Annotated in this window: 56 protein-coding genes (1 of these 56 running past the window's edge); 27 read left to right on the forward strand and 29 right to left on the reverse strand. The window is 70.3% G+C overall.

Translation table 11 applies throughout. From position 1 onward, the window contains the following. Window positions 1-91 precede the first annotated feature (91 nt). From ACIA5D_RS37395 to ACIA5D_RS37410, 4 genes are read right to left on the reverse strand one after another with little or no spacing between them, the layout of a single operon-like run. On the reverse strand, window positions 92-904 hold the full coding sequence (locus tag ACIA5D_RS37395; protein ID WP_396035202.1) for an SDR family oxidoreductase: 813 nt from the start codon (window positions 902-904) through the stop codon (window positions 92-94). A 2-nt stretch (window positions 905-906) separates the two neighbouring features. Further along, window positions 907-1,551, reverse strand: coding sequence for a 3-oxoacid CoA-transferase subunit B (locus ACIA5D_RS37400; protein WP_396035203.1), 645 nt, complete (start codon window positions 1,549-1,551; stop codon window positions 907-909). Continuing rightward, window positions 1,548-2,207, reverse strand: coding sequence for a 3-oxoacid CoA-transferase subunit A (locus ACIA5D_RS37405; RefSeq protein WP_396035204.1), 660 nt, complete (start codon window positions 2,205-2,207; stop codon window positions 1,548-1,550). The genes ACIA5D_RS37400 and ACIA5D_RS37405 overlap by 4 nt, the downstream gene beginning before the upstream one ends. Further along, entirely contained in the window at window positions 2,204-3,385 is a 1,182-nt protein-coding gene (locus ACIA5D_RS37410) for a thiolase family protein (RefSeq protein WP_396035205.1), read from the reverse strand. Before ACIA5D_RS37410 ends, ACIA5D_RS37405 begins: the two co-directional genes overlap by 4 nt. A 71-nt stretch (window positions 3,386-3,456) precedes the next feature. Between ACIA5D_RS37410 and ACIA5D_RS37415 the strand changes: the two genes are divergently transcribed. Beyond that, window positions 3,457-4,353 carry a LysR family transcriptional regulator gene (locus ACIA5D_RS37415; protein WP_396035206.1) on the forward strand — a complete coding sequence of 299 codons (897 nt, stop codon included), beginning with the start codon at window positions 3,457-3,459 and terminating at the stop codon, window positions 4,351-4,353. Window positions 4,354-4,557: 204 nt separating this feature from the next. On the opposite strand, the gene ACIA5D_RS37420 is transcribed toward ACIA5D_RS37415, so the two are convergent. Next, window positions 4,558-5,130, reverse strand: coding sequence for a hypothetical protein (locus ACIA5D_RS37420; protein ID WP_396035207.1), 573 nt, complete (start codon window positions 5,128-5,130; stop codon window positions 4,558-4,560). 253 nt (window positions 5,131-5,383) lie between these two features. Between ACIA5D_RS37420 and ACIA5D_RS37425 the strand changes: the two genes are divergently transcribed. Next, complete coding sequence (locus ACIA5D_RS37425; RefSeq protein ID WP_396035208.1) at window positions 5,384-5,773, forward strand: STAS domain-containing protein; 390 nt, start codon at window positions 5,384-5,386, stop codon at window positions 5,771-5,773. Here ACIA5D_RS37425 and ACIA5D_RS37430 read toward each other — a convergent pair. From ACIA5D_RS37430 to ACIA5D_RS37450, 5 genes are all read right to left on the reverse strand, one after another. Next, window positions 5,770-8,013, reverse strand: coding sequence for an ATP-binding protein (locus ACIA5D_RS37430; RefSeq protein WP_396035210.1), 2,244 nt, complete (start codon window positions 8,011-8,013; stop codon window positions 5,770-5,772). The two genes, ACIA5D_RS37425 and ACIA5D_RS37430, sit on opposite strands and share 4 nt — an antisense overlap. A 98-nt stretch (window positions 8,014-8,111) precedes the next feature. Continuing rightward, window positions 8,112-9,107 carry an amidohydrolase gene (locus ACIA5D_RS37435; RefSeq protein WP_396035211.1) on the reverse strand — a complete coding sequence of 332 codons (996 nt, stop codon included), beginning with the start codon at window positions 9,105-9,107 and terminating at the stop codon, window positions 8,112-8,114. Then, window positions 9,104-9,265 carry a hypothetical protein gene (locus ACIA5D_RS37440; RefSeq protein WP_396035212.1) on the reverse strand — a complete coding sequence of 54 codons (162 nt, stop codon included), beginning with the start codon at window positions 9,263-9,265 and terminating at the stop codon, window positions 9,104-9,106. Before ACIA5D_RS37440 ends, ACIA5D_RS37435 begins: the two co-directional genes overlap by 4 nt. Beyond that, a complete protein-coding gene (locus ACIA5D_RS37445; protein ID WP_396035213.1) occupies window positions 9,262-10,110 on the reverse strand; it encodes a tryptophan 2,3-dioxygenase in 849 nt (282 codons plus the stop codon). Before ACIA5D_RS37445 ends, ACIA5D_RS37440 begins: the two co-directional genes overlap by 4 nt. A gap of 14 nt (window positions 10,111-10,124) precedes the next feature. Beyond that, window positions 10,125-10,541: a YchJ family protein gene (locus ACIA5D_RS37450; protein WP_396035214.1), complete on the reverse strand. Its 417-nt coding sequence runs from the start codon at window positions 10,539-10,541 to the stop codon at window positions 10,125-10,127. A 247-nt stretch (window positions 10,542-10,788) separates the two neighbouring features. Between ACIA5D_RS37450 and ACIA5D_RS37455 the strand changes: the two genes are divergently transcribed. From ACIA5D_RS37455 to ACIA5D_RS37490, 8 genes are all read left to right on the forward strand, one after another. Next, a complete protein-coding gene (locus ACIA5D_RS37455) occupies window positions 10,789-11,781 on the forward strand; it encodes a LacI family DNA-binding transcriptional regulator (protein WP_396035215.1) in 993 nt (330 codons plus the stop codon). A 241-nt stretch (window positions 11,782-12,022) separates the two neighbouring features. Then, the gene (locus ACIA5D_RS37460) at window positions 12,023-13,405 is read left to right on the forward strand and encodes an ABC transporter substrate-binding protein (protein ID WP_396035216.1); all 1,383 of its coding nucleotides are present in this window, start codon (window positions 12,023-12,025) and stop codon (window positions 13,403-13,405) included. Window positions 13,406-13,463: 58 nt separating this feature from the next. Continuing rightward, complete coding sequence (locus ACIA5D_RS37465) at window positions 13,464-14,411, forward strand: carbohydrate ABC transporter permease (RefSeq protein WP_396035217.1); 948 nt, start codon at window positions 13,464-13,466, stop codon at window positions 14,409-14,411. Between the two features lies 1 nt (window position 14,412). Further along, a complete protein-coding gene (locus ACIA5D_RS37470) occupies window positions 14,413-15,285 on the forward strand; it encodes a carbohydrate ABC transporter permease (protein ID WP_396035218.1) in 873 nt (290 codons plus the stop codon). A gap of 79 nt (window positions 15,286-15,364) precedes the next feature. Then, window positions 15,365-16,942 carry an alpha-amylase family glycosyl hydrolase gene (locus ACIA5D_RS37475; protein WP_396035219.1) on the forward strand — a complete coding sequence of 526 codons (1,578 nt, stop codon included), beginning with the start codon at window positions 15,365-15,367 and terminating at the stop codon, window positions 16,940-16,942. Window positions 16,943-17,040: 98 nt separating this feature from the next. After that, the gene (locus tag ACIA5D_RS37480; protein ID WP_396035220.1) at window positions 17,041-20,595 is read left to right on the forward strand and encodes a CARDB domain-containing protein; all 3,555 of its coding nucleotides are present in this window, start codon (window positions 17,041-17,043) and stop codon (window positions 20,593-20,595) included. A gap of 116 nt (window positions 20,596-20,711) precedes the next feature. Continuing rightward, a complete protein-coding gene (locus ACIA5D_RS37485) occupies window positions 20,712-21,596 on the forward strand; it encodes an alpha/beta fold hydrolase (protein WP_396035221.1) in 885 nt (294 codons plus the stop codon). 71 nt (window positions 21,597-21,667) lie between these two features. Then, entirely contained in the window at window positions 21,668-22,462 is a 795-nt protein-coding gene (locus ACIA5D_RS37490) for an SAM-dependent methyltransferase (RefSeq protein WP_396035222.1), read from the forward strand. A 25-nt stretch (window positions 22,463-22,487) separates the two neighbouring features. On the opposite strand, the gene ACIA5D_RS37495 is transcribed toward ACIA5D_RS37490, so the two are convergent. After that, window positions 22,488-22,874: a VOC family protein gene (locus ACIA5D_RS37495; protein WP_396035223.1), complete on the reverse strand. Its 387-nt coding sequence runs from the start codon at window positions 22,872-22,874 to the stop codon at window positions 22,488-22,490. 120 nt (window positions 22,875-22,994) lie between these two features. Continuing rightward, entirely contained in the window at window positions 22,995-24,413 is a 1,419-nt protein-coding gene (locus ACIA5D_RS37500; protein WP_396035224.1) for an MFS transporter, read from the reverse strand. A gap of 76 nt (window positions 24,414-24,489) precedes the next feature. Here ACIA5D_RS37500 and ACIA5D_RS37505 point away from each other — a divergent pair, with 76 nt between their 5' ends. Next, window positions 24,490-25,041 carry a TetR/AcrR family transcriptional regulator gene (locus ACIA5D_RS37505; RefSeq protein ID WP_396035225.1) on the forward strand — a complete coding sequence of 184 codons (552 nt, stop codon included), beginning with the start codon at window positions 24,490-24,492 and terminating at the stop codon, window positions 25,039-25,041. Here the strand turns inward: ACIA5D_RS37505 and ACIA5D_RS37510 are convergent. Both ACIA5D_RS37510 and ACIA5D_RS37515 read right to left on the reverse strand, forming a co-directional pair. Beyond that, on the reverse strand, window positions 25,038-26,069 hold the full coding sequence (locus tag ACIA5D_RS37510; RefSeq protein WP_396035226.1) for a Gfo/Idh/MocA family oxidoreductase: 1,032 nt from the start codon (window positions 26,067-26,069) through the stop codon (window positions 25,038-25,040). The genes ACIA5D_RS37505 and ACIA5D_RS37510 overlap by 4 nt on opposite strands. Before the next feature lie 51 nt (window positions 26,070-26,120). Then, window positions 26,121-27,566 (reverse strand): diguanylate cyclase domain-containing protein, encoded by a 1,446-nt coding sequence (locus ACIA5D_RS37515; RefSeq protein WP_396035227.1) that lies wholly within the window; start codon window positions 27,564-27,566, stop codon window positions 26,121-26,123. A 112-nt stretch (window positions 27,567-27,678) separates the two neighbouring features. Between ACIA5D_RS37515 and ACIA5D_RS37520 the strand changes: the two genes are divergently transcribed. Next, entirely contained in the window at window positions 27,679-28,503 is an 825-nt protein-coding gene (locus tag ACIA5D_RS37520; protein WP_396035228.1) for a methyltransferase domain-containing protein, read from the forward strand. A 21-nt stretch (window positions 28,504-28,524) separates the two neighbouring features. Here ACIA5D_RS37520 and ACIA5D_RS37525 read toward each other — a convergent pair whose 3' ends face one another. Further along, entirely contained in the window at window positions 28,525-29,142 is a 618-nt protein-coding gene (locus ACIA5D_RS37525) for a hypothetical protein (protein ID WP_396035229.1), read from the reverse strand. Between the two features lie 153 nt (window positions 29,143-29,295). Here ACIA5D_RS37525 and ACIA5D_RS37530 point away from each other — a divergent pair, with 153 nt between their 5' ends. Together ACIA5D_RS37530 and ACIA5D_RS37535 are read left to right on the forward strand one after the other, a co-directional pair. Next, window positions 29,296-30,480, forward strand: a complete 1,185-nt coding sequence (locus ACIA5D_RS37530; RefSeq protein WP_396035231.1) for a sensor histidine kinase — start codon at window positions 29,296-29,298, stop codon at window positions 30,478-30,480. Next, complete coding sequence (locus ACIA5D_RS37535; protein WP_396035232.1) at window positions 30,468-31,127, forward strand: response regulator; 660 nt, start codon at window positions 30,468-30,470, stop codon at window positions 31,125-31,127. The genes ACIA5D_RS37530 and ACIA5D_RS37535 overlap by 13 nt, the downstream gene beginning before the upstream one ends. Before the next feature lie 20 nt (window positions 31,128-31,147). Here the strand turns inward: ACIA5D_RS37535 and ACIA5D_RS37540 are convergent, their stop codons facing one another. Further along, the gene (locus tag ACIA5D_RS37540) at window positions 31,148-31,513 is read right to left on the reverse strand and encodes a hypothetical protein (RefSeq protein WP_396035234.1); all 366 of its coding nucleotides are present in this window, start codon (window positions 31,511-31,513) and stop codon (window positions 31,148-31,150) included. 79 nt (window positions 31,514-31,592) lie between these two features. Further along, window positions 31,593-31,736, reverse strand: coding sequence for a hypothetical protein (locus ACIA5D_RS37545; RefSeq protein ID WP_396035235.1), 144 nt, complete (start codon window positions 31,734-31,736; stop codon window positions 31,593-31,595). Between the two features lie 292 nt (window positions 31,737-32,028). On the opposite strand from ACIA5D_RS37545, the gene ACIA5D_RS37550 reads away from it, so the two are divergent. From ACIA5D_RS37550 to ACIA5D_RS37560, 3 genes are read left to right on the forward strand one after another with little or no spacing between them, the layout of a single operon-like run. Then, entirely contained in the window at window positions 32,029-32,274 is a 246-nt protein-coding gene (locus tag ACIA5D_RS37550; RefSeq protein ID WP_396035236.1) for a hypothetical protein, read from the forward strand. A gap of 36 nt (window positions 32,275-32,310) precedes the next feature. Next, the gene (locus ACIA5D_RS37555; protein WP_396035237.1) at window positions 32,311-33,192 is read left to right on the forward strand and encodes a helix-turn-helix domain-containing protein; all 882 of its coding nucleotides are present in this window, start codon (window positions 32,311-32,313) and stop codon (window positions 33,190-33,192) included. Between the two features lie 41 nt (window positions 33,193-33,233). Then, on the forward strand, window positions 33,234-33,494 hold the full coding sequence (locus tag ACIA5D_RS37560) for a hypothetical protein (protein ID WP_396035238.1): 261 nt from the start codon (window positions 33,234-33,236) through the stop codon (window positions 33,492-33,494). A 67-nt stretch (window positions 33,495-33,561) separates the two neighbouring features. On the opposite strand, the gene ACIA5D_RS37565 is transcribed toward ACIA5D_RS37560, so the two are convergent. From ACIA5D_RS37565 to ACIA5D_RS37580, 4 genes are all read right to left on the reverse strand, one after another. Continuing rightward, complete coding sequence (locus ACIA5D_RS37565) at window positions 33,562-35,040, reverse strand: glycoside hydrolase family 130 protein (RefSeq protein ID WP_396035239.1); 1,479 nt, start codon at window positions 35,038-35,040, stop codon at window positions 33,562-33,564. Between the two features lie 8 nt (window positions 35,041-35,048). After that, window positions 35,049-36,146 carry a glycosyltransferase gene (locus ACIA5D_RS37570; protein ID WP_396035240.1) on the reverse strand — a complete coding sequence of 366 codons (1,098 nt, stop codon included), beginning with the start codon at window positions 36,144-36,146 and terminating at the stop codon, window positions 35,049-35,051. Then, entirely contained in the window at window positions 36,143-37,294 is a 1,152-nt protein-coding gene (locus ACIA5D_RS37575; protein ID WP_396035241.1) for a glycosyltransferase, read from the reverse strand. The genes ACIA5D_RS37570 and ACIA5D_RS37575 overlap by 4 nt, the downstream gene beginning before the upstream one ends. A gap of 239 nt (window positions 37,295-37,533) precedes the next feature. Continuing rightward, entirely contained in the window at window positions 37,534-38,535 is a 1,002-nt protein-coding gene (locus ACIA5D_RS37580) for a glycosyltransferase family 4 protein (protein ID WP_396035356.1), read from the reverse strand. 102 nt (window positions 38,536-38,637) lie between these two features. On the opposite strand from ACIA5D_RS37580, the gene ACIA5D_RS37585 reads away from it, so the two are divergent. Next, a complete protein-coding gene (locus tag ACIA5D_RS37585) occupies window positions 38,638-40,347 on the forward strand; it encodes an alpha-glucosidase (RefSeq protein ID WP_396035242.1) in 1,710 nt (569 codons plus the stop codon). 4 nt (window positions 40,348-40,351) lie between these two features. On the opposite strand, the gene ACIA5D_RS37590 is transcribed toward ACIA5D_RS37585, so the two are convergent. After that, entirely contained in the window at window positions 40,352-41,236 is an 885-nt protein-coding gene (locus ACIA5D_RS37590) for a TetR/AcrR family transcriptional regulator C-terminal domain-containing protein (protein WP_396035243.1), read from the reverse strand. A gap of 112 nt (window positions 41,237-41,348) precedes the next feature. Between ACIA5D_RS37590 and ACIA5D_RS37595 the strand changes: the two genes are divergently transcribed. Next, window positions 41,349-42,533, forward strand: coding sequence for an FAD-dependent monooxygenase (locus ACIA5D_RS37595; RefSeq protein WP_396035244.1), 1,185 nt, complete (start codon window positions 41,349-41,351; stop codon window positions 42,531-42,533). Window positions 42,534-42,987: 454 nt separating this feature from the next. On the opposite strand, the gene ACIA5D_RS37600 is transcribed toward ACIA5D_RS37595, so the two are convergent. From ACIA5D_RS37600 to ACIA5D_RS37610, 3 genes are all read right to left on the reverse strand, one after another. Next, on the reverse strand, window positions 42,988-43,353 hold the full coding sequence (locus ACIA5D_RS37600) for a VOC family protein (protein ID WP_396035245.1): 366 nt from the start codon (window positions 43,351-43,353) through the stop codon (window positions 42,988-42,990). A 43-nt stretch (window positions 43,354-43,396) separates the two neighbouring features. Beyond that, window positions 43,397-45,313, reverse strand: coding sequence for an N-acetylmuramoyl-L-alanine amidase (locus ACIA5D_RS37605; RefSeq protein WP_396035246.1), 1,917 nt, complete (start codon window positions 45,311-45,313; stop codon window positions 43,397-43,399). Window positions 45,314-45,701: 388 nt separating this feature from the next. Further along, window positions 45,702-45,887 carry a hypothetical protein gene (locus ACIA5D_RS37610; protein WP_396035247.1) on the reverse strand — a complete coding sequence of 62 codons (186 nt, stop codon included), beginning with the start codon at window positions 45,885-45,887 and terminating at the stop codon, window positions 45,702-45,704. Window positions 45,888-45,988: 101 nt separating this feature from the next. Between ACIA5D_RS37610 and ACIA5D_RS37615 the strand changes: the two genes are divergently transcribed. Next, the gene (locus ACIA5D_RS37615) at window positions 45,989-47,815 is read left to right on the forward strand and encodes a putative bifunctional diguanylate cyclase/phosphodiesterase (protein ID WP_396035248.1); all 1,827 of its coding nucleotides are present in this window, start codon (window positions 45,989-45,991) and stop codon (window positions 47,813-47,815) included. 62 nt (window positions 47,816-47,877) lie between these two features. Next, on the forward strand, window positions 47,878-48,672 hold the full coding sequence (locus tag ACIA5D_RS37620; protein ID WP_396035249.1) for an endonuclease/exonuclease/phosphatase family protein: 795 nt from the start codon (window positions 47,878-47,880) through the stop codon (window positions 48,670-48,672). A gap of 156 nt (window positions 48,673-48,828) precedes the next feature. Here the strand turns inward: ACIA5D_RS37620 and ACIA5D_RS37625 are convergent, their stop codons facing one another. Continuing rightward, on the reverse strand, window positions 48,829-49,425 hold the full coding sequence (locus ACIA5D_RS37625) for a TetR/AcrR family transcriptional regulator (RefSeq protein WP_396035250.1): 597 nt from the start codon (window positions 49,423-49,425) through the stop codon (window positions 48,829-48,831). 45 nt (window positions 49,426-49,470) lie between these two features. Here ACIA5D_RS37625 and ACIA5D_RS37630 point away from each other — a divergent pair, with 45 nt between their 5' ends. Together ACIA5D_RS37630 and ACIA5D_RS37635 are read left to right on the forward strand one after the other, a co-directional pair. Beyond that, window positions 49,471-50,175, forward strand: coding sequence for an SDR family NAD(P)-dependent oxidoreductase (locus ACIA5D_RS37630; RefSeq protein WP_396035251.1), 705 nt, complete (start codon window positions 49,471-49,473; stop codon window positions 50,173-50,175). Between the two features lie 3 nt (window positions 50,176-50,178). Further along, entirely contained in the window at window positions 50,179-51,006 is an 828-nt protein-coding gene (locus ACIA5D_RS37635; protein WP_396035252.1) for an RNA methyltransferase, read from the forward strand. A 3-nt stretch (window positions 51,007-51,009) separates the two neighbouring features. Here the strand turns inward: ACIA5D_RS37635 and ACIA5D_RS37640 are convergent, their stop codons facing one another. After that, window positions 51,010-51,468 (reverse strand): hypothetical protein, encoded by a 459-nt coding sequence (locus ACIA5D_RS37640; RefSeq protein WP_396035253.1) that lies wholly within the window; start codon window positions 51,466-51,468, stop codon window positions 51,010-51,012. A 41-nt stretch (window positions 51,469-51,509) separates the two neighbouring features. Then, window positions 51,510-51,977, reverse strand: coding sequence for an SAM-dependent methyltransferase (locus tag ACIA5D_RS37645; protein WP_396035254.1), 468 nt, complete (start codon window positions 51,975-51,977; stop codon window positions 51,510-51,512). A gap of 39 nt (window positions 51,978-52,016) precedes the next feature. On the opposite strand from ACIA5D_RS37645, the gene ACIA5D_RS37650 reads away from it, so the two are divergent. Together ACIA5D_RS37650 and ACIA5D_RS37655 are read left to right on the forward strand one after the other, a co-directional pair. After that, window positions 52,017-52,400 carry a PPOX class F420-dependent oxidoreductase gene (locus tag ACIA5D_RS37650; RefSeq protein WP_396035255.1) on the forward strand — a complete coding sequence of 128 codons (384 nt, stop codon included), beginning with the start codon at window positions 52,017-52,019 and terminating at the stop codon, window positions 52,398-52,400. Beyond that, window positions 52,397-52,993, forward strand: coding sequence for a GNAT family N-acetyltransferase (locus ACIA5D_RS37655; RefSeq protein WP_396035256.1), 597 nt, complete (start codon window positions 52,397-52,399; stop codon window positions 52,991-52,993). Before ACIA5D_RS37650 ends, ACIA5D_RS37655 begins: the two co-directional genes overlap by 4 nt. Before the next feature lie 32 nt (window positions 52,994-53,025). Here the strand turns inward: ACIA5D_RS37655 and ACIA5D_RS37660 are convergent, their stop codons facing one another. Then, complete coding sequence (locus ACIA5D_RS37660; protein WP_396035257.1) at window positions 53,026-54,603, reverse strand: CocE/NonD family hydrolase; 1,578 nt, start codon at window positions 54,601-54,603, stop codon at window positions 53,026-53,028. Between the two features lie 54 nt (window positions 54,604-54,657). Here ACIA5D_RS37660 and ACIA5D_RS37665 point away from each other — a divergent pair, with 54 nt between their 5' ends. After that, a complete protein-coding gene (locus tag ACIA5D_RS37665; RefSeq protein ID WP_396035258.1) occupies window positions 54,658-55,293 on the forward strand; it encodes a TetR/AcrR family transcriptional regulator in 636 nt (211 codons plus the stop codon). A gap of 60 nt (window positions 55,294-55,353) precedes the next feature. After that, window positions 55,354-55,658, forward strand: the 5' end (the start) of a protein-coding gene (locus tag ACIA5D_RS37670) for a helix-turn-helix domain-containing protein (protein ID WP_396035259.1). Its footprint extends 388 nt past the window's final position; only the first 305 of its 693 coding nucleotides appear in the window; its start codon is at window positions 55,354-55,356; its stop codon lies off the right edge, out of view.

Below are 55,658 nucleotides of genomic sequence, written 5' to 3' on the forward strand. Positions count from 1 at the left end.
CCACCCGCTACGACAAACTCGCCGTCCGGTACCAGGCCACGGTCCACATCGCCGCGATCAACGAGTGGCTATGACACTTCATAAACACGCCCTAGGCCGCCAGCAGCTCCCGCAGTGACGTCGCCGGGTGCCCGCTGAGCGTGGCCACGTCGCCGGTCACGGTCGCGAGCTCGCCGGCGGCGATCGCGGTGTAGGTGCTCACCCAGGCGTCGACCTGCCAGCGCGGCGCCTGGTAGCGCTCCCGGGACGCGTACGCCTCATCGAGGCTCTCCGCGTGATAGCGGACGCCGCCCCCGATGATCTCCGCGACCTCGGTCAGCGTCAGGGCCTGCGGCCCGGTCATCTCGTAGGTCTTCCCGTCGTGCCGGGCGGGGTCGCGCAGCACCGCGATCGCCGCGTCCGCGATGTCGTCCTGGGCCACCACCGCGGCGCGGCCGTCACCCGCCGGCCCGCGGATCACGCCGTCCTCGCCCACCAGGAAAGGCAGGAAGTCGGCGTAGAGGTTGTCGCGCAGAAACGTGTGGCCGATCCCGCTCGCCCGGATGTGCTCCTCGGTCGCCCAGTGGTCGCGCGCCAGCGTGAACGTCGCGTCCGGCGCCGCGCCCGCGAACGACGTGTAGAGCAGGTGCCGCACGCCCGCCGCTTTCGCCGCGTCCACGAAAGTGCGGTGCTGCGCGACCCGCTCCGGCGTCTCGGCCGCCGACACCATCAGCACGGTCTCGGCGCCGCGCAGCGCCTCCTCGACGGCCTTTCCGTCGGCGTACTCGGCGACGGCCACCTCGGCGCCCTCGATCTGCGGCGCCCGCGTCGGCTGCCGCACCAGCAGTCTCATCGGGAGGCCGAGACGCCGCGCCACCCGTCCGCCGAGGCGCCCGGTCGCGCCGGAAACAACGATCAATCCCATGACTATTTTGTACGCGACGACGCGCGCACCGGCACGGCGATCCGCTCGCTGAGCTCCTCGAACGAGATGCCGAAGGTCTCCCGCACCTCGACCCCGTCCGGGGTGACGAGAAACGTCGCCAGGTCGGTGTAGATGCGGTCCACGCAGCCCACGCCGGTCAGCGGGTAGGTGCACTCCGGCACCAGCTTCGGCGTTCCGTCCTTCGCGAACAGCGTCATCATCACGAAGATGCTCTTCGCGCCGATCGCGAGGTCCATCGCCCCGCCCACCGCCGGGATCGCGCCGGGCTCCCCGGTGTGCCAGTTGGCGAGGTCGCCGCCCGCCGAGACCTGGAACGCGCCCAGCACGCACACGTCGAGATGGCCGCCGCGCATCATCGCGAACGAGTCGGCGTGGTGGAAGTACGCCGAGCCCGGCAGCTCGGTGACCGGGATCTTGCCGGCGTTGATGAGATCGGGGTCGACCTCGTCGCCCTTGGCGACCGGACCCATGTTGAGCATGCCGTTCTCGGTGTGCAGCACCACGCCCGAGTCGGCCGGCAGGTGGTCGGCGACCAGCGTCGGCTGCCCGATCCCGAGGTTCACGTACGCGCCGTGCGGGATGTCGCGGGCGATCTGCGCGGCGATCTGGTGCTTGTCGAGGCTCATGCCGCCACCACCCGGTCGACGTAGATGCTAGGTGTCACGACGGCCTCCGGATCGAGCGCGCCCGTCTCGACGATCTCGCTCACCTGCACCACCACGAGCCGGGCCGCGGTCGCCATCACCGGCCCGAAGTTCCGCGCGGTCTTGCGGTAGACGAGGTTGCCCATCCGATCCGAGCGGTACGCCCCGATCAGCGCCACGTCCCCCTTGATCGGATACTCGAGGACGTACGTGCGGCCGTCGATCTCGCGGCTCTCCTTGCCTTCGGTCAGCGGCGTGCCGACGCCGGTCGGCGAGAAGAACGCCCCGATCCCGGCCCCGGCGGCGCGCATCCGCTCGGCGAGGTTGCCCTGCGGCACCACCTCGAGCTCGATCTTCCCGGCCCGGTAGAGCCCGTCGAAGACCCACGAGTCGGTCTGCCGGGGAAACGAGCAGATCACCTTGCGCACGCGGCCCTTGGCCAGCAGCGCCGCGAGGCCGGTGTCGCCGTTGCCCGCGTTGTTGGACACCACGGTCAGGTCGCGGGCGCCCTGCTCGATCAGCGCGTCGACGAGCTGCACCGGCATGCCGGCCAGGCCGAAGCCACCGATCAGCACGGTCGACCCGTCCTCGATGCCCGCGACCGCCTCGGCCGTGTTCTCGCAGATGGTCGTTGTCATGACACGTTCTCCAGCACCACGGCGAGGGCCTGGCCCACGCCGATGCAGATGGCCGCCACGCCGTAGCGCTCGCCCGAGTCGCGCAGCCGCGCCGCGAGGGTGCCGAGGATCCGGCCCCCGGAGGCGCCCAGTGGGTGTCCGATGGCGATCGCGCCGCCCTTGGCGTTGACGATCGCGGGGTCGATGCCCCACGCGTCGACGCAGGCGATCGACTGCACGGCGAACGCCTCGTTGAGCTCGACCGCGGCGACCTCGGCCCAGGTGATGCCGGCCCGCTTGAGCGCTCGCTCGGCCGCCTCGACCGGCGCGTACCCGAACATCGGCGGCTCGACCGCCGACACCCCGCGCCCGGCGATCCGGGCAACCGGCGCGCTGCCGATCGCCTTCTCGGCGTTCGCCGAGCCGAGCAGCACCGCGGAGGCTCCGTCGTTCAGCGGCGAGGCGTTCCCCGCCGTGATCGTGCCGGTCGGGCGGAACGAGGGCTTGAGCCCGGCCAGCTTCTGGGCCGACGATCCCGGCCGGATGCCCTCGTCGCGGACCAGGTCGACGCTCGGCACCGGCACGACGAGCTCGTCGTAGAAGCCCGCCGTCCACGCCGCGTCGGCCAGGTTGTGCGAGCGGGCCGCGAACTCGTCCTGCCGCTCCCGGGAGATCCCGAACTTCTCGCCGAGCAGCTCGTTGGCCTCGCCCAGCGAGACCGTCCACTCCTTCGGCATGTTCTCGTTGACCAGCCGCCAGCCCAGCGTGGTCGACACCGCCGTGACGTTCCCGGCCGGGAAGGCGCGCGACGGCTTGGGCAGCACCCACGGCGCCCGCGTCATCGACTCGACGCCGCCGGTCAGCACCACATCGGCGTCCCCGGTCTCGATCGCCCGCGACCCGATGATCGCCGCGTCGAGCGAGGAGCCGCAGAGCCGGTTGACCGTGGTCGCGGGCACCTCGACGGGCAGCCCCGCCAGCAGCACGGCCATGCGGCCGACGTTCCGGTTGTCCTCGCCGGCCTGGTTGGCGCAGCCCCACACCACGTCGCCGATCACCGACGGGTCGAGCCCGGGCGTCTTGCCCAGCACACCCTTGATGGCGATCGCGGCGAGGTCGTCCGGGCGCACCTCGGCGAGGGCGCCGCCGAACCGGCCGAACGGCGTGCGGGCGGCGGCGTAGAGGTAGGCGGAGTTCACGTCCTCCAACCTACGACCATTCCACCGATTGACTCCAATACTGAATCAAACCCCATTGATAACGTGCGGGTATGGAACTGCGCCACCTGCGCTCCTTCGAGGCGCTGGCCGCCGAGCGCCACTTCGGTCGCGCCGCGACCCGCCTGCACATGGCCCAGCCGGCGCTGTCCCAGCAGATCAAACAGCTGGAACGCGAGCTGGGCGTGGAACTGGTCGCCCGCACCACCCGCCGCGTCGACCTCACCGACGCCGGCCGCCGCTTCGCCGACCACTGCCGGGCGGTCCTCGGCTCGGTCGATCGAGCCGCCACCGACATGGCCCTGGTGGCGGCCGGCCGCGCGGGCCGGGTGTCGCTAGGGTTCATCGGCACCGCCACCTACGACCTGCTGCCCCTGGCCGCCCGCGAGATCCGCGACGCCCTGCCGGGCGTCCGGCTGGACCTGCACGGCGAGCTGCTGAGCCCCGCGTTGCGGGCCGGCCTGCTGGACGGCGCCTTCGACCTGGTGGTCCTGCGCCCCGACGGCGTTGCCCGCCCCGAGCTGGACATCCACGTGCTGCGCACCGAGCGCCTGGTCGCAGTCCTGCCCGAGCGCCACCCGCTGGCCGCCCGCCCCTCGATCGACCTGGCGGCCCTGGCCGGCGACCCGTTCGTCATGCACTTCTCCGGCCACCGATCCTCGATGCACGAGCACGTCCTGGCCGCCTGCGCGGCGGCCGGCTTCCGCCCCACCGAGATCATGGAGGTGGGCGAGACGGTCACGCTGGTCGTCTTCGTGGCGGCCGGCCTGGGCGTGGCGCTGGTGCCCGAGCCGGTCCGCCGCCTGGCGCTGGACGGCGTCGCGTACGTCGAGCTGACCGACCCGGCAACGATCGACCTGGCCCTGGCCACCCGCGCGGGCGAGACGTCCCCGGCGATCCGCCGGGTGGCCGAGATCGTCACCGCCGTCTGCGGGTCTCGCGGCCGCTGACCGCGATCTCGCCCACCGAGGCCCGAGCCGGCCCACTCGAGCCCGCGCCGGCCCACTCGAGCCCGCGCCGGCCCACTCGAGCCCGCGCCGGCCCACCCGAGCCCGCGCCGGCCCACCCGAGCCCGCGCCGGCCCACCCGAGCCCGCGCCGGCCCACCCGAGGTCGGCACCGGTCCACCCCGAGGCTCCGCGCCGGCCGGCCGAGTCAAGCGTCGACGTGCGGCCGCGGCTGCGTGACGCGGGCGGCGGCCCTGTCCAGCAAGCGGAGAACGTCTTCCCTGGACCGGTGGTCCCGGTCGTTCCATGTGGTCAGATCGCGGACGCGGGCGGCGCGCACCAAGGGCGGGCACAGCGGCCCGACCGGGTCGGCGCCGGTCGGCGTACCCGCGTCGAAAAGCGTGAGCCACAAAGCGTCGATGGCGGGGTAGGCGTGCTCGGGGCGGGGGCTTTGCTGCCAGGCCCCGTGCAGCACCGCGCCGACCAGGCACGCGCCGGTGACCTGGCTGTGATCGAGCCGGCCCGGGAGGAACCGGTGCCGGGCCGGCCGGCGCCCGGCGGGAGTTTCCGTGACGTACCAGGTGCGCTGCACCCACCCCCGGCCGACCACGCCCCGAGCCGCGGTGAGCACGGCCAGGGCATCGTCACGCCGCCGACTGCCCGGGCTCGCCGGCTCCGGTGGATGGGGCTCGCCGGCCGACGGCAGCAGAGCGGCCTTGGCCGCCGAGACGAGCTGGGCCACCGGCCCGGCCGGATGCGTCGAGGTCATCGTTTTCGACACGCTTACCTCCCGATCGAGGGGCGTTGCGACTTCATTCTCCGCGCCGACCCTCGCGCCGAGAAGACGTCGTGTGCCAAGCATGGCGCCTGAACCCGGCGCCGTCGTATGCAACTGGCACGATTTTGCTGGTCGGGGCGGTGCGCTGCCGGCTTGGGACGGCAATTCGTGCCGCAGATCGGTCATCTGACCGATTCGTTCCGGCCGCTGGTTCGCAACGATGTTCCCAGGTGCGTTGTGCGAGCTAGGAGCCGGGATGACTGGGAAGCGACCCTTGCATGTGGAGTCGACGCCGAGCGGGCCGGCCGCGGTCTGCCTGACCGTGTCCGGCGAGCTCGACGCCTACACGGCCGACGATCTGGCCCGTCAGGTGCGGGAGACGCTCGTCCTGGAGCGGCCCCGGCTCATCCTGCTCGACCTCAACCAGCTCGACTTCATCGATGTGACGGGCGTTCGGACGCTCTACGACCTGCACTTCGACGCCGCGGCCGCCGACTGCGCGCTCACCATCAGCCAGGCGCCGCGGACCACCCGCTGGATCCTCAACGTGCTCGGCCTCGACGAGTTGTTCACGATCCCGGCCCGCAGCGCGGAGCGGGCGGAGCCGGCGCCGTGCCGCCCGCGACATGCGGAACCCGGCAGTTAGGACGGGTCTTGCTGGGCGGCCCACGCCGCGATCTGGGCGCGCGACCTGAAGTCCAGCTTGGTGAGGATGTGCTCGAGGTGGGTGTTGGCAGTGCGCCGGCCGATGACCAGGCGGTCGGCGATCTGCTGGTTGGTCAGGCCCTCGGCCACCAGCGCGGCGACCTGGCGCTCGCGGCGGGTCAGCGGCGCCCAGTCCGTCCCCGGCGCGCCGGCGGCGGGCACGGCGTGGGACGGCTCGTCGAGCGCGTAGTCGATGCCCGTCTCGAGGTCGAGCCCGAGCCCGTCGGCGTAGGCGGCGTCGAAGCCGGCGTCGCCGGCCTTGTCGCGGGCCTGCTTCTCCACGGCGGCGCGGGCCGCGACCAGGTCGGGGGAGCCGAGCTGAGGTTTGCCGACGGTCTCCCAGATCCGGTGGGCCACGCCGAGCAGCCGGGCCGCCCGCCCCACTTCCCCGAGCGTGGCGGCGGCAGCGGCCAGCACGTCGACCGCCATGGCACTCCCGGAGCTGTCGCCGAGCTGCCGCTTGAAGCGCAGCGCGTCCCGGCCGTAGCTGACCGCCGCGCCCGGGTTGCCGCGGCCCATCTCGGCCAGCGCCCGCATGTAGTCGATGTAGGAGCGCATCCAACGCTCGCGGTGCTCGTCGCAGAGCGCCCAGGTCTGCTCGATGACGGCGATCTCGCGGTCGAACTCGCCGGCGAACGCGAGCGCGATGCACTGCGCGGCCAGCGCGACGAGCAGGCCGCTGCCCGGGTCGCCGGCGTCGCGGTGCAGCCGGATCGACTCCTCGGCCAGCACCAGCGCCCGCGTGGGGTCGCCCTGGAACACCGCGCACACGCTCGCGATGTACGCGAGCCAGCCGGACACGACGATGTCCGCGTGCGGCCGGCATTGCACGATCCGCGCCTCGGCGGTCGCCATGTCGCCCTGCATCGCGGCGACCCAGCCGGACACCCACAACGCCCTGGCCAGCGCCGGGCCCGAGGGGTGCTCGACTGCCAGCACCCGGTCGAGGTAGTGCCGGCCTTCCCGGGGGTGTCCACACGCGATCCAGAAGAACAACAGCGACCCGGCCAGCTCGAGCCCGGCCTCGTCGGTGAGGTTGAGATCCAGCGCCGCCCGCAGGTTCGAGTGCTCCCGGCTGAGCCGTTGATACCAGGCGACCTGGTCGGGTCCGCGCCACTGGGCGTCGAAGGACCGGGCCAGCCGCAGGTAGAAGTCGCGGTGCCGGATGCGGAACAGCTTCTCTTCGCCGCTCTCGCGCAGCAGCTCGAGTCCGTACTCGCGGATGGTGTCGAGCAGCCGGTAGCGGCCGCCCTCGCGCAGCAGGATCGACTTGTCCACCAGCCCGGCCACCAGCTGCAGGACGCCGTCGGCGGCGAGCCGGTCGTCGGCGCACACCTCCTGCGCCGCGGCCAGGTCGAAGTCGCCGGCGAACACCGACACCCGCGCCCACAGCAGGCTCTCCGAGCGGGTGCACAGCCCGTGACTCCAGTCGATCGCGGTGCGCAGCGACTCGTGCCGGCCCGCCACGCCGCCGCCGCTGAGCAGCGTGAACCGGTCGGCCAGCCGGCCCTCGAGAAGGTCGGCGATCTGCCGTACGGGCAGCACCCGGGTGCGCACGGCCGCCAGCTCGATGGCGAGCGGAATCCCGTCGAGGTCGCGGCAGAGCCGGCCCACCGCGTCCTGGTTGTTCTCGGTCAGCGCGAAGGTGGGGGAGGCGGCGCGGGCCCGCTCGGCGAACAGCGTCACCGCGGCGCCCGCCGCGGGCAGCGGCAGCAGCGGGAAGACGTGCTCGCCCTGCACGGCGAGCGGCTGCCGGCTGGTTGCCAGCACCTGGAGGCCGGGCGCCGAGCGCAGCAGCGAGTCGGCCAGCTGGGCGCACGGATCGGCCAGATGCTCGCAGGTGTCCAGCACGAGCAGCAGGCGGCGGGACTCCAGATACTCGGCGATGATCTCGGTCTGCGGCCGGGTCGACTGGTCGCGCAGCCCGAGCGTCTGCGCGACCGCCTCGGCGACCAGGCCGGCCTGGGCCAGCGGGGACAGGTCGACGAACCAGACCCCGTCGGCGAAGGCCCGCTGCACCTCGGCGGCGACCCGCAACACCGTACGCGTCTTGCCGACGCCCCCGACGCCGATGACCGTGACCAGCCGGGACGCGGTGAGCAGCCGTTTGAGCGCAGCCCGCTCGGCGTCCCGGCCGACAAAGCTGGACAGTTCCGCCGGCAGATTCCCGGTCCGGGTCACATCAACCTCGCTCGATGAGCAGACGCCCGATCCCCGGAGCATATGCCCGCGAAGTGCTCCGAATGACTCGGTCAACCCGAAGGGGTACGCCGAAGGCCCTACCGCGGCTGGACCGAATCGTCGAGCACTCTTGTCGTGGCGAGAACATCGGCGAAGCGGGCCGGGCCGAGGTCGAGGCCGCCGGGGATCCACGAGACGCCGGCGCCGGCCATGGTCGGCAGGATGTCGTCGGGAGTCAGGCCCGCCGATTGCAGGGCGCGGATCTCCCGCGGGTTCACGCCCGGGACGACCGGGCCGTTGCCCAGGTCGGTGCCGTAGCGCACGCTCCCGCCGTACTCGAGAAAACGCCGCAGATTGCCGACGGCCGTGACCAGTTCGGGGGTTGATGTGCCCCAGCCGTGGATGTCGAGCGTGCTGATCCAGCGCATGCGCTCCGCGCAGGCGCGGATGAGGCCCCGGTCCAGCGATTCGGTCCAGGGAGTGTGGGCGAGCAGGTCCGCGCCCGATTCGTACGCCAGGGCGACCGTTCCCGGACCTTCGGCGTGCACCACCACCGGGAGCCCGAGGTCGTGCGCGGCGTCGACCACGGCGGTCATCGTGAACAGCCGCAGCTGCGGCCCGCCGGCGTGCGCGGTCATCTTGACGAGGGTGGCGCCGGCCGCGTGCGCCTCCGCCACCGCGGCTTCCGCCTGGGCGGCCGAGTCGATCTCCCGCCAGCTGCCGGGCGCCGCCCACGCCCGGTCGCTCGGGTAGCCGCCCGGGGCGATCAGAAACGGTCCCGCATATCGGATGCGGGGGAGCCGGTCACCCCCTTCGCGCGCGAGTCCGGCCACCGCCGCCGGGACGCTTCCGAGGTCCCACACCCCGGCGATCCCGCCGGCCCGCACCGTGGCGAGATCGACCAGCCCCGAGTGGACGTGCGCGTCGACCAATCCCGGCAGCAGCGTTCCCGGCAGGCGGCGTATTACCGACAATTCAGAAATGTCGGAAACGGGGACCGGAGTGGCCTCACCCGACGGTTCCAGTCGCAGGGCGAGATCGGAGCGGAGATCGCCGTCCCACCACACCGACCCGGCGACGACGTACGAGCTCACAGCAGCGACCGCAGCGAGGCCAGCCCCCGATGCACCTCACCGAAGCCGAAGTCGCCGGGCGCGAGGAACTGCTCCCGGTAGGCCGCGAGCGGGTCGGCCGCGTCCAGCGCGGCGGCGCGGAACAGCAGGTCGCCGGCCGCCGGCTCCTCGGAGATCATCGGGGCACTCCGATCTCGGTGCGGACGGCGTACAGCTCGGGGAAGAACGTCAGGTCGAGCGCGGCCTTGAGGAACGCGACGCCGCTGGAGCCGCCGGTTCCGCGCTTGAACCCGATGGTCCGTTCCACGGTCTTGAGGTGCCGGAACCGCCAGAGCTGGAAGTTCTCCTCCAGGTCGACCAGCTCCTCGCACGTCTCGTAGGCGGCCCAGTGCTTCTCGGGGTCGTTGTAGATGCGCACGAACACCGGCACCAGGTCTTCGTGGAACGTCCACGGCAGGGTCACGTCGCGCCGGACCAGGTCGACCGGCACCTCGTACCCGTGCCGCGCCAGGTAGCGCAGGAACTCGTCGTAGACGCTCGGCGCCTCGAGGGCCTCGACCAGCAGCGCTTGCGCGGCCGGGTCGTCGTCGAAGATCGAGAGCATCCGCCGGTCCTTGTTGCCGAGCAGGAACTCGACCGCTCGGTACTGGTACGACTGGAAGCCCGACGACGTGCCCAGGAAGCTGCGGAACTCCGAGTACTCGCTCGGGGTCAGCGTGGCGAGCACCGACCACTGCTCGGTGAGCGTGCGCTGGATGTGCTTGACCCGGGCCAGCCCCTTGAGCGCCGGGCGAAGCTCGTCGGCGGCGAGTTTCCGCTGCACGGCGCGCAGCTCGTGCAGCACCAGCTTCAGCCAGAGCTCGGACGTCTGGTGCTGCAGGATGAACAGCAACTCGTCGTGGTGCTCGGGCACGCTGACGGGGTGCTGCGCGTTCAGGATCTCGTCGAGGCGCAGGTACTTCCCGTACGAGAGATTGACCTTGAAGTTCCGGACGATGCCGTCCTCGAGCGGTCTCTGTTCCACGTCACCAGTGTCTACTAGATGTTGGCCAATGAGCCGTCGGTGAGGATCGGCCCCCAGTACACCCACTGGCCGTCGTGCCGTACGAAGCGGCTGCGCTCGATCATGTCGCCCGGTTTGCCGTGGTCGCGGTAGTGCGCCCGGAACTCGACCACGCCCTCGGCGTCGAACATGCCGCCGCCGGCCGACTCGATGATGTCCAGGCCCACCCAGCGCAGGTGCGGGTCGGGCTCGACCGCGGCCGGCCGGGTCTCGGGGTGCCACGAGCGCAGCACGTACTCGTCGTTGTCCAGCGCGAACGCCGAGTATCGCGACCGCATCAGCGCCTCCGCGGTGGCCGGCGCGTGCCCCTGATGAGCCGGAGCGCAGCACTGGTCGTACGGGAAACCGCGCCCGCACGGGCAGGCGGTGATGGTCTTCGTCTTCCGGGCCATGTCCCCGATTCTCTCAGTTGATCTGTATCGGCCGTTATGTAACCGTGGTGTAAGCGATGACGGTCGCGCAGCGCGACGACTTAATCGCTTCAGCGCAGGAGGGCTCGCGCGTTCCCGATACAGCGCGCAACATTCCGGAAACACCCGCCGCGTCCCATTGACGTGATCTGCAAGCACTGCCGCTGGCTGAAGGCCATGCTGCAAGCCGGGGTTCGAAATTTGCAACGAACTGACGTAGGATTCCGCCGTGACCAAACGTCTGGCCGAGGTGGCCAAGAAGGCGGGCGTCAGCGAGGCCACGGTCAGCCGGGTGCTCAACGGGCGCAGCGGCGTCTCCGAGGCCACCCGCGCGTCCGTGCTCACCGCGCTCGATGTCCTGGGGTACGAGCGGCCCACCAAGCTGCGCGGCGAGCGCGGCCGGCTGGTCGGCCTCGTCCTGCCCGAGCTGCAGAACCCGATCTTCCCGGCGCTGGCCGAGGTGGTGACCGCCTCGCTGGCACAGCGCGGCTTCACCCCGCTGCTCGCGGCCCGCACGATCGGCGGCGTCCCCGAGCGCGACTACATCGAGATGCTGCTCGACCATCAGGTCTCCGGTGTGGTCTTCGCCGGTGGGTCGTACGCGCTGGCCGACGCCGAGCACAGCCACTACCGCGCGCTGACCGACCGCCGCATGCCGGTCGTCATGGTCAACGCCGGCGTCGACGACCTGGGCTTCCCGCACATCTCGACCGACGACGCGGTGGCCGTCGAGCAGGCGTACGGCCATCTGAAGTCCCTGGGCCACCAGCGCATCGGCATGGTGATGGGCCCCGAGGACCACATGCCGTCCCGCCGCAAGCTGGCCGGCCTCCAGAAGATCGCGGGCGACGACTGGCACGTCGAGCGCACCAACTTCTCGATGGAGAGCGCCCGCCTGGCCGCGGCCCGCTTGATCGAGCGCGGCGTGACCGGCATGATCTGCGCGTCCGACGTGCTCGCGCTCGGCTCGATCCGCGCCGCCCGCCGCCTCGGCCTCGACGTGCCGAAGGACGTCTCGGTTGTCGGTTACGACGACTCGGCCCTGATGACCTGCACCGATCCGCCGCTGACCACCGTGCGGCAGCCCATCGAGATGATGGGCCAGGCGGCGGTCGACCTGCTCGTCAACCAGATCGAGGGCAGCGGCGTCGCCGCCGACGAGTTGCTGTTCGAGCCGGAGCTCGTCGTGCGCGGGTCGACCGCGCCGGCGCCGGCGGGCTGACCAGGCAATATTCCTAAACGAAGGGCGGGCCATCGGCCCGCCCTTCGTCGTTCCCGGGTTTTTGCAAAGCCGTCGTGTTTTTTCTTCTTGCAGTCGCCTTCTTGCGGGCTGCCGTTTGACTTTGTATCGTCACCTCCACGAAACATGGCGACGAGACCCAGGTCACATGGGCCTCGCGCAGTGACGACCCCGCAGCTCAGAGCAGTTCCTCCGATACTTTCGTTCCCGAAGGGATGGACAGATGTCCGTACCGCAGTACAAGAGGGCCGCGGCGATCGCCCTCGCGGCCGGCCTGGGATTCAGCATCGCGGCGTGTTCCACGAAGGGCAGTGACGACTCCGGGAAGGACGCGGCCGGCAAGACCGTCATCACGGTCGACTGCCAGCCGGACGGCTCCCAGAAGGACCTGCTCGCCAACTGGAACGCGGACGTCGCCGAGTTCGAGAAGCAGAACCCCGACGTCACGATCAAGAGCGTCAGCGTCGGCCAGCAGTGCAACAACCCGCCGGACTTCACCGCCCGCCTCACCGGCGGCACGATGACCGACGTCTTCTACGGGTACATGACCGACCTGCAGCAGGTGCTGGACTCGGGCCAGGCGATGGACATCACCCAGTACGCGACCAAGGACAACATCGCGACCTGGGACAGCATCGACCCGGCGCTCAAGGCGGTCTTCACCGACAACGGCAAGATCTACGCCATCCCGACCAAGAACTACTCGATGGGTCTGCTCTACAACAAGACCCTGTTCCAGAAGGCCGGCCTCGACGTCGCCAGCCCGCCCAAGACGTGGCCCGAGGTCCGGGCCGCGGCCAAGAAGATCTCCGCGCTCGGCGGCGGCGTCGCCGGCTACTCCGAGTACAGCGCGGGCAACACCGGTGGCTGGCACTTCACCGCCGAGCTCTACTCGCAGGGCGGCCAGATCCTGAGCGCCGACAACAAGAAGGCCGACTTCAACAACGCCCAGGGCAAGCAGGTCCTGCAGAACCTCAAGGACATGCGGTACGGCGACAACAGCATGGGCAGCCGCCAGCTGCTCCAGTGGGCCGACCTGCTGACCAACGCGGCCGCCGGCAAGGTGGGCATGTTCGTCGGCGCGCCGGACGCCACCACCGCGATCGTCCAGCAGTTCCAGGGCAAGTACGACGAGTGGGCGATGGCCCCGATGCCCGGCCAGGACGGCGCCGCCAAGGGCACGCTCGGCGGCGGCGAGGGCTACTTCTTCCGCAAGGACCTCTCCCCGGAGCAGGTCAAGGCCGGTCTCAAGTGGATCGCCTTCGAGAAGCTGACCCCGGGCAAGGGCCAGTTCGACTACGCCCGGGCCAAGCCGCAGAACCAGCCGGTGGGCCTGCCCCAGCCGCTGCTGTTCGCCAACGGCAGCGACGCGCAGAAGCAGGAGCTCGACGCGCGTAAGGCCAACCAGAACGTGCCGAGCGAGAACTTCGCGCTCTTCGAGGCCACCCCGGTCGCGATCAAGGGTGAGCCGGCCAACGCCCAGGCGATCTACGCGGTGCTCGACAGTGCGATGTCCGGGGTGCTGACCAACCCCAACGCCAACGTCGACGAGCTGCTCAAGACGGCCGAGACCAAGACCAACCAGCTCCTGGCCTCGAACGGCTGATCGGACGAGTGCGGGGGCGTCAAGCCCCCGCACCCCTTCTTGAAAGCAGGAGTTTTCGTTGGCGACGATCACCAGCGTCCCGGAGACGAGCCGGAAGCAACGGGTCTACGCCGGAGCCAAACCGCAGACCAGGCGCGGCCGCAAGCTGCGGGACAACCTCACCGGCTACGCGTTCCTGATCGGGGCGATCTTCTGCTTCGCCCTGTTCCAGTGGTTCCCGATGATCCGCGGCATCGTGATGAGCTTCCAGCACACGAAGCGTGGCGTGACCACGTGGGTGGGCTTCGACAACTTCGTGCGGATCGTCCAGGACCCGAGCTTCTGGACCGCCTGGAAGAACACCTTCTACTTCACGGTCCTCGCGCTCGTCCTCGGCTACGTCGTCCCGTTCGTGGTGGCGATCCTGCTCAACGAGCTGCGGCACGGGAAGGGCTACCTGCGCATCCTGGTCTACCTGCCGGTGATGCTGCCGCCGGCCTCGGCGCTGTTCCTGTTCAAGTACTACGCGTACGACCCCAGCGACGCCGGCCTGTTCAACGCGATCCTCAGGTTCTTCCACCTGCCCACGTCGGAGTGGATGCAGTCGCCGACCGCCACCATGCCGGCCATGGTGATCGCGTCGACCTGGATGAACATGGGCGCCGCGGTCCTGGTCTACCTCGCGGCGCTGCAGAACATCCCCGGCGAGCTGTACGAGGCGGCCGAGCTCGACGGGGCCGGCATCCTGCGCCGGATCTGGAACGTGACGATCCCGCAGACCCGGCTCATCCTCGCGTTGCTGGCGATGCTCCAGATCGTTGCCACCATGCAGGTCTTCATCGAGCCCCTGATCCTGGCCAACGGCGCCGGCACCCAGGACTCGGCGACCTCGGTCGCGTACCTGATCTACCAGCACGGCTTCTTCCAGAACGACCTGAACGGCGCCGCGGCGCTCGGCGTGATCATGCTCCTGGTGCTGGCCGTCTTCTCCGCCGTGTACGTGCGGCTGACCACGAAGCAGGACTGAGATGACACGGACCCTTATCTCGCAGGCCCAGCTCCAGCGCGGCCGGGGCAAGTTCCTCTACTGGACGATTCTCGTCTCGGTCATCGTCGTCTTCACGCTGGTCTTCATCGGGCCGCTGTACTGGATGGTCACCGGCGCGCTCAAGAGCGGCCAGGAGATCGCGCAGACCCCGCCCACGCTGTGGCCCCAGGATCCGCAGACGCAGAACTACGCCGACGCGTGGAACAACCTGAACCTCGCGAAGCTGATGTTCAACACCTTCTACTACGCGGTCGGCGCGGTCTTCTTCCAGCTCGTGTTCGACACCGCCGCCGCGTACGCGCTCTCCAAGCTCCGCCCGATCTTCGGCAACGTCGTCCTCGCCCTCATGCTCGCGACGCTGATGATCCCGGCGATGGTGGTGATCGTCCCGCAGTACGTGACCGCGATCGACCTGCCGTTCGTGCACGCCAGCCTGATCGACTCGCCGTGGGCGATCTGGCTGCCGCTGGTCGCCAACGCGTTCAACATCTTCCTGCTGAAGCGGTTCTTCGACTCGATCCCCGAGGACCTGATCGCCGCGGCCATGGTGGACGGCGCGTCCCCGCTGCGCACGCTGTGGTCGGTGATCCTGCCGATGTCGCGCCCGATCCTCGGCGTGGTGTCGATCTTCGCGGTCACGTACGTGTGGAAGGACTTCCTCTGGCCGAAGCTGGTCATGCCCTCGCCCGAGACCCGCACGCTCAGCGTCGGCATCTACGCCTTCTCCGGCGGCACCCCGATGAACGTGGTCGTCGCCGCCTCGGTCATCGCCGCGATCCCGACGGTGATCATCTTCCTGATCTTCCAGCGCAACATCATGTCGGGCTTGACGGCAGGAAGTCTCAAGGGCTGACGCCCTCTTTCTGAAATATCAGCAAAAATCCTCGTCCGGCCGTGCCGGGCTTAGCTACCCATGTAGAAAGCAGGTACCTGTGTCCACAACAGACGGCAGTCCGTGGTGGAGGAGCGCGGTTATCTACCAGGTGTACCCGCGGAGCTTCGCCGACTCGGACGGCGACGGCGTCGGGGACATCGACGGCATCCGCTCGCACCTGGGGCACCTGCGCGACCTCGGCATCGACGCGATCTGGATGAGCCCGTGGTACCCGTCGCCGATGGCCGACGCCGGCTACGACGTGGCCGACTTCCGCGACATCGACCCGGTCTTCGGCTCGCTCGCCAAGGCCGAGGCGCTGATCGAGGAGGCGCACGCGGTCGGCATCCGGATGATCGTCGACATCGTCCCGAACCACATCTCCAGCGAGCACCCGTGGTTCAAGGCGGCGCTGGCCTCGCCGGACGCGCCGGAACGCGAGTACTTCTGGTTCCGGCCGGGCCGCGGCCCGAACGGTGACGAGATGCCGACGGACTGGCGAGGGGAGTTCGGCGGCACGACCTGGACCCGTACGCCCGATGGTCTTTGGTATCTGCATCTGTTCACGCCCGAGCAGCCGGACCTCAACTGGGATCACCCCGACGTCCGCGCCGAGTTCGAGAGCATCCTGCGCTTCTGGTTCGACCGCGGCGTCGACGGCATCCGCATCGACTCGGCGGCGCTGCTCTTCAAGGACAAGGCCCTGCCCGAGGTACGCGACGGGGAGCCCCATCCGTTCCACGACCTCGACGAGGTGCACGACGTCTACCGCGCCTGGCGGCGGGTCGCCGACACGTACGGCGGCGACCGCGCCCTGATCGGCGAGGTCTGGCTGCCCGAGGTCGACCGGTTCGCCAACTACCTGCGCCCCGACGAGCTGCACCAGGCGTTCAACTTCCTGTTCCTCGGCTGCGCGTGGGACCCCGCGCTCATGCGCGAGTGCATCGACGCCACCCTCGACGCGCACGCCGCGATCGACGCCCCCGCCACCTGGGTGCTGTCCAACCACGACGTCACCCGGCACGTCACCCGGTACGGCCGCGCGGACACCACGTTCAGCTTCGACAACAACCTCGACGGCACCCCGGTCGACCTCGAGCTGGGCACCCGCCGCGCCCGCGCCGCCGCCCTGCTCTCCCTGTCGCTGCCCGGCGCCACCTACATCTACCAGGGCGAGGAGCTCGGCCTCTGGGAGAACGAGAACATCCCGCCCGAGCAGTACCAGGACCCGATGTGGGCGCGGCGCGGGCACAGCCGCGACGGCTGCCGGGTGCCGCTGCCGTGGAGCGGCGACGAGCAGCCGTTCGGCTTCACCACCGGCACCCCGTGGCTGCCCCAGCCCGCCGAGTGGAAGGACCGCACCGCCCAGGCGCAGACCGGCGACCCCAGCTCGATGCTCGAGCTGTACCGGGACGCGATCCGGCTGCGACCCGGCCTTCGCCACCCCGAAATGGCCTGGCTCGACCTGCACCCCCAGGTCCTCGCCTTCACCCGCGGCGCGGACTTCGCCTGTGTCGTCAACATGTCCGGCGATTCCATCCCCCTGCCGGACCACGAGACCGCCCTGCTCGCCAGTGGCCCGCTCGACGGTGACCGCCTCCCCCAGGACACCGCCGTCTGGCTGCGCTTGCGTTGATTTTCGAGGCGCCGGATCCGCCGCCGGCGCCCCTGGAAAGAGCAGGAGGAGCACCATCCCCGGGGGGCTTTTCACGGAAGAAAGGCACCGCTCCCGCCATGCCGAGACTCAGAAGACGACTCCTGGCCGCCGCCGCGGCCGTAGGGGTCGTGGCCGCAGTCCTCACCGCACCCACCCTCGCGTCCGCCGCCGGACCCAACCTGGCCGCCGGCAAGACCTTCTCCGCCAGCAGCTTCACCGACGTCTACGGGGCCGGCAACGCCGGCGACGGCAACGCCAACACGTACTGGGAGAGCAACAACAACGCGTTCCCGCACTGGCTGCAGGTCGACCTGGGCACGGCCGTCTCGGTCAACCAGGTCGTCCTCAAGCTCCCGCCGGCCACCGCCTGGGCGACCCGCACCGAGACGCTGTCCGTCTCGAGCAGCTCCGACGGCTCGTCGTTCAGCACGCTCAAGGCGTCGGCCGGTTACGTGTTCAACCCGGCCTCGGGCAACACGGTCACCGTCGATTTCACCGCGGCCACCGCGCGCTTCGTGCGGCTGACCTTCACCGGCAACACTGGCTGGCCCGCCGGGCAGCTCTCCGAGCTCGAGGTCTACGGCCCGGTCACCGGCGACACCGTGGCGCCCAGCGCGCCCGGCAACCTCGCCTACACCCAGCCGGCGAGCGGGCAGATCCGGCTCACCTGGTCGGCCTCGACCGACAACGTCGGCGTCACCGGCTACGACGTGTACGCCAACAACGTGCTGCGCACCAGCGTCGGCTCGGGCGTGCTGACCTACACCGACAGCCAGCCCGACACCGCTACCGTCGCCTACTACGTGAAGGCGAAGGACGCGGCCGGCAACGTGTCGGCGGCCAGCAACACGGTCACCCGCAACGGCAGCGGCGGCACCGGCACCAACCTCGCGCTGAACAAGCCGATCGAGGCGTCCTCGACGGTGTTCACCTTCGTGGCGGCCAACGCGAACGACAACAACACCGCCACCTACTGGGAGGGCAGCGCGTACCCGGCGAACCTGACCGTGCAGCTGGGCGCCAACGCCTCGCTGCAGCAGGTCGTGGTCAAGCTGAACCCGGACAGCAGCTGGGGCACGCGGCAGCAGACGTTCTCGGTCCTCGGCCGGGAGCAGAGCTCGTCGGCGTTCACCACGCTGGTGGGTGCGGCGACGTACACCTTCAACCCGGCCTCGGGCAACACGGTGACCATCCCGGTGAGCGGAACCGCTGCGGACCTCCGACTCTCCTTCACCGCGAACACCGGCGCGCCCAGCGGCCAGGTTGCCGAGCTCCAGGTGATCGGCGTGGCCGCGCCCAACCCGGACCTCACGGTCACCGGCATCACGTCGTCCCCGGCCGCCCCGGTCGAGACCGACGCGATCACGCTGTCCGCGACCGTCCGCAATAGCGGGACCGCGGCTTCGGGCGCAACCAACGTCAACCTCTACCTGGGTACGACGAAGGTCGGCACCGCCACCGTGGCGGCCCTCGCGGCGGGCGCCTCGGCGACCGTCTCGGCCAACATCGGCGCCAAGGACGCCGGCACCTACGCGCTGACCGCGAAGGTCGACGAGTCCAACACGGTGATCGAGACCAACGAGGCGAACAACTCGTTCACGTCCTCGTCCAACCTGGTCGTCACGCCGGTCTCCAGCTCCGACCTGATCGCGTCGGTGGTCTCCTGGTCGCCCGGCAACCCGGCCGCCGGCAACACGGTCACCTTCTCGGTCACCATCAAGAACCAGGGCTCGGCGGCCTCGGCTTCCGGCGCCCACGGCGTCACCCTGACCGTTCTGAACGGCTCGACGGTCGTCAGGACGCTGACCGGCTCCTACACCGGGACGCTGGCCGCCGGCGCGTCCTCGCCCGCTCTGAACCTGGGCACCTGGACGGCCGTCAACGGGAAGTACACGGTTCGCACCGTCATCGCGGTCGACGCCAACGAGCTGTCCGTCAAACAAGCCAACAACACTTCGGACAAGCCGTTCTTTGTCGGTCGTGGGGCCAATATGCCTTATGACATGTACGAGGCCGAGGACGGTTCCCTCGGCGGCGGAGCGGCGATCGTCGGCCCTAACCGAACGGTCGGTAACCTGGCCGGGGAGGCCTCCGGGCGCAAGGCCGTGACGCTCAACCAGACCGGCGCGTACGTGCAGTGGACCAGCCGCGCGGCCACGAACACGGTCGTCGCCCGGTTCTCCATCCCCGACGGCACGACCAGCTCGATCAACGTGTACGTGAACGGCGCCCTCAACAAGACCCTGCCGCTCACCTCGAAGTACGCGTGGCTCTACGGCAACGAGACGGCGCCGCAGAACTCGGGCTCCGACCCGCGGCACATCTACGACGAGGCGAACATCCTGCTCACCGGCTCGTTCCCGGCCGGCAGCACGATCAAGCTCCAGAAGGACGGCGCCAACTCCGGCTCCATCGCGATCGACTTCATCAACCTCGAGCAGGTCGCGGCGCTCGCCAACCCGGACGCCGCCAGGTACGTCGTGCCGACCGGCTTCGACCAGCAGTCGGTGCAGAACGCGCTGGACACGGCCCGGCAGGACACCACCAAGCTCGGCGTCTACCTGCCGGCCGGTGACTACCAGGTCTCCAGCAAACTCCAGGTGTACGGCCGGCCGATCGTGGTCACCGGCGCGGGCCCCTGGTACACCCGCTTCCTCGCCCCCACCACCCAGACCGAGACCGACGCCGGCTTCCGGGCCGACGCGGGCGCGAACGGCTCCACGTTCAAGAACTTCGCGTACTTCGGCAACTACACGATCCGCATCGACGGCCCCGGCAAGGTCTTCGACTTCTCCAACGTCAGCGGCATCACCATCGACAACATCTGGGCCGAGCACGTGGTCTGCCTGTACTGGGGCGCGAACACCGACAACATGGTGATCAAGAACTCGCGCATCCGGGACACATTCGCCGACGGCATCAACATGACCAACGGCAGCACCGGCAACCTGGTCGACAACAACGAGGCCCGGGCGACCGGCGACGACAGCTTCGCGCTGTTCTCGGCGATCGACGCGGGCGGCGCCGACGAGATCAACAACACCTACCAGAACCTCACGTCGATCCTGACGTGGCGGGCGGCCGGTGTCGCGGTCTACGGCGGCTACGCCAACACGTTCAAGAACATCTACATCGCCGACACCCTGGTCTACTCGGGCATCACGATCAGCTCGCTGGACTTCGGCTACCCGATGAACGGCTTCGGCGCCAACCCGCCGACGGTGTTCGACAACATCTCGATCGTCCGGGCCGGCGGCCACTTCTGGGGCGCGCAGACCTTCCCGGCGATCTGGATCTTCAGCGCGTCGAAGGTGTTCCAGGGCATCCGGGTCAGCAACGTCGACATCGTCGATCCGACCTACTCCGGAATCATGTTCCAGACCAACTACGTGGGCGGCCAGCCGCAGAATCCGATCAAGGACACCACGTTCACCAACATCACCATCAGCGGCGCCCAGAAGAGCGGCGACGCGTACGACGCCAAGTCCGGCTTCGGCCTCTGGGCCAACCCGCTCCCCGAGACCGGCCAGGGCCCCGCGGTCGGCTCGGTGACCTTCACCAACCTGCAGTTCAGCAACAACTTCCGGGACATCGAGAACCAGACCAGCACGTTCACCATCACTCGCAACTGAGCCGACCCGCAGCGGAAAACCCATGCAACTTCGCTATTTGAGCCCGCTCCCGAGGTAATGAGGAAGGGCCCGCGCAACGTCCCCGCGGGCCCTTCCGCCTCTGTAGGTTTCACCGCATGGAGCATCTGACCCTTCCCGACGGCCGCACCCTCGAGTACCTGGCCGAAGGCCCCCGGGCGGCGATCCCGCTGGTCCTGCACCACGGCACCCCCTCCGGCACCGTCCGCTACGACCCGCTCTTCGACGCGGCCCTGGCCGGCGGTTTCCGCATCGTCCAGGCGAGCCGCCCCGGCTACGCCACCTCGACCCCGAACCCCGGCCGCCGCGTCGCCGACGTGGCCGCCGACACGGCGGCCCTGCTCGACGCCCTCGACGCGCCCACCTTCGTCACCGTCGGCTGGTCGGGCGGCGGCCCGCACGCCCTGGCCTGCGCCGCCCTACTCCCCGGCCGCTGCCGGGCCGCCGCCACCATCGCCGGCGTCGCGCCGTTCGGCGCCGAGGGCCTCGACTGGCTGGACGGCATGGGCGAGGAGAACGTGGCCGAGTTCTCCGCCGCCCTGGACGGCCCGGATGCGCTCGACGCGTTCCTCGCCAAGGCCGCCTCCCCGCTGAAGTCCGTCGCGCCCGCCGACATGATCGAGGCCTTCGGCGACCTGATCTCCGAGGTCGACAAGCGCGCCCTGACCGATGGCGGCCTCGCCGCCTATCTGGCGGCGTCCTTCCAGGCCTCGGTCTCGGCCGGCATCGCCGGCTGGCGCGAGGACGACCTGGCCTTCGCCCAGGACTGGGGTTTCCCTCTCGCCGACATCAAGGTCCCCGTCTCCCTGTGGCAGGGCGACCAGGACCGCATGGTTCCCTTCGCGCACGGCCGCTGGCTGGCGGCGCATCTGCCGTCGGCCGACGTCCACCTGGTGCCGGGGGAGGGCCACCTGTCGCTGGTCGCCAACTTCGGCACGATCGTCGACCATCTCCGCGAACACACCCGGTCGCGGCCGTCCTGAGTGGGGGCGTTCGTGGGATCGGTTGTCGGCTATCCTGGCCGCACTCATTGGGCGGGCAAGGAGTATTCGCGGTGACGGACAACCAGATCTCCAAGTTGGACACCGGCGTGCCGCACTCGGCTCGACTGTGGAACTACTGGCTCGGCGGGAAGGACAACTTCGCGTCCGATCGGGCGGCCGGCGACGAGATCGCCCGGCGGTTCCCCTCGATCATCGACCTGGCGGTCGCCGACCGGGCGTTCCTGAAGCGCGTCGTGCGGTTCTTCGTCGCCGAGCAGGGCATCCGGCAGATCCTCGACATCGGGACGGGCCTGCCCACCGCCGACAACACCCACGAGGTCGCGCAGGGTATCGCCCCCGCCACGCGGGTCGTCTACGTCGACAACGACCCGCTGGTCCTGACGCATGCGCGGGCGTTGCTCACCGGCAACGCCGAGGGGCAGACCGACTACATCGAGGGCGACCTCAACCATCCCGGCGAGATACTGCGCGAGGCGACCCGGACGCTCGACTTCGGCCGGCCGGTCGCGGTCACGCTGCTCGGCATCGTGCACTTCATCCTCGACTTCGACGAGGCGCGCTCGGTGATCCGCGAACTCGTGGACGCGCTGCCGTCCGGGAGCTTCCTGACGATCGCGCACGGGTGCAACGACATCAACCGGGCCGAGGCCGACGACATCGTCGGGTTCTGGAACGAGCACGGCACGCCGAAGATCGTCTACCGCAGCGCGGCCGAGATCGAGCAGTTCTTCGACGGGCTCGAGCTGCTCACGCCCGGCGTCGTGCCGTGCTCCCGGTGGCGGCCCGACGCCGGCGACCCGGACCTCGACGTGAATCAGTACTGCGGCGTGGGCCGCAAGCCGTAGCGTCGCGATCCCGGCGAGCCGGCGGTCAGCCGAGCAGGTCCCAGCGGTTGCCGGCGACGTCGAGGAAGACCGCGACCCGGCCGTAGGGCTCGTCGCGGGGCTCGCGCACGAAGGTGACGCCGGCCTGTCGCATGCGGCGGTGGTGGGCGTCGAAGTCGTCGACCCGCAGGAAGAAACCGACGCGGCCGGCGGTCTGGTTGCCGATGGCGGATCGCTGGTGGGCGCCGTCGGCGCGGGCCAGGAGGATGCCGGTCCCGGCGCCGGGCGGGCGGACCACGACCCATCGTTTGGGCCGGCCGTCGGTGGTGGTGGCGGGCGAGTCCTCGATCAGCTCGAAGCCCAGGGTTTCGGTGAAGAAGCCGATCGCGGTGTCGTAGTCGTCCACCACGATCGTGAAGAGGTCGATCCGCACGGCACTGAGCCTAAGACGCGCCGGCCCGGAAGCCGCGTATGGCGGTGACCCACCGCCCAGCGGGGCGGCGCCGCGGGTGCGGTCGCCGCCCGGCGTGGGGCTGCTCGACTCGTACGATATCTAGACTTCGACGGGCGTGAGTTCCGGCAGCGCCTGGACCGGCTCGGGGGTTCGCCGGCGACGGCCGGTGGGGACGAGGAAGGCGACGCCGATGGCGGCGACACCGACCACCGCGAGGATCAGGAACGACTCGGTGTAACCCGACTCGGCGGGCAGGCCGTTCGGCGTCGCGTGGCTGGTGATCACCGAGCTGACGATCGCGGTGCCGATGGAGGCGCCGATGGTGCGGATGTTGGTGTTCATGCCGGACGCCACGCCGGTCTGGTGCATGGGGACACTCTGGACGATCAGGCTGATCATCGAGGAGTAGACCAGGCCCAGGCCGATGCCGAAGACGCCGCCGGCGATCGCGACCAGGGGCTTCGAGCCGTGTTCGGTGGCCAGCGAGAAGCAGGAGACGGCGGCCAGGGCGGCGCCGGCGATCAGTTGGACCTTGCTGGGGAACCAGCGGGTGAGCGGGCCGGACAGCGAGCCGAAGACGGCCATCGTGACCATCATCGGCAGCATCAGCAGGCCGGCCTGGGTGACGCTGGCGCCGAAGCCGTAGCCGGTCGAGCTGGGGACCTGCATGAGCTGCGGCAGGAAGGCGAAGATGCCGAACATCGTGGCGCCGAAGAGCAGGGCGACGACGTTGGTGGTCCAGACCGCGGGCAGCCGCATCATGCGCATGTCGATCAGCGGGTTGGCGGAGCGGAGCTCCGCGACGAACCAGGCGGCGAGCAGGACAACGGCCAATACCAGCAATCCGATCGTACGGCCGGAGCCCCAGCCCCACGTGGTGGCCTTGCTCAGCGGCAGCAGCAGCGCGACGAGCCAGCCGGAGAGAAGGACGGCGGCCAGCCAGTTGACCTTGCCGGGGCTGCGCACCGGGGACGCGGGGACGACGAGCTTGGCGACGATGCCGACGAGCGTGACGACGATCATCGGGATCCAGAACAGCCAGCGCCAGTTGAGGGCCCCCACGATCGGACCGGCCAGGACGATGCCGAGGCCGCTGCCGGTCGCGATGACCGCGGCCATGACGCCGACCGCCGAGGTGACGCGGTGCGGCGGGAATTCGTCGCGGATGATGCCGAACGAGACCGGGAAGATCGCGCCGCCGAGGCCCTGCAGGACGCGGGCGACGATCAGGACGCCGATCGTGGGCGCGATCGCGGCGAGCAGGCAGCCGAGGGCGATCGCGCCGAGGGCGACGAGCAACGCGCGGTCCTTGCCGATCATGTCGGCGATGCGGCCCATGAGCGGGGTGGCCACCGAGGCGGCCAGCAGCCAGGCGGTGAGCACCCAGGTGACCGTGCCGGTGTCGGTGTGCAGGTCTTGCTGTATGACCGGCAGAACTGGCGTCACCAGCGACTGCATCAATGCGAACGCGGCCGCGGCGGCCGAGAGCACGCCGAAGGTCTGATAAAGTCGAGGCATGCCTCCACATTAGCGGAGGGGTGCCTCCGGTTCGCAAGGTCCGGGTGTTCGGCTGGTCTGTGAGGTGGGTCTCGTCATGGCGGCGGTCGGTGTGCGGCGTCCGGTGCGGGCTGACGCCCGGCGGAACTTTGACGCGTTGATTGCTGCTGCCCGGACGGCGTTCGCGGTGCAGGGGACTTCGGCGTCGCTGGAGGACATCGCGCGGCAGGCCGGGGTGGGGATCGGTACCTTGTACCGGAATTTCCCGACACGGCGGGATTTGTTTGAAGCCGTCTATGTGTCGGAGATCGAGCAGCTCGCGTCGGTTGCCTCGGCCGTGGGGTCACTGCCGCCGTGGGAGGCGCTGATGGCCTGGCTCGACCAGTTCGTCCAGTACGCCATCACCAAGCGGGCCGTCATCGAGGCGCTGAACCGCGAGTCCGAGCTGTTCGCGAGCTGCCGCAAGACGATGTACGAGGCGGGCGAGCCGCTGTTCGTGCGGGCTCAGGCGGCGGGCGTGGTGCGCGCGGACGCCAACTTCGACGACCTGCTGCGCATGGTGTCGGGCCTGATGTCGGCCGCGTTCGTCGACGACGCGCAGCGCGAGCGGGTGCTCACGCTGGCGCTCGACGGCCTTCGTTCGCCCTAGAGCCTGATCGCTGTTCCGGTGCGGGCGCTCTCGCGCGCCGCATCGAGGACGGCCATGTTGCGCAGCACGTCGGCCGGGTCGACCGGAAGAGGGCCCTCGCCGCGGACGGCCTTCGCGAACGCCGGGTAGTACGTGTCCCAGCGGCCGCGCTCGGTCGGGACGGGCGCGCTGGTGGCGCCGTGGTACAGGCGGCCCCAGCCGTGCTCGGGCTCGACGCCCCAGCGGTCGCCGAGCGTCGCCGGGGACCTTCCCGACTTCAGTAGGGACTCCTGGTGGTCCATGCCGTCGATGCCGTTCACGAGATAGGAGCCGGTGGAGCCGCTGACCCGGAAACGCGGGCCCGGCGCGGCCTGGCGCCAGCTGCCCCACAGGTGCGACTCGACGCCGCCGACGTGGTGCAGGGCCAGGAAGAAGTCGTCGTCGAGATCGCCGTTGCCGCGGATCTCGGCGTAGACGCGTACGGCCGGGCCGTGCAGCAGATGGGCCTGGTCGACCAGGTGCGAGCCGAAGTCGAGCAGGGTGCCGCCGCCGGCCGCGGGGACCTTGCGCTGCGGGTCCCAGCGCTCGAAGCGGGACTCGAAGCGGCGGATCGTGCCCAGCGCGTTTTCGGCGATCAGCTTGCGGACCGTGAGCAGGTCGGAGTCCCAGCGGCGGTTCTGATAGACGCTGAGCAGGACGCCCTTGGCGCTCGCGGCGTCGACGACCTCGTGCGCGCTGGGGGCGTCGAGGGTGAAGGGCTTGTCGACCACGACGTTGAGGCCGTGGGCGATCGCCTCCTTCGCGACCTCGGCATGGGTGGCGGCCGGGGTCGAGATGCTGACGGCCTCGGCGCCGGCCTTCTTCAGATCGGCGATCGAGTCGAAGGCGGTCGCGGTGGGGTGCTGGGCGGCCAATTCGGCACGGCGCTCGGGCGACTTGGTGACCACGCCGAGGAAGTCGACGTTTTCCGCCGAGGCCAGCAGGGGAGCGTGGAAGATACGCCCGCCGGAGCCGTAGCCGACGAGACCGAACTTGACCGCGTCACTCATGCGAAGAGCCTGCCACAAGGATGATCCGTCTGCCGATCAAGGGTGCCTCCATCAGGCCGCCATGGGTTGGAACGCCTCTATCCGGTTCTTGCCGGCGGTCTTGGCCGCGTACATCGCCATGTCGGCGCGGCGGGTGAGCTCGGTGACCGTGACGCCGGGCTCGGCCACCGCGACGCCGATGCTCGCGCCGACCGTCACCGTGGCGGCGGTCAGCGTGACCGGCGTGGCCAGCGTGGCGCAGAGCAGCCCGGCGATCCGCTCCGCCTCGAGCGGGTCGGCCAGGTCGGCCAGCAGCACCGCGAACTCGTCGCCGCCCAGCCGCGCGGCCAGCCCCCGGCCGGCGGTCACGGCGGTCATCCGGGCGGCCACCTGCACCAGCAGCTCGTCGCCGGCCGCGTGCCCGTACCGGTCGTTGACCTGTTTGAAGTCGTCCAGGTCGACGTTGAGCACCGCCGTGTGCGCCGGCCGGCCGAGCGCCTCGCCGACCGCCTCGACGAACTTCGCCCGCGTCGGCAGCTGGGTCAGGTGGTCGTGGTGGGCGCGGTGCTCGAGCTCGGCGTGGGCGTGGCAGCCCTTCTCGGCCAGGATCACCTGGTGCGACAGGTTGCGCAGGGCGTCCAGCACGTCCGCCGGGATCGACCGGCGCCCGCCGACGGCGATGTGGACGTCGGCGACCGCCGGGTCGGCGCCCAGCGAATCGAGGTGCCACACGCCGAAGCCGGGCACCAGCGCGGCCAGGACCTCCGGGTCGGTGACGGCCTCATCGCCCAGCTCGCGGCCCCGCAGGCCGGGTGGCGTTCCCTCGGCGGTGCTCAGCCGGAAGCCCCCGGGGCAGCGGCGCAGCACCAGAAACGCGACACCGGGCGACAGCGCGAGCACCTCGCCGACCGCCTGCCGTCCGATGTCGCGGATCTGCTCGTCGTCGGTGACGCCGAGCATGGCCAGCCCGGCCCGGGCGAGCAGCGACTCGCGGACGGCCGCCTGCTCCTGGCGGGCCAGCGCCAGGTAGATGCCGCGGGTCAGCACGGCCATCAGCAGCACCTGCGGCAGCACGCCGATCACGGTGGGCGAGTTCCAGGTCATGACCCGGTCGCCGGACATCGGGGAGATCGCGTTCGCGACCGGAATGGCGATCAGCGCTCCCGCGACCCGGACCACCCAGAGGATCTTCGAGCCGTAGAGCGACAGGACGATCGTGGAGGCCATGGCCAGAGCGGTGGTCGCCACCGGGTCCTGGAGTCCCGCGCCGCCGACGGCGATCAGCACCGGCAGCGGCAGGGCGGTCAGCCAGCTCGAGCGGCGACTCAGATAGGTGCCGAGAAGAATCAGGAAGATCACGACGATGGCGGCAGCGGCCAGCCGGGTGTACTGCGGCGAGCGCTCCGCGTTGCCCAGCTGCGGGCACTCGCTGAGAAGCGCGAGACCGCCGATGACCACGGCGCTCAGCCGGGTCCGGTTGAGGCTGCCGTCGGGAAGCGGCAAGCGCCATCTGCTCACCGAGGCTTCTTCGGTCGGACGATGCCGGACTTAAGAGCGGGCAGTGATCCTTCCTGTCAGATGAGTGACCGCGGCCCGCGAAAGGCGGCGCCGGTGAGTCAACATGTGCCGCATGAAGCCCGCGCAGATGGAACGCACCCCCTTCGCTGACCTCGACAGTCAGCCCAGCGAGATGACCGCCATGCTGCTCGCCGCGCTCGAGGCGATGGGCCGCCACCCCGAGATCAGGCGCGTGCGTCGCACCGCGATGCAGGCGCTACGGCCCGAGCCCGGCGCCCGGCTGCTGGACGCGGGCTCCGGCGCCGGCGACGTGGCACGCTGGCTGGCCACGAAGGTCGGGCCGGCGGGCGAGGTCATCGCCCTGGACTACTCGGCCGCGACCATCTCGGCGGCCGTGCAGAGACACGACGGCAGCAATGTCCGGTACATGACCGGCGACGTCTCGGCGATGACCCTGCCGCCCGACAGCGTCGACGGCGTCTGGTGCGAGCGGGTGCTCCAGCACGTCGACGACGCGGACGTGGCGATCGCCGAGCTGATCCGGGTGACACGCCCCCGGGGCCGGATCTGCCTGATCGACACCGACTGGGGCTCACTGGCCTTCGACGGCGTGCCGTCCAGGCTGGCCACGACGGTGGTCGCCAACATGCACGGCCGCCTCACCCCGCGCCAGGCCGACATGGGCCGCACACTGCGCCGCCGCCTCATCGCCGCCCGCCTGGCCGACGTGACCGCCACCCCCGTGACCTGCGTCTTCGGCGACCCGGCGTCGGCCGCGGTGGTGCTGCCCATGGTCAACCCCGTGGTTCCCGAACAGGCCTGGACGACCCCACCCGGCGTACGGGACGAGTGGTTCTCCTACGTCGACGCCGCCGGCGACCGCGGCGATTTCCTGGCGATCCTGACGATCTGGGTAGTGACCGGCACGGTCGCCTGAGTCCGGCCCGCGTGAGCGGTCCTACCCGTCGGCCTGCCGCCAGTACTGCCGTTTGCGATCATCGCGAACGACGTACCCCAGACGCCCCAGCTCCCCCCGCAACTCCCGCTTGTCGGCGTCATCGCCGGATTCCACCGCCTTCTGCCGCGCGGCAAGCAACGCATGCGCCGTGGCCGGAAGATCCGGAAGATCAGGCACCCAGCGGCGATACGACGACAGGTAGGGGTCCTGATCCGCCCAGGCGATGCCATTCGCCGCGAACGCGGCACGCAGGCGCCCGGCCGAGAGATGGCAGGGCTCACGAGCCAGCTCGCGCCCGGTGCGGCCGAGCAGCACCAGCTGATCGCGGTCGGGAAAGGCGACAGTGACATCGATGCGCGGCACGGCGACGGTGGTGCCAGGGCGGGAGAGCAACACCTCGGTCAGGTTGATGCGCACCGTCAGCGACTCGCGGTCGGCCAGACCCGCGAGAACGAGACCCAGAAGCGCCCCCAGCGCCGTAGCGGCGATCGTGGCGGCCGGCTCGGGAAGCTCGCGGGCCAGGTTGAACGGACCGGGCAACGGCAGCCACACAGCCACCCGGATCACCAGGTAGAGGAGCGCGGCGCCGATCGCCGGCAGACAGAGCCACACCAGCACCCTGGCCCACCACGGAGTCGGCACATTCGTCGTCTGTTGGAGCACGCGTCCGAGTCTTCGCCGCGGGCGCGCTGTCCCGATACCGACTGAAGGCGATGCCCCATCGACCAAAGTCGACTGCCCGCCGGAAGCCCGCCCCGGTAGCGTCGAGGCATGGCACGGCGAAGCACACGTAACTGGCTGCTCGAGGTCTCCCTCGCGGTCATCGCCATGCTGCTCGGGCTCTTCTTCGTGTGGCAGTCGGTGGGCGAGGGCAACGGCGCTCCGCTGCCCCTCGAGGCCTTCGGGGGCGGGCTCTCCTTCATCGGGCTGGTGCTCTTCCGGCGCAGCCATCCGGTCGCGCTGACCCTCGTGCTCATTCCGTTCGGCATCCTGCTCGGCATGCCCATGGGCGCCACGCCGATCGCGTTGTTCTCGGTGGCGCTGCACCGCCCGGCCCGCGTCACGATCGCGGTCGCGGCCCTGCACGCCGTGGCGGTGGCGACGGTCTACGGCCTGGTGCTCGGCCTCACCCAGGTCTACTACGAGTCCGTCGCCTTCGTGGTGCTGCTGCACGTCAGCTTCGTCGCGGTGGCCATGGTGATCCGCGCGCACCGCCAGCTCGTCGCCTCGTGGGCGGAACGGGCCCGTCAGGCGGAAGAGGGCCAGCGCCTCCGGATAGAGCAGGCGCGCCTCGCCGAGCGCGAGCGCATTGCGCGCGAGATGCACGACGTTCTCGCCCACCGGGTCTCGCTGCTGGCGCTGCACGCGGGGGCGCTCGAGGTGCGGCGCGAGGCCTCGGCCGACGAGAAACAGGCGGCCGGCGTGATCCGGCGGTCGGCGTACGAGGCCCTGGAAGACCTGCGCATGCTGCTGGGCATGCTGCGGGCGCCGGCCGAGGACCGGCCCCAGCCGACCCTCGGCGACGTGCCGGCCCTGGTCGAGCGCTCCCGGCTAGCCGGCGCCGACATCACCCTCGCCGTGCGGCGAGCTCAGCGCGGGGAAGGCGCCGACCCTCACGAGACCGGGCAGGAAGACGGCGAGCCGGAGGAAGCGGACGTCCCGGCGCAGACCGGGCGGCACGCCTACCGGATCATCCAGGAGGCGCTGACCAACGCGCTCAAGCACGCGCCCGGCGCGCCGGTCCGGGTGGACGTCGACGTCGACCGGCCGCGCGGGCTGGACGTCCGCGTCGGCAACGACCTCGTGCGCGGGCCGTACGGCGAGCCGATTCCCGGGGCGGGCGCGGGCCTGGCGGGCCTGCGCGAGCGGGTCCGGCTGGCCGGCGGCCGGCTGGAGCACGGGCCGACGCCGTCCGGCGAGTTCACCCTGCGGGCCTGGCTGCCATGGCAGACCTGATGCCGGTGCGCGTGCTCATCGTCGACGACGACGCGCTCGTCCGGTCGGGGCTGTCGATGATGCTGGCGGCGTTCGACGAGATCGACGTGGTCGGCGCGATCTCGGACGGAACCGAGGTGGCGGCGGCGGTGAACACGTACCGGCCGCAGGTCGTGCTCATGGACATTCGGATGCCGGGAATGGACGGCCTCACGGCCACGGCCGACCTGCGGAGGCGGCGGGATCCGCCCGAGGTCGTCGTGCTGACGACCTTCGACACCGACGAGCACGTGCGGCGGGCCATGCAGGTGGGTGCGAGCGGGTTCCTGCTCAAGCACGAGCCACCGGGCGACATCGCGCGGGCGATCCGCCGGGCCGCCGAGGGCGAGCCGATCTTCACACCGTCGGTGCTGCGGCAGGTGATGGGACTCGCCGGGAAACACGGTCAGGGGCCGGGGCGGGACCGCGCCCTGGAGCGACTGCGCCGGCTCAGCCCCGGCGAGACGGAGGTGGCTCAGCTGATCGCGGACGGGCGCACCAACCAGGAGATCGGTATCGAGTTGCGAATGAGCACGGCGACGGTCAAGGCGTACGTGACGCGGATCTTCGCAAAGCTCGGCCTGACCAACCGCGTCCAGGTTGCGATCCTGGTCCACGAGTCGCGCTGACTTCTGCCGCCGATGATGCGTCACGACGGCGGCGAGACCGGTTTCTCGGACTCGGCACAGCTGCGCCGCTGGTTGAGCGGCGCATCGGGGGGCATCTGCGCGAAGAGTTCGTTCAGGTGGGCGTACGGATTGCGCTCGGGGTCCCGCGCCTCAAGCGCGGTCTTGCGCTCCTGGCGCCGCATCGTGACGGCGAACCGGAGCGCGCGCCACAGTCGTAGCCGACGGGACGAGTCCAGCGCGGCGAGCAACCTGGCCAGGGCTTCGCGCTCGCGCTCCGGCACGAACGTCAGGACGATGATGAGGGGAAGCACGGCCGACACGATCTCGCTGAGCACGAACAGCAGTACCAGCAGAGCGACGATCCCGGCCAGCAAGGTTCTGGTCATCGATTTCTCCTGTCGCCAGGGACGATGCGAGGGACCCGCCCGGCACGGACCGGGCGACTCGGACGCGGCGCGGAGCCGCTCAGCGCGCGGTGACCGCCGCGGCGGCCACCAGGGCTACCACCAGGCAGAGAGCGGCGAAGAACAGATAAACGACCGGTGGGGCGGCGCGCACCGTGTCGGGGAGGTCGATGCTCGCCGAAGAGGTGGGGAAGGAAGAGAGCATGATCGACCTCCGCTCAGGCCGCATATGCACCATCAAGGGCCTGACCCCGTCGTCTGACGGTGGGACAACCACGGTACGAAGCCAACCGGCGTTCTTGGTTATCTCTCCGTGACCCTCACCATGAATATCCATGACTATGCACGTGATCGCAAGAGTCATCCGGCGACATGAATACCGCTTCAGCCTTCACGTCATCAGTCACGCGAGGTATCCCCAGGCCTTGCCATGTGGTTGCATGAAGACTATGCACACAGGGCGCATAAGAACTTCATAGTTGCTGTATCGTTCGCCTGTGACAAATCAACCTTTAACGGTCGTTCAGGATGCTGAACGAGACGGAACCGAGCCGCTGACTTTCCTCACCAAGCTCTGCGCCGGGGGAAGCTGCCCCACCGTCTACCGCACCGACCGCGGCACTTATGTTGTCCAGGGCTACGCCCTGACCGCCGAGGCCGCGGGGCTTGATCTGCCCGCCGGCGAGCAACTTGTGGAGATTCCCGCCGAGCTGCTCGCCGAAGCGGTGAAGGCCGCTGGCTGACCACGCAACGACGAATACCGAGAGGGGCGAGCAAACGTGACCGACTCGCCTCACCTCGCCGACGGCTTCGACGAGCCCGTCGGCACCGCACTCGCTCGCTGGCGCCGGAGCAAGCAGATCTCGGGCCAGGTGCTCGGCGAGCGGGTCGGCATTAGCCAGGCGACCATCTCCAGGCTGGAGAACAACGCCTCTAATCCGGACCCTCAGGTTGTCCGCCGCGTTGCCGAAGCCCTCGAGCTGCCCTCGGAAGAGGTCGAGCGTCTCGTCGGGCTGGTCGAGCGGCCGAGCGAGGTCCTGATCGACTGGCAGTCGACCCAACCTGGGCTCGCGGATCGGCAACATTTCGTGCGACGGCTCGAAGCTTCGGCCCGTGACACGCGCATCTTCCAGTCCGCCGTGGTTCCCGGGCTGCTGCAAACGAGCGAGTACGCCCGTGCCGTGCTGGGGGTCCTGCGGATGGAGATGGCCGACGATCAGATCGCCGATTCGACTCTGGCCGTCTCGGAGGCCGTCGCGGCGCGCATGCAGCGAGCCTTGACGCTCGACGAGCCCGGTCGGCAGTTCCATTTCCTGATCGCCGAGGACGTGCTCGGCCACCAGGTGTGCCCGCCGGTCGACATGATCGCGCAGATCGCGCGGTTGCGCGTGGTCGCGGCCTACCCGAACGTCACCATCCGGATCATTCCGCAGAACGCGCCATGGCCGATCCCGCCGGTCCACGGCTTCGTCCTCACCGACGACCGAAACGTCTTCGTCGATCTCTTCAGTACCAGCCTGCTGTCGCGCGGGCGCCGCACCGCCGGCTATTACCGGCGCGTGTTCGAAGGGCTGGACTCGGCCGCGACCAGCGACATCGACCCGATCCTCGACGATTTCGAGAAGCGCTACATCCGGCGGTTGTCCGAGGCCACCGCCTAACTGGTTGTGACAATACGGTCTCCGTCCGTACCGTCAGTGTCATGACGACCCACAAGGATCCCGTTGCCACAACGGAGGAGCGTGCCGCTACCGCGGTTTCGCGCCTTCCGGTTCTGGCCAGCCAGTGCTCCGGTGGCACATGCCCAACCGTGTACGGCACCGACCGCCAGACGGTCGTGGTGCAGGGCTATGTCGTGAACGGCGACAGCGCCGGCGTCGAGGTGCCCGAAGGCGAGCGCCTCGTCGAGATCCCCACCGAGATCTTGCTCGCCGCGGCGGACAAGATCCGTAACCAGGCCTGAGACAGCGTCGTCACCAGGCGGATGTCCATGCCCGGCGGCCCGCCCGCCGCCGGGGGTCGACGGCGGTTCAGTAGCCGGTCGGGACCATGCGGCTCAGGAGCTGGTCCAGGGCGATGCTGGCGAAACCCACCCGCACGTCGCTGGCGCCGTACGGGAGCCAGAAACGGCCGTCGTGCAGGAGGCCGCCGCACGAGTACAGGACGTTCGGGACGTAGCCCTCCCGTTCCACCTCGTCGGGGTGGATCAAGCCCTCGGGAAGGTCGGCGATGACCCGCTCGGGGTTCTCCAGGTCCAGGAGCATGGCGCCGATCGCGTAGCGCCGCATGGGGCCGACACCGTGGGTCAGGACCAGCCAGCCCTGTTCGGTCTCGACCGGCGAGCCGCAGTTGCCCACCTGGATCAGGTCCCAGCCGCGGTGCGGGACCAGCAGTGGCACGGCCTCCTGCCAGCGGTGCTGGTCGTCCCGGACGCTCAGGCCGAGCGTCTCGCCGTCGGATCGGCACAGGGCCAGCTTGCGGCCGTCGACGTAGCGCGGGAACAGGGCCATCCCCTTGTTCCTCGCCGCCGGGCCGTGCAGCTGGGTGACCTCGAAATGGCGCATGTCGCGGGAGAAGATGACGCGGCCCGAGATGCGGCGGCCGTCGTAGGCCGTGTACGTGGCCTGGTAGGCGAGCCGGCCGTCGGGGTCGAGGACCTGAACGAAGCGGGCGTCCTCCATGCCGTTGCTCTCCGCGCGGGTGGCGGGCCACATGACCCGCTGATGCATGGGGGTGGCGCACGGGAAGGAGACCGCGTAGTCCTCGCCGACGATGTGGCGGATCTTGTCGACGGTCTCCTGCGTGGTGGGGCGGGCCAGCAGCTCGGCGGGGATGTGGGTCATCACATCCTCGAACTCCTCGTCGCTGTAGCGCTCGGGCAGCGCCGAGACGACGTACGCGGAAGCCTCGTTGTCGATCTCCTCGTCGATCAGCGCGGCCGACAGCTGGAAGCGCATGTGCATGGCGCCGACGCGCTGGCCGATCATGAGGGGGCCGCCCCGTTCCTCGAGCCGGATGGTGTCGCCGGGGCCGAGGATCGCCGAGCAGAAGCCGATCGAGGAGATGTGGCCCTCGCCGATCTGGCGCAGGCTGATCGCCACCCGCAGCTCGCCGGGCTCGAGGCTGGTCTGGTCGGGGTGCGGCACCATCGACGGGTTGCACAGGGCCGCAGCCTCGACCGAGAACTCGTGGCTGAAGTACGCGCCGATCAGGGTGCGCGCCGTCGGGGACAGCTCGATCTCCGGTGGCACCCGGTGCTGTACCAGGGCGTAGTGGTGCTGGAACGTCGACAGCAGGTCGTGATGCCGGCCCGCGAAGTTGTTCAGCACGTCGTCGAGCAGCCGGGCCGTTTCCGCCTCGTCGAGCTGAAGGATGCGCTCGATCAGGCTGGAGGCCCGGTTCTGCACCATCTGGGCGTCCTCGCCGGGCACGAACAGTTTGATCACCACGCGCCGGTCGTCCGGCTCCATGATGATGTCGTGCCGGGTCATAAAGGTTTGTGAGTTCATGGTTGCGGTCACGCTAGGCCGCCTGACGGTCGGGTCGCGCTCCGGGTCGCCAGCTTGCGGGCATGCTGCAGGGTCGACACGAGCGCGAGGGTGGATTCGGCTCCTTGGTTCACATTAGGACCATCTGCCGTTAATCCGTCATAACATCCGCCGGTTAGTGGGTCGTACATGACGGTCTGAGTGTCGTTGTCGCCCAAAAACCATGCTATTGACCGAAATAGTGGTTCGTCCCAGCGGTCGTCGCCGGTGATCGCGGCGGCCGTGGCGCACGCGTCGGCGGTGGCGGCGGCCTCGATCGGCTGCTGGTCGAAGCGGTGTTTCGGGTCGCCCTGGCGCCACCCGCCGACGGGGACCGTGGAGAGGTGGCCGTCGTTGTCCTGCTCGCGGCACAGCCAGGCGAGCATCCGCAGGCCGGCCCGCAGCAGCGGCTCGTCGCCGAGCAGGTCGCCGGCCGCGATCACCACCTCGGCCATGGTCGGGTTGGCGTAGGTGAGCAGCGGCTCCGGCCAGACCCAGGACGGGTCCGGGCCGGGCTGCCCGACCGCGTCCGCGGCGTCCCGCAGGAGTGAGGCCGCGTCCTGGTCACGCGGGTCGGACCGCAAGATCTCGGCGGCGCCCAATCCGGCGTACGCCATGGCACGTGGCCACGAGGAGCGTTGCCGCGTCCCCGAGCGGAAGGCCAGGCGGGCCTCGCGCCTGATCCACGGCGCCGTGGATCGCGCCGCGGCCGTGCCCAGCCCCCAGAGCGCGCGCCCCCACCAGTCGCCCAGCCCGGGATCGTCGGTCCAGCGCCGGTCGTAGCCCATCCGGTTGCGGAAGGCGCCGGAGGGATCCTGCGCGTGCGTCAGGAACGCCAGATACCTCTCGGCCAGCGTGACCACCTGCGGCGCGGGACGTGGCTCACGCGAAGCGACCAGCAGGCCGCGGCCGACGTCGTCGACGCAGTAGCCGTGCTCGCGCCGCGCGATCGCGTTGCGCGCGTGCTCGAGCAGCCCGGTGTCGTCGGAGAGCCGGGCGATGTGGCTGAAGCTGGGTGGCGGGACGTCGGAGAGCCGAATGGGCGGCGGAACGAGCCGCAGGCCTCCAGCTGCGACGAAGGCGCTCACGCCGGAACTGAGGCAGCGACGGGAGCGGCCGAGGAGGAGAGCAGGCGCCCGGCGAGGGCCTGATACCGCGCCGCGACCGCCGGCCAGCGCAGCGTCGGCCCGCCCGCGATCCCGGTCAGCCGGTCGGCCAGGCCCGGCGAGGCGAGCAGGTGCCGGATCGCCGCGGCCATCGCCTCCGGGTCCTGGTGCGGCACGAGAAGCCCGGGTCCGTCGGCCAGCAGCTCGACCGCGTGCGGGAACTCGGTCGCCACCACCGGCACCCCCGCGCCGACCGCCTCGATCAGCACCCCCGAGGTGACCTGTTCGGTCGAGTCGTAGGGCAGCACCACCACGTCCGCCGAGCGGATCAGCCGGGACAGCTCGGCCTGGTCCAGGTATTCGTCGCGCCAGGTCACGTCGTCGGTCACCCCGAGCGTGCCGGCGAGGGCTTTCAGCGAGTCCCGGTACGCGTCCCCGAACTGTTCCAGCACCTTCGGGTGGGTGCGCCCGGCCACCGTGTAGGCCGACGCCGGCGACAGGTCGCGCAGCAGCGCCAGCGCCCGTAGCGCCCACTCGATGCCCTTGCCCGGCCCGAGCAGCCCCCACGTCAGCAGGTGCGGCCGGTCGTGGTCCTCGCGGGGCGCGCTCTCGTGGCTGCCGGCCCCGTGCGGGATCACCGAGATCTTGCGCGGGTCGACGGTGTAGCCCGCGATGAGCCGTTGCCGGGCGGTGTCGGTCATCGTGACCAGCGCGTCCGCGGTCGCCCCGATGCGCTCGAGGACCTGCCGCTGGAGCGGGTCGGGGTGGCTGAGCACGGTGTGCAGGACGACGATCGAGGGGATCTTGAGGGCGCGCAGCAGCGGCAGCACCTCGGCGCCGGCGTCGCCCGGGTAGATCCCGTACTCGTGCTGGAGGACCGCCACGTCGAAGCGGTTGAGCGCGTTGGACGCCGCGACCCAGCCGCCCGGGCTGTCGGTGTGCCAGGTGTGCACCACGCGCGGCGCGCCCCGGTCGAGGTCGATGCCGCCGCTCACGTAGTCGCTGGCGAGCAACCGGACGACTCCGGCGCTGCCGGTCGTATTGAGCTGGGTGGCGAGTGCGGCATTGAATGTGGCCAAACCGCATTGGGTGGGCGGATAGGTGCTCAGAAAGCCGTACGTGGCGGGCATGACAGGGCCTTTCTCGTTTCGCGGCTGCCTCCCCGCAGCACGACTCAGCGCACGCGGAGGAAGGAGTACGGCCCGCGCGCAAACGCCATTGCGACGCCCCGGGAAATTGCCCCGATTAACGTGCAATTCAAATGAGGGTTATTCACGACGGTGGAGACCACGTCGCCAACCTGGCCGTTGCTGCAACTCGCGGAAGGTCGTGAATAACCCTCATTGTGACGTTAACAAGATCCGCCTATTCAACTGATGATTTTGCGGTAAATCGCCAGGTAGTCGTCGACCATGCGGTCGGATGAGAACCGTTCCCGAGCGCGTCGTGCGCACTGCGAACGGTCGATTCCATCGATGCCCGCCACCGCGGTGACCGCTTCGCCGACGTCCGTCACCAGACGTCCGGTCACGCCCTCGTCGACCACTTCCGGCATCGAGCCTTTCCGGTACGCGATCACGGGCGTCCCGCACGCCATCGATTCGACGACGGAGAGCCCGAACGGCTCGGCGAACCGGATCGGGTGCAGCAACGCCGCCGCGGAGCCGAGGATCCGGCCCCGGTCGGCCGGCCCGACCGACCCGAGGTAGACGACTCGATCGCCGTCTATGCGCGGCGCGATCAGCGACTCATAAAACTGATGATCTTGGACGATCCCGCAAAGAATGAGCCGGCGCCCGGCGCGAGCGGCGATCTCGATGGCCAGGTCGGTGCCTTTGTCCGGATGGATTCGGCCAAAGGCCACTAAATCGGGAGAGGGGGAAAGCGACGCCGGCAGCGTGGACAAGTCGATCCCGTGCTGAACGGTCCCGATGTAGGGCAGCAGCGGGGATCGATCGCTGTCGGAGATGGAGACGAAGTGGGACCGCGCCCGCGAGTAGGCCGGCAGGATGTGCGGCCCCGAGAAGCCATGGATCGTGGTGAGCATCGGCGCGGCGCAGTGCTGCGAGAACGCCAGCGGCAGCCAGTCGAGGTGGTTGTGCACGAGGTCGAACTCGGCGGACCGGGAGAGCGCGTGGCTGACGTGCAGCGCCTCCCACACCCGCCCGTCGATCTCGTCGCTCTCCTCGTACCCGGCCGGGCTGACCCCGTCCAGGGCGGCCTTGGTGACCGAGTCGAGCGTCGCGAACAGCGTGACGTCGATGCCGCGCCCGGCCAGCCCCTCGGCGAGCAGGCTGGTGATCAGTTCCCAGGGGCCGTAGTGCAGCGGCGGGGTACGCCAGGCGATCGGCCCCAGCAACGCCACCTTCATGACAGCTGAGCCCATTTCATGATATTTGGTACTTTTTGGTGTTTAACACCTACTTAGTATGCCCAGGGGTTTCGATCCGCGTTCTCGTGTTAGAGAAGACGCATGACGGATCTCTGGTGGAAAAAGGCGGTCGTGTACCAGATCTACCCCCGCAGCTTCGCCGACGCCGACGGCGACGGCATGGGTGATCTGCGGGGCATCATCGACCACCTCGACCACCTCGCCGCCCTCGGCGTCGACGTGCTCTGGCTCTCGCCGATCTACCAGTCGCCGCAGGACGACAACGGCTACGACATCAGCGACTACCAGGACATCGACCCGCTCTTCGGCGACCTCGCGACCTTCGACGAGCTGCTGGCCGGCGCGCACGCCCGCGGCCTGAAGCTGATCATGGACCTGGTCGTGAACCACAGCTCCGACGAGCATCCGTGGTTCGTGGAGAGCCGGTCGGGCAGCGACAGCCCCAAGCGCGACTGGTACTGGTGGCGGCCGGCGCGGGCGGGCATGGAGCCGGGCACTCCCGGCGCGGAGCCGACCAACTGGGGCTCGGCGTTCGGCGGTCCCGCCTGGGAGTACGACGAGAAGACCGGCGAGTACTACCTGCACCTGTTCTCGCCGAAGCAGCCCGACCTCAACTGGGAGAACTCCGAGGTCCGCGAGGCCGTGTACGCGATGATGCGCTGGTGGCTCGACCGGGGCGTCGACGGCTTCCGGATGGACGTCATCAACATGATCTCCAAGGTGCTGCCCCTCACGGACGGGCGCCTGACGACCGGCGCGGCGTACGGCGACGGCTCTGCCTCGTACATCAATGGCCCTCGGAACCACGAATTCCTGCGCGAGATGCACGACCAGGTCTTCGCCGGCCGGCTGAATTTTTCCAAGCAGGCAATGCTCACCGTAGGTGAGATGCCCGGGGTCACCGTCGATGAGGCCATCAAGTTCACCGGCCAGGACCGGCACGAGGTCGACATGGTCTTCCAGTTCGACCACGTGTGGGCCGACCGCGGCGGCGACCCGTGGACGCTCGTCCCGCTCCAGCTCACCAAGCTCAAGGGCATCTTCGGCCGCTGGCAGACCGGGCTCGCCGAGGTCGGCTGGAACAGCCTCTACTGGAACAACCACGACCAGCCGCGGGCGGTTTCCCGGTACGGCGACGACTCGCCGGAGCACCGCGTGACGGCGGCCAAGATGCTCGGCACGGTGCTGCACCTGCACCGCGGCACGCCCTACGTCTACCAGGGCGAGGAGCTGGGCATGACCAACTACCCGTTCCGCACGATCGCCGACTTCCGCGACATCGAGGCGCTCGGCCAGTACGCGCAGGCCCTCGACAAGGAGGGACGCACGGCCGAGGAGGTGCTGACCGTGCTGCGGGCCCGGGGGCGGGACAACGCGCGCACGCCGATGCAGTGGGACGACTCGCCGCACGCCGGCTTCACCGACGGCACGCCGTGGCTCGCGGTGAACCCCAACTACCCGCAGGTCAACGCCAAGGCCGACCGGGCCGACCCCGACTCCGTCTTCCACCACTACCGCAAGCTGATCAAGCTCCGGCACGACGAGCCCGCCGTGGTCGACGGCGACTTCACGATGCTGCTGCCGCACGACGAGCGGCTCTACGCCTTCACCCGCCGCTATCAAGGCACCGAGCTGCTCGTCGTCGGCAACTTCACCGGCGAGACCGTGCGGGCCGAGATCGAGGACGCGATCGCCTGGGAGGAGGCCGAGCTCGTGCTCACCAACGTCGCCTCGCCGACGGGCCTGACGCTGGCGCCCTGGCAGGCCGTGGTCTATCGCCGCAGGCTCTGAACGATCAAGATCGGCTTGACACGTACGGCGTGAGCCCGTCGAGCAGCCGTGCCAGCCCGAACTCGAACAGCTTGTCCAGGTCGAAGTCGAACGGCTGCGCGGTCAGCTCGCGGAAGTGGGACATGTTCTCCGCGTCCATGGTGGCCAGGAAGGTCGACGTCTGGGCGTCGACCCACTGGTCGTTCGTGAGGCCACTCTCCTGGATCGCCTCGGCCTCCGGCTCGAGCGCGCTCGCCACGCCACGCACGAACGTGAACAGCAGGATCTGTACGTACATCCGCTCGGACTGAGTGAGCCGGGTGCCGTCGAACACGCCGAGCACCCACTCGGTCAGCCGCATGGCGGCCGGTGCGAGCTGCGGCCGGGTGATCGACATGGTCGGCGCCAGCCACGGGTGCCGCTGGAACGTCGCCCACTCCATCCGCGAGCAGATCTCGAGGGCGGCGCGCCAGCCGCCGGGCGGGTAGCGGGCCGGCAGCCGGATGCCGGCCATCGCCGCGTCGATCATGGCGAGCGTCAGCTCCTCCTTGCCCGGGATGTGCCGGTAGAGCGACATCGTCGAGACGCCCAGCGAGCTCGCGATGTGCCGCATCGACAGCTCGGCCATCCCCTCGCGGTCGGCGATCGCGACCGCGGCGGCCACGATCCGTTCCCGGGTCAGCTCGTGGTCACGGCGCGGCGCCGGCCCGGCCACCACGGTGCCGACGCCCGGGCGGGCCACGGTCAGCCCTTCCTCGCGCAGGGTCGCGTGCGCCTTGGTGGCCGTGGCGATCGCGACGCCCCACTCGTGGGTGATCTGCCGGGCCGACGGCACCCGGTCGCCCGGCCTCAGCTCGCCGGCCTCGATGCGCCGGCGCACGTCCTCCACGATCCGCCGATACGGATGCACTAGTACACCTCTTCCTCGCAGGGCGAGCGTACTAGTGCGGTTTGCCAGGAGCAACGCGCGCTCCTACTCTCACTAGTACACCAATCTACAGAGTACGCAGAGGAGCGGGGCAATGCGCGTTCTCATCTCCGGCGGCGGGATCGCCGGACCGGCGCTGGCATTCTGGCTGCAGCGGGCCGGCGCCGAAGTCACCATCGTCGAGCGGTCCCGGGCGCCGCGGCCGGGCGGGCACGCGGTCGACGTCCGCGGCGTCGCGCGCGACGTGATCGAGCGGATGGGCCTGCGGGAGGCGATCCGGGACAGTCAGGTCGACGAGCGCGGCTGGGCGCTGGTCGACGCGCGGGGTCGCAAGCGGGCCACGATGCCGGCCGACCTGTTCGGCGGCGAGGGAATCGTCGCCGAGATCGAGATCGCCCGCGGCGACCTCGCCCGGATCCTGCACGACGCGACCGCGGGCGCCGTCGACTGGCGCTTCGGCGACCGGATCACGGCGCTGACGCCGGACGGGGACGCCACGTTCGCGAGCGGCGGCCGGGAAAGATTCGACGTCGTGGTCGGGGCCGACGGGGTGCGGTCCGGCGTGCGGGCGCTGGCGTTCGGGCCGCACGAGGAGTTCGTGCGGCCGCTGGGCGGGCGCGGGGCCTACTTCACCGTTGCCGACCCGGGCGACCTGGACAACTGGTTCGAGATGTTCAACGCGCCCGGCGGGCTGGTCGCGGGAATCCGGCCCGAGCGCGGCGGGACGGCGAAGGCGAGCCTGAGCTTCCGCACGAACGAGCCGTGGACCCGTACGGATAAAGCCGGACAAATGCGGGAGCTCCGCGAACGCTTCGCGGGGATCGGCTGGCGGGTGCCCGGATTCCTGGCAAGCATGCCCGACGCGCCCGACTTCTACTTCGACGAGATCACGCAGGTCCACGTCGAGAAGTGGCGCCGCGGCCGGGTCGTGCTGCTCGGCGACGCCGGCTACTGCGGCTCGCCGCTGGCCGGCCTCGGCACCAGCATGAGCTTGGTCGGCGCGTACGTCCTGGCGGGGGAGCTGGCCGCGGCCGCGAGCCCGGAGGCCGCGTTCGCCGCCTACCAGGAGCAGATGGCGGCCTACGTGAAGGACGGCACCCAGCTGCCGCCCGGCGGCATGAAGGCGTTCGCGCCGAACAGCAGCCTGATGATCCGCATGCGCGCGGTCTCGATGCGCATGATGGGCGTCTGGCCGATGAAGGGAATGCTGGAGAAGCAGTTCACCAAGGCCGACGCGATCACGCTGAAGAACTACGCTCCGGCCGGCCTTCCATCCTGAATTCGAGGGGTGGTTGCCACCCGGCTGTTCCCTGATCGTCGGGGAGCCCGTCGCTGGCTCACAGCTGCTCACCACTCATTTGGGCGCGCCTGCTGCTCGCTGATCGTCAGGGCGCCCCGCCCGCGGCGTGTGCTGCTGAACCGAGCGCCGCGGGCGATCCCTCCCGGCGGGCGATCGCGCGACGGCTGGGCGTGACGCCACACATCGCGCGGGCCGCGGCCCGCATGGCGCCAAGCCCGATGTCTCCTGGTCGCTGTTCCCTGCCGTCGTCCGACTCCCGCAGAATCTTGATGACCTGCCTTTCGGGGACCGCCTTTCGGGGACCGCATGAAAGTCATCATCCTGGGCGGCCCACGGACCGCCCCCACCCGGTAGGGAGGGGCCAAGTAAAGCAGGGGAGTACGACAAGTTCCGGCCGCCGTCCACAGGTGGCGGCCGGAACTCGGCGCGGGGCTCAGCTGCGCAAGCAGATGTCGAAGGGCTGGCCGCCCGGGTCGAGCAGTACCCGCCACCGGTCGGGCGTGGGCTGCTCGGACGGCTTGGTCGCGCCGAGGGCCAACGCCTGCTCCTCGGCCTTGTCCAGGTCGTCGACGTAGAAGTCGAGGTGGTAGCGCTTCGGCGTGGCCTCCTCGGGCCAGCCCGGGCCCGAGTAGCCGGGCACCCGGCCGAACCCGAGGCTCACCGTGCCGTCGCCGATCATGGCGTAGTCGCCCTCGCTGTGCAGGACCTCCCAACCCAGCACGCGCGAGTAGAAGGTGGCCATTGCGCCGGGGTTCTCGGCGTCGATGTTGATCATGGCAAGAGTCGCAAAACCAGTCATGCACCGAATCCTGCCCCCGAAGGCTGACATCTTCTGTCAGCAATCACTTCAGATACACCAGCCCGTCCAGGATCACCCCGGGCCTTCCGGCGGTGCCCTCCACCCGTACGCGAACGGTGTGCTCGCCGCCGCCGCTCCAATAGCGTGACCAGACCGCCTGGCGATAGATCGTCCTCGGGTTGCCGAGGTCGACGACGCCCGCGTCGTCGCCGTCCACCCAGACGTGGACGCGTCCGGAGAGCGCGCCCCGGCCGGCCGCGAGTGCCGCCGAGCGTCCGGTGAAGGTCCAGGTGGCGGTGGATCCGGCGGCGGTCGCGCCGAGCGCGACACCGCCGAGATAGCGAGGGTCACGCAGCGTGCGCCAGATTCCGGTGCGCCGGGTGACGGCTTCCGACAAGACCACGGGTGTACGGGTGACCGAGGCGCTGACCTGGTTTCCCGCGCGATCAGCGGCCCGTAGCGCGAAGGTCGTGGGCACGGCCGGCTTGATCGTGCCGTTCCGGCTGCGCGTGGTGATTCCGAGGTCGACCGCGGTGGGGCGGAGCAGGCTTACCGCGGAGAGGCCGTTGACGTCGGTGGCGGTCCAGCCCAGCCGGATCGGGACGGTGCCGTTCAGCGAGCCGGGGCGCAGTGCCACGTCGGGTCCGGCGGTAAAAACGGGCGCGTTCGGGTCCGAGACGATCTTGGCGGTAGTCATGGTGGTGCGGCCGGAAAGGTGCACGGCCCGGACGCCGACGAGGTGGCCGCCGGGGGTGAGGCGCAGGGCCGCCGTGCGGTGCGAGCCGGGCGCGGCCAGGGTCAGGCGACCGTCGACCCACACCTCGAACCGGGCGATCAGCGCGCTCGGGGTGGTGACGTTCCAGAGCGGGTTGATCAGGCCGCGGGTGTACAGCAGTGGGCCGCGCTTGATCGCGCCGGACATGCGCAGGAAGCGCAGGCCGATCGGGGCGGCGCCGGCGATCGCGCGGATCTGCGGGAGCTGCCGGTAGAGCGAGTCGCCGGGGCAGTCGGTGCGGCCGGCGTCGCGGTGGCCGGAGATGCGGAAGAGGGTCGCCCGCGCGCCCACCGGGTAGAGGTTGCTGCCGCCCGAGGTGTAGACGACCTTGCCGTTGGGTGGGTTGCCGGCGGCGCCGAGCTTGTAGGCGGCAACGGTGGCGATCGCGTTGCGGACGGTGGGGGAGACCCCGACCGCGTCGAAGGTGCCGATCACGGCGATCGCGCTGGCGTCGGCGTTGAAGCCGAGCGTGTGCGCGCCGAGGACGTTGCGGCCCACGCCGCCGCCGCGGCCCTCGAAGATGGCGCCGCACTTGTCGACGAGGAAGTTGTAGCCGATGTCGTCCCAGCCCTTGGTGCGCACCTGGTAGGCCTGGATGCCCCGGACGAGGGCGGCCGAGTCGGCGCAGGAGTAGCCGTTGCCGGTCGCTGTGTGGTGCACGAAGACGACCTGGATCGGGCCGGTGTACTCGGGGGCCTTCCGGACGATCGCCTCGTTGGCGCCCCACCCCGCCCTCGTGATCATCCGCGGGACCGGCCGGGCCGGCATCGCGACGGACTCGGTCCGGCTCATTCTGCTCGTGGGGGTCATCTCGGCGTCCGGGTTGATCAGGTCCACGCGCAGGCCGGCGGGGAGCGCGCGGCGGGGCCCGTCGATGCGGGCCTCGATCGCGTCCGACGCGCCCACCCAGAGCGGGTCGGTCGCGCCGCGCCGGTCGCCGGTGGCCGCGCCGTCCGCCTCGAGGGTCTGCCAGGGCGTCCAGGTGGCCGTGCCGATCTTCCGGGTGCGTACGCGGACCGTCCCGTCGAGCGGCGCCGTCGGATCGTCCCAGGTGATCCCCAGGAGACTGAAGGGCCGGGTGGCCACGGCGCCAGGGAAGGAGATCGTCTGCAGCGCCGGATCGGGCGCCGCGGCGGCGGCGGCGGCCGCGGGCGGGCCGGATGGCAGGCTCGTGGCGACGGTCATGGTGAGCAGCATGGCGACGCGGCGCTTCGTCCGATTCCGGCGCACATGGACCCCCGTGATACTGGTTGCTCGGCCATGTGACACGTTGCCGGTTCCGCCCGCCGTCGTCCCGGAAATGCCCAACTATGTGGGCCTATTCCCTGGACAAATCAGGGCAAAGTTCTTTTAACGCACGTCTTTTCTATTTGTAAAGATTGCGGCGGAGTTGCCGATGGATTGGCGTGACCAGAGTCGACGCTATTTCCGCGCGCCCGGCGGCCCTGGGTGCGCGCTTCGCCTGGCTCCACGTGCTGATCGGCCTCGGACTCGTCGCGGTGTTCTGCCTCGGGCCCGAGTGGGTCCAGACACCCAGCTCGGCTCTCGTGATGATCCTCGGCATGGTGGCCCTCTACGCCGGCCCTCGTCGCAACCTCGAGCGCGCCGATCGCCTCCCCTGGCGCCTGATCCGGGCGGCCGGCTTCATGTTCATCGTCGCGAGCGTGATCCGGGCCCTCGTGCCCAGCACCATGGCCACCCCGGTCACGGCCGTGTCGCTCGTCCCGAACTCGTTCGTCCTGCTGGCGTACGTCGGCATCGGTTACGCCTTCGCGCTGATGCTGCGCCGCCGAGGACGACCCGGCCCGGATCGACGCGCTGCTTGTCGGCCTCGCCGCGGCGTTCCTGACCTGGACGTTCGTGATCGCCCCGGCGATCGGCTCGGCCAACCTGACGGCGTTCGAGATCCTCGACGCGCTGTTCCCGATCATCGACGTCGTGCTGCTGGTGCTGGTCGCTCAGCTGATGCTGGCCGGCGGCGCCCAGCAGCCCGCGCTGTGGATGCTGATCGTCGCGGCCGGCTCCATGTTCGTCGCCGACCTGCTGTTCAGCCTGCGCGACGCCCAGATCGTCGATGTCTCCCAGGCGACGATCACCGCGCTGTTCCTGGTGCTGTTCGTGCTGATCCCCGCGTCCGCGCTGCACCCCTCGAGCCGCTCGCTGGTCGAGCCACAGCAGATCGTCGTCCGCGACATGAGCCCGGTCCGCCTGGTGGTCATCGGCCTCGTCGTCGTGGTCCCGACGGTGATCACGTCGCTCATGCCTCTCGGCTCGCTCGCCAACGACCTGATCCGGGCCGGTTTGTGCGCGCTGCTCGTCCTTCTCACGCTCGCCCGCGTGGTGCGGTCCAACAATTCACGCGTACGGGCGGAGCGGGTCACCCGGCGCCGCGCCACCCACGACGCGCTCACCGACCTGCCCAACCGCGAACTGCTGTCGGAGACCGTGGCGCGCTGGGCCGACCGGGCCATCGACGAGCACCTCGAGATCAGCCTGCTCTTCATCGACCTCGACCGGTTCAAGATGATCAACGACCACTGGGGTCACCAGGTCGGCGACGAGCTGCTCTGCGCGGTCGCCGGCCGGCTCGGCGAGCAGGTCCGCGCCGAGGACGTGGTGGCCCGCATCGGCGGCGACGAGTTCGTGATCGCGCTGGCCAGCCCGTCGCATCTGCGGCTGGCCGAGTCGCTCGCCGACCGCCTGCTGGACGAGCTGGCCCGGCCGTTCGAGCTGTCGGTCGGCGACGTGGTCATCTCGGCGTCGATCGGCGTGGCCAAGTCGACCGGCGGCGCCCACGCGCTGGAGCTGATCCGCGACGCGGACACGGCCATGTACAAGGCGAAGGGTTCCGGCCGCAACGCGTACGCCATGTTCGACACCTCCCTGCGCGAGCAGGTCCGCGACCGGGTGAAGCTCGAGCAGTCCCTGCGCGGCGCCCTCGAGCGCGGCGAGCTGGCCGTGCACTTCCAGCCGATCGTCGACCTGGCCACCGAGGAGCTCGACGGCTTCGAGGCGCTCATGCGCTGGCACTCGCCCGAGCTGGGCTTCATCTCGCCGATCGAGTTCATCCCGATCGCCGAGGAGACCGGCATGATCGAGGAGATGGGCGCCTGGCTCCTCCGCGAGTCCGCCCACCAGCTGCTGACCTGGACCGACATGCGCGGGCCCGGCGCACGCCCGCTGCACGTCTCGGTCAACGTGGCCGTCCGCCAGCTCCGCGACGGCACCCTCGTGAAGATCGTCGACGACGTCCTGCGCGAGACCGGCCTGCCCCCGAACGCCCTCTGGCTGGAGATCACCGAGTCCGGCGTCATGGAGGACATCGAGCAGGCCCTGCTGACCCTGAACGCCCTGCACGCCCTGGGCGTCACCCTCTGCATCGACGACTTCGGCACCGGTTACTCCTCGCTCTCGTACCTGCACCGCCTCCCCGTCGGCATTGTCAAGATCGACCGTTCCTTCATCAACGACGTCGGGCAGACCGGCACGAACGAGCCCATCGTCCGTGCCGTGCTCGCGATGACGCACGCCATGGGCCACCGGGTGGTCGCCGAGGGCGTCGAGACCGAGCTCCAGCGGGACTGGCTCCGCGACCAGGGCTGCGACCTGGTGCAGGGCTGGTTCTACGGCAAGGCCGAGCGCCCCGCCAACCTGACGCATTGGATCGAGCGCCCGGTACCCGCCTGACCACCGCCTAAGATCTGCGTCCGGCGCGGCGACCTTGTCGCGCGAGGAAGTGGGGAGTCGTGGTGCGGATTGCGAGTGTCAACGCCTGGGGTGGCGCCCTGGCCGACGATCTCCTGAAATGGCTGCCCGGCAGCGGAGCGCACGTTGTCTGTCTGCAGGAAGTGACCAGGACTCCGGGCCTGACCGGCTGGACGCGCTTTTCCGACGGCGAACGCAGCCTTCCCCAGCGCGCTGCGCTCTTCGATGACGTCCGCGCCGCGCTGCCGCAGCACCAAGCGATCTTTGTGACCAGCGATTCCGGCCCGGTGCGCGACGACGAGGGTCGCCGCCATCGGCAGGACTTCGGCCTGGCGACCCTGGTCGGGGAGGACCTGCCGATCGTCGGTGTCGACTCGGCCTTCGTGCACGGGCAATTCACCGACCACGCCGAGTGGACGGTCGCCGACCGTCCCCGCGTCGCCCTCGCCGTGCGGACGGTTGACCGCGCCGCCGGCCGGTCGGTGTGGGTCGTGCAGGTGCACGGCTTGCGTGACCCGCTCGGCAAGGCCGACACCCCGGCGCGGCGCCTCCAGGCCGAGCGGCTCGCCGCGCTCGTGCGCCGGATCCGTGATCCACGCGACCTGGTGGTGGTGTGCGGCGACTTCAATGTGTTGCCCGACAGCGAGACATTCGGGGTATTGGCGGAGGTCGGTCTCACCGACCTGGTCGGCGTCGCCGACACCCGCACCTCGCACTATCGCAAGGCGGTGAGACACGCCAGCTATCTGCTGGTTTCCGATGTCGCCGCCGTCAAACGATGCGACATCCTGGCGGAACCGGAAGTCTCCGACCACCGCGCGTTGATTCTGGAGATTTGAGCCGACCAGAAGGGCGTCGCATCCGGTCATCGACGGCACGCAGTCGGCCTCGGAGTCGCCGGCCGGAACCGTCCAGGCCCGCCCCGCGTCCAGCCGGATCACGAATCGGGGAGCCGGCGGATGCGCACCTCGAAGCGGCCGGTGAACCCGCGACGATTACCCTGGGCGGCGGAGGCTGTCGATGAAGAAGCGGGTACGGCGGTCGTAGTCCTCGCGCGTCTGTCCGGGCAGCGCGCGCAGGGCGAGTCCGTTGGCGACGTCGGCGTAGTACAGGTCGGCGGCGGTGAAGCCGGGCCTGAGCACGCCCGCGTCGTGGCCGCGCTGGAGCAGGTGTTCGGTCGCGTCGGTGGCCGCATTGGCGAGCGCGACCAGCTGCCGTGAGTTCGGGTAGGTCATCAGCAGCGCGTCGGTGAAGGCGGGCTCGCGGTACAGCAGGTCGCGCCGGTCGGCGACGTACGTGGCGATGGCCTGCCACGGATCGTCGACGCGCCGCGCCCTCTGCATGATCGCGTCCATCTCGGCGGCGACGAGCTCGCCGATCACGGCGTCGATGAGGCCGTCCCGGCCGCCGAAGCGGTTGTACACGGTGGCCTTGCTGACCCCGGCCGCGGCCGCGATCTCCTCGAGCGGCGTGTTCAGCCCACGCCCGCGGAACGCGGCGATGGCGGCGGCGCGGATCTGGGCGACGTTGCGGGCCGCATCGGCGCGCAACGTCGGTCGCATCGCGGTCGCGCCGGTCTCCACGAGGGCCATCGTATCAACTTGACTCGGAAGTTAAGTTAACCCTAGGGTCAGGTTATGACCAGATCCATCGCCGTACTCGGGGCAGGCCCGGGCCTCGGCCAGGCGGTCGCGCACCGCTACGCCCGTGAGGGTTACGCCGTCGCCGTCGTGGCCCGTCGCCAAGAGGCGCTCGACGGGCTCGCCGAGCAGCTGACCAGGGCCGGGGCGCAGGCGCATGCGATCGCCGCCGACCTTGCCGACACCGGCGCCATCCCGGCGCTGGCCGAGCGCATCCGGGCCGCAGTCGGCGACGTCGACGCGCTGTACTACGGCGCCGCGGCCAACGGATTCGTCCCCGTCCTGGAACTGACCCCCGAGCGGGTCGACGAGCTCATGCCGCTCGGCGTGCACGCGCCGCTCTCCCTCGTACGGGAATTCCTGCCCTTCATGATCGCCCAGGGTGACGGTGCGATCCTCAGCGCGCAGGGCGCCAGCGCGCTGCACGGCAACCCGGACATCGCCGGCGGGCTGGCCCTGGCCGCCCAGCGCAACCTCCTCCAGGCGCTGCACGCCGCGGTGGCCGGGAAGGGCGTCTACGTCGGCGGCCTCTACATCGGCGCCGCCATCGAGAACACGCCGTTCCATGCCCAGCTGGAATCGGCCAGGGCCGCCGGCAACCCGGTTCCCGACATCCCCTCGGTCGACCCGGCGGTTCTGGCCGACCTGCTCTGGACCATGCACCACCAGACCCGCCCGCCGGAGGCCACGTATCCTTCGTAGACCATGACATCCAGACTGCGGGTGACGACCCGCAACGCGCGGTTCCAGCAGTGGGAGGCCCTGCTCGGCAACCGCACCAAGCGTCAGCGCCGCGGTGAGTTCCTCGTGCAGGGCGTCCGGCCCATCACCATGGCCGTTCAGCACGGGTGGCAGGTCCGGGAACTGCTGTACGACGCGGGCGCCCACCTGTCGGCATGGGCCGGCGAGACCCTCGACGCGGTCGGCGCCGAGAAGATCGCCGTGTCCCGTGAGCTGATGCACGAGCTGGGCGGGAAGGCCGACACCGTACCGGAACTGCTGGCCGTGGTCGCGATGCCGGAGGACGACCTCGACCGCATCCCCACCGTCCCCGCGATGCTCGCGGTCGTGTTCGACCGCCCCACGAGCCCGGGGAACATCGGCACGCTGATCCGCTCCGCGGACGCGTTCGGCGCGGGCGGCGTCGTGGTCACCGGCCACGCCGCCGACGTGTACGACCCCAAGGCGGTGCGCGCGAGCACCGGATCCCTGTTCGCCCTGCCGGTGGTGCGGGCGCCTTCGCACCAGGCCGTTCTTTCGTGGATCGAGGCTGTCCGCGACGGCGGGATCGACCTTCATGTAATGGGCACCGATGAGCACGGCGACCGGGACGTCGCGGAGTACGACTTCACCCGGCCCACGCTGACCCTGATCGGGAACGAGACCACCGGGCTCAGCTCCGCCTGGCGCGACGCCTGCGACCACCTCGTCCGGATCCCGATGTCCGGGTCGGCCAGCTCCCTCAACGCCGCCACCGCCGCGACCGTCGTGCTGTACGAAGCGGCCCGCCAGCGGGCCGCCGCACGCGCATGACGGCTATCTCCGGTGCAGCCAGGCCAGCAGATCGGGCGGGGCCAAGTCGGCGACCCTCCGGTGGTAGCGGCTGAGCTCTTCCGGCCACCGTCCTGCCGGTACGTCGATGGCGAGCCAGGCGGCGATGTGTCGCATCTGCCCGTCCAGGTCGGTCAGAAGATCGTCGTAGTGCACCAGCCGGACGTTGCGCTCCTCGCGGCGTCGCCAGGCGTCAGCCAGGTGCAACAGGACGCCGGGCAGGGAGTCCAACTCCGTCCGCGGATCGCTGTCGCGCTCGATCCAGCGCACCAACCACGAGTGCAGCGGTGGCCGCTCGCCCGGCGTGCCGCTGGGCGCCGGTGCGCGGGTGAGCCGGCGCAGCCGTTCCCGGTCGATGTTGTCGCCCTGGTGGTAGAGGACGTCGAGCGGGAGGAACTGCTGCTCGGCGTGATGCGGGAGATCGACTTCGACGAGCCGCCGCACCTGCGCAGGCCCACGCCGGACGGGTGGATGGACAGGTAGCCCTACCGCTGGAAGTACTCCGACATCATGGCGCTGACCCATTCCGGTTGCTTGGTGCCGGCCGGGAGGAACTCCGCCATCGCCGGCTTCACGTCGATGACCGGGGTGCCGGAGACCGCGTCGAGGCCCACCACCGTCAATTCGCGGCCGTGGACGGATGCGATGGCGCAGCAGGTGACCCCGATGCGGTTCGGCCGGCGGGGGCCGCGGCCGGCGAAGATGCCCATGGGCGGGAGGTCGGCGCGGCCGCGGTAGGGCCGCGGTTCGCGGTAGTCGCCGTCGTCCGGGAACTGGTCGAAGACGAACAGGACCTCCACGTGGGAGAAGCCCTCGAGACCCTGCAGGCTCGCCTCGCCGAAGCGCTCGTCGATGGTGATGGTGCTGCGGACGGCACCCCAGTTGTCCGTGTTCTGGACGTCCGTCCGGTCGTTGCGGACCGTGCCGATCGGGGTGATCTCGAAGCTGGGCATGACCTGGAGGCTATCCCGGCCACCAGCCGCTACGCTCGCATGGTGACCGTGGCCGATGAGATCGTCCGTAGCCGGTATGTCAGCCTGACCACCTACCGCAAGGACGGCACGCCGGTGACCACGCCGGTCTGGCACGTGCCGCACGATGCCGAGCTCTGGATCGTGACCGAAGCGGGCTCGGGCAAGGTCAAGCGGATCCGGAACAACCCCCAGGTGCAGGTGACGCCGTGCACCCTGCGCGGGAAAGTGGAGCCCGGCGCGCCGAGCGTGACCGGTACGGCCCGGTTGCTGGACGACGCCGGGACGGAGCAGGCCCGCAAGTTGCTCGCCCGCCGGTACGTCATGTCGCGGGTGGGTAACTGGTTCGCTCGCCTGCTGCGGCTGCGGCGTCCCCCGATGATCGGCATCGTGGTGTCGGTATGACCACCGGACCGGCCCGGGTCGCCGGGCCGGCCGACGTCGACCGGATCGTGGCGATCCTGACGACCGCGTTCTTCCACGACCCGCTGTGGGGGCCGGCGTTTCCCGACGTCGAGCGCCGGGCCGAGCAGGCGGCCGGGTTGTGGCGTTTCTACGTCACCTGCGTGCAGCGCTATCCGTGGACGTTCCTGACGGCCGGCGGTGAGGCCACGGCGGTGTGGATCCCGCCGGGCGGAGTCGAGCTGACCGGCGCCGAGGAGTCCGAGCTGGAGCGCCTGCTGCTCGCCACCACCGGCCGCGAGACGACCGACGGCATCCTCGAGATCATGGCCCAGTTCGATGCGGTCCGGCCCCGCGAGCCGCATTACTACCTGGGCCTGATCGGCACCCACGACGCCCACCGCGGCAAGGGCCACGGAATGCGCCTGCTGGCCGAGAATCTGGCCGCGGTCGACGCGCAGGGCGCCGCGGCCTATCTGGAGTCGTCCAACCCCGCCAACGACGCGCGGTACGGGCGGCTGGGCTTCGCCCCGCACGGAAAGATCACCGCCGCGAGCGGCCACGTGATGACCACGATGTGGCGCCCGGCCCGATGAGCGGCGACCGGCCGGGCGCCCCGCGAAGCCGGTCAGCCCACGACCGGGAGCACCAGCGATGAGGTGTGCCGGACCGTGGTCTCGGTGGGGACCATCCGGGTGGCCGGGCCGGGCGGCTCGCCGGTGCCGTAGTTGCGCAGGAAGCGCGGGTGGGCGCCGCCGCTCACCTGCAACCGGAGGCGATGGCCGGGCTTGAACCGGTGCCCGGCCGGACCCATGTCGACGACGACCCGGCCCGGCGCGGAGAACCGGGTCAGCCCGTCGCAGACGTTCACGGACTGGCCGGCGGGGTCGACGTCGCAGAGGCGGACGAAAAGATCGCCGCCGGCGGCGGTCGTCGAGGCGTCGACCTCGGCCCGCACCGCGCCCATCACCTCGACGGCCTCGAGCAACGGCTCGCCGGTGAAGACGAGCACGTCGGGGCGCGCCTCGAGGACGGCGTTGTCGCGCCTGCCCTGCGTCCTGGACTGCAACGGGCCGCCGATCGACGGGGTCGGGTGCGATGGATCGTACGGAAAACTCGTCGAACCCGGACCCTCGGAAAGCCGCAGCGTGCCGTCGCCGAGGAACCACCGCTGCTCCTGCCCGGCCGGAGGCCAGGACGGCAGATCGCGCCAGTGCTCCGCGCCGGTGACGAAGACCCGCACCCGGTCGGCCGGGGCCTCGCCACGAAGGCGGCGCATCGCCTGGCCGAACACCTCGGCCCAGCCCTGTTCGAGCGCCGAGGTGTGTGTCCACGGGCCGATCAGCAGGTCGGGGTCGTGGCCGGCCGCGCGCAACCGGGTGTAGGCCTCGATGACCTGGTCGGGCGCGAGATCCCACCAACCCGTGCAGAGGCTGACCGGCACGGCGAGCTTGTCGGCGACCGGCATGAGATCGCTGTCGGCCCAATGCTCGGGCTCGGGGTGCGCGATCCACTCCTCGAACGCCGGCCGGCGACCCCCGAAGACCGCCGGATAGACGTCGAGCAGCGGCACCTGGGTGATCACGCGCTTGAGGTGGCGCTGCATGCGCAGAATCGCCCACAGGTAGTCGCGGGCGCGCAGGGCCTGCCCGAACAGCCCGATCCCGCCGACCAGCGAACGTTCCAGCGCGAAGGCGCCGCCCGGCCAGAAGAACCGGTGCGGGTCGGCCAGGCCGACCTGCATGATCGCTCCGCGCCATTCCGGCGGCGGGTCGAGGGCGAGGGCCATTTGCGCGTACGCCATGTAGCTCGCCCCCATCGTGTACAGATCGCCGGTGAACCACGGCTGGTCGCGCAGCCACGCGACGGCGGCCTGACCGTCGCCCGCCTCGTTGTGCCAGGGGTGGAACTCGCCGCCCGAGCCGCCCGTGCCGCGGCTGCTCTGCAGGATCACGTGGTAGCCCTGCTCGGCGACGAGGGCGCCGTACAGGTAGTTGAAGGGGAATCCGGAGCGTATGTAGGGCGCGCGGATCAGCACGGTGGGGCAAGGCTCGTCGGTGAGCGGAGCGTAATGGTCGGTCAGCAGGGGGCTGCCGTCGGCGGCGGGCACCGGCCGGGCCGGCTCCCAGCGGACGTCATACCGTGCGGACGGTCCCTTGCGGGCCCGCCGCATGAGCATTCGGAGGAAGAGCGGGAGTCTCTGCATGGCGCACGCTCCTTTTATCGTACGTTGTACTGGAAATGCTACCAGGAGGAAGCCATGACTCGCGGACGCCCACCGGCGCACACCCGGGACCAGGTCGTCGAGGCCGCGATCCGGGTCGCCGACGCCGAGGGACTGGCGGCCGTGACGATCCGGCGCATCGCCACCGAGATCGGCGCCGGGGCGATGTCGCTCTACACGTACGTGCCGGACAAGGACCGCCTGCTCGATCTGATGGTCGACCGGGCCGGCGCCTCGATGCCGGCCGTGCCGATCAGCGGTGACTGGCGCGCCGACCTGCTGGCCCTGGCCGGCGCGCAGCGGTCGCTGATGCTGGCCCATCCGTGGCTGCCGGCGGCCCTGCCCAACCGGCGGCTGACCGGCACGCACATGCTCGGCTATCTGGAGCGGGGCCTGGCCGCGCTGGCGCCGACCGGCCTGGACGGCCCGACGAAGATGGAGCTGATCGCCCTGATCACCGGCTTCGTCGCGTCGTACGTGACCAACGAGCTGGCCGGCGCGACGCCGACGGCCGAGCAGGTCACGCTGATCACGTCGGCGATCGCGACCGGCGGCTTTCCGCACCTGGCGGCGGCGCTGGCGGAGGGCGGCGAGCGGCGCGAGCCGTCGTTCGAGCGCATCGCGAGCTGGACGATCGCCGGCCTGGTCGAGCAGGCTTCCCGGGCCGGCTGACCCCGGCGGGTCCCTACGCTCCTGGGTAACCCCAGATCGACGACGGAGGAGGACACGGCCGTGCGGTTCGAGCATCGCAACACCGAGATCGGCGCGGGCCTCGTCGACCGCGTGTGGCGCACCCGCAGCGACGCCGAGGACACGATGACGTCCGCGGCGCGCACCTGCAGTCATCTGATCCTCGTGCGGACGCGGGGACGCCTGCTCGCCAGCCTGCGCGGGCCGGAGACGAGGGCGACCACCACACCGGTCCCGCCCGACGCCGAGTTCCTCGGTGTCAGGTTCGCACTCGGCACGGTGATCCGGCCGCACCCCGCGGCCTCGCTCCTCGACAGGTCGGTGCCGCTCCCGGTCACGGATTCGGG

The sequence above is a fragment of the Actinoplanes sp. NPDC051513 genome, assembly GCF_044454685.1.
Lineage (GTDB): Bacteria > Actinomycetota > Actinomycetes > Mycobacteriales > Micromonosporaceae > Actinoplanes.

Excerpts from the sequence above, each read along its gene's own strand:
- ACIA5D_RS37660 (WP_396035257.1), bottom strand. The coding sequence starts at position 54,603 with ATGCAGAGACTCCCGCTCTTCCTCCGAATGCTCATGCGGCGGGCCCGC.
- ACIA5D_RS37650 (WP_396035255.1), top strand. The coding sequence starts at position 52,017 with ATGGTGACCGTGGCCGATGAGATCGTCCGTAGCCGGTATGTCAGCCTG.
- ACIA5D_RS37485 (WP_396035221.1), top strand. The coding sequence starts at position 20,712 with ATGGAGCATCTGACCCTTCCCGACGGCCGCACCCTCGAGTACCTGGCC.
- ACIA5D_RS37625 (WP_396035250.1), bottom strand. The coding sequence starts at position 49,425 with ATGGCCCTCGTGGAGACCGGCGCGACCGCGATGCGACCGACGTTGCGC.
- ACIA5D_RS37440 (WP_396035212.1), bottom strand. The coding sequence starts at position 9,265 with ATGATCTCCGAGGAGCCGGCGGCCGGCGACCTGCTGTTCCGCGCCGCC.
- ACIA5D_RS37505 (WP_396035225.1), top strand. The coding sequence starts at position 24,490 with ATGGCGGCGGTCGGTGTGCGGCGTCCGGTGCGGGCTGACGCCCGGCGG.
- ACIA5D_RS37610 (WP_396035247.1), bottom strand. The coding sequence starts at position 45,887 with ATGCCGACGTACGCCAGCAGGACGAACGAGTTCGGGACGAGCGACACG.
- ACIA5D_RS37545 (WP_396035235.1), bottom strand. The coding sequence starts at position 31,736 with ATGCTCTCTTCCTTCCCCACCTCTTCGGCGAGCATCGACCTCCCCGAC.
- ACIA5D_RS37600 (WP_396035245.1), bottom strand. The coding sequence starts at position 43,353 with ATGACTGGTTTTGCGACTCTTGCCATGATCAACATCGACGCCGAGAAC.
- ACIA5D_RS37395 (WP_396035202.1), bottom strand. The coding sequence starts at position 904 with ATGGGATTGATCGTTGTTTCCGGCGCGACCGGGCGCCTCGGCGGACGG.
- ACIA5D_RS37665 (WP_396035258.1), top strand. The coding sequence starts at position 54,658 with ATGACTCGCGGACGCCCACCGGCGCACACCCGGGACCAGGTCGTCGAG.
- ACIA5D_RS37535 (WP_396035232.1), top strand. The coding sequence starts at position 30,468 with ATGGCAGACCTGATGCCGGTGCGCGTGCTCATCGTCGACGACGACGCG.
- ACIA5D_RS37635 (WP_396035252.1), top strand. The coding sequence starts at position 50,179 with ATGACATCCAGACTGCGGGTGACGACCCGCAACGCGCGGTTCCAGCAG.
- ACIA5D_RS37415 (WP_396035206.1), top strand. The coding sequence starts at position 3,457 with ATGGAACTGCGCCACCTGCGCTCCTTCGAGGCGCTGGCCGCCGAGCGC.
- ACIA5D_RS37425 (WP_396035208.1), top strand. The coding sequence starts at position 5,384 with ATGACTGGGAAGCGACCCTTGCATGTGGAGTCGACGCCGAGCGGGCCG.
- ACIA5D_RS37585 (WP_396035242.1), top strand. The coding sequence starts at position 38,638 with ATGACGGATCTCTGGTGGAAAAAGGCGGTCGTGTACCAGATCTACCCC.
- ACIA5D_RS37450 (WP_396035214.1), bottom strand. The coding sequence starts at position 10,541 with ATGGCCCGGAAGACGAAGACCATCACCGCCTGCCCGTGCGGGCGCGGT.
- ACIA5D_RS37520 (WP_396035228.1), top strand. The coding sequence starts at position 27,679 with ATGAAGCCCGCGCAGATGGAACGCACCCCCTTCGCTGACCTCGACAGT.
- ACIA5D_RS37630 (WP_396035251.1), top strand. The coding sequence starts at position 49,471 with ATGACCAGATCCATCGCCGTACTCGGGGCAGGCCCGGGCCTCGGCCAG.
- ACIA5D_RS37575 (WP_396035241.1), bottom strand. The coding sequence starts at position 37,294 with ATGCCCGCCACGTACGGCTTTCTGAGCACCTATCCGCCCACCCAATGC.
- ACIA5D_RS37560 (WP_396035238.1), top strand. The coding sequence starts at position 33,234 with ATGACGACCCACAAGGATCCCGTTGCCACAACGGAGGAGCGTGCCGCT.
- ACIA5D_RS37595 (WP_396035244.1), top strand. The coding sequence starts at position 41,349 with ATGCGCGTTCTCATCTCCGGCGGCGGGATCGCCGGACCGGCGCTGGCA.
- ACIA5D_RS37400 (WP_396035203.1), bottom strand. The coding sequence starts at position 1,551 with ATGAGCCTCGACAAGCACCAGATCGCCGCGCAGATCGCCCGCGACATC.
- ACIA5D_RS37470 (WP_396035218.1), top strand. The coding sequence starts at position 14,413 with ATGACACGGACCCTTATCTCGCAGGCCCAGCTCCAGCGCGGCCGGGGC.
- ACIA5D_RS37480 (WP_396035220.1), top strand. The coding sequence starts at position 17,041 with ATGCCGAGACTCAGAAGACGACTCCTGGCCGCCGCCGCGGCCGTAGGG.
- ACIA5D_RS37540 (WP_396035234.1), bottom strand. The coding sequence starts at position 31,513 with ATGACCAGAACCTTGCTGGCCGGGATCGTCGCTCTGCTGGTACTGCTG.
- ACIA5D_RS37645 (WP_396035254.1), bottom strand. The coding sequence starts at position 51,977 with ATGCCCAGCTTCGAGATCACCCCGATCGGCACGGTCCGCAACGACCGG.
- ACIA5D_RS37510 (WP_396035226.1), bottom strand. The coding sequence starts at position 26,069 with ATGAGTGACGCGGTCAAGTTCGGTCTCGTCGGCTACGGCTCCGGCGGG.
- ACIA5D_RS37655 (WP_396035256.1), top strand. The coding sequence starts at position 52,397 with ATGACCACCGGACCGGCCCGGGTCGCCGGGCCGGCCGACGTCGACCGG.
- ACIA5D_RS37605 (WP_396035246.1), bottom strand. The coding sequence starts at position 45,313 with ATGACCGTCGCCACGAGCCTGCCATCCGGCCCGCCCGCGGCCGCCGCC.
- ACIA5D_RS37580 (WP_396035356.1), bottom strand. The coding sequence starts at position 38,535 with ATGAAGGTGGCGTTGCTGGGGCCGATCGCCTGGCGTACCCCGCCGCTG.
- ACIA5D_RS37405 (WP_396035204.1), bottom strand. The coding sequence starts at position 2,207 with ATGACAACGACCATCTGCGAGAACACGGCCGAGGCGGTCGCGGGCATC.
- ACIA5D_RS37460 (WP_396035216.1), top strand. The coding sequence starts at position 12,023 with ATGTCCGTACCGCAGTACAAGAGGGCCGCGGCGATCGCCCTCGCGGCC.
- ACIA5D_RS37500 (WP_396035224.1), bottom strand. The coding sequence starts at position 24,413 with ATGCCTCGACTTTATCAGACCTTCGGCGTGCTCTCGGCCGCCGCGGCC.
- ACIA5D_RS37565 (WP_396035239.1), bottom strand. The coding sequence starts at position 35,040 with ATGAACTCACAAACCTTTATGACCCGGCACGACATCATCATGGAGCCG.
- ACIA5D_RS37530 (WP_396035231.1), top strand. The coding sequence starts at position 29,296 with ATGGCACGGCGAAGCACACGTAACTGGCTGCTCGAGGTCTCCCTCGCG.